Raw genomic sequence first — 57201 nt, forward strand, 5'->3', positions numbered from 1 at the left:
GCAGTCCCTGCGGACTGCTTGTGCCTACGGAAGGCCATGGGCCTCTGGCCCATGGCAGGCCCGGCGCTCGGCCCGCAGTCAATGCACTGCGGCCACCACCAGTCGTCAGTTGTCCCTGTCTTCCAGGGCCTCGCACAGGGCCGTCAACCCGGCCGTCACGGTCTGCAGGCGCACCGCCTGACGATCACCCGCGAAGTTCTCGCGCCAGACCTGCGCTGGCCGCCCGGCATGCACCAGGGCCAGCCAGACCGTGCCGACCGGCTTGGCCTCACTGCCACCCGTGGGCCCGGCCACGCCGGTGACGGCCAGGGCCCAGTCGACGGGCGCATGGGCCAGCAGGCCGCGGGCCATGTGCTCGGCCACCTCGGCGCTGACGGCACCATGCAGGGCGATCAGCCCCTTGGGCACGCCGAGCAGTTCGGCCTTGGCCTCGTTGCTGTAGCTGACGACGCCGCGCTCGAACCACTGGCTGGAGCCGGACAGGCTGGTGCAGGCCGCGGCGATGAGGCCGCCGGTGCAGCTTTCCGCCGTGCCGATGCGCTCGCGCCGCTGCATCAGCGCGACGGCAATGCGGTTGATCAGCTCGAAATCGTCGGCAAACATGGCATCACCCCATGAAATAGCGGTAGAGCGCAATGACGGCAAGCGTACAGCCGGCGGCCACGAAATCGTCGAACAGGATGCCGAAGCCCTGCCCCCAACCGATGGGCGCACCGCGCTCGGCCTTGAAGAGACGGTCGGCCCAACCCACCGGGCCGGGCTTGGCCGCGTCGAAGAAGCGGAACAGGCCGAAGGCGATCAACTGGCCCAGCCAGCCCACCGGGCTGATCAGCCAAAGGATGAGCCAGAAGGCCAGCACTTCGTCCCAGACGATGGCGCCCGGGTCGGGCGTGTTCATGTGCCGGGCCGTGACCGTGCAGGCCCACCAGCCGACGATGGTGCCGCCGCCAATCAACACGGCCCAGGCCACGTCGCCCATCCACGGCGAGAGGACGGCGAAGACCAGCCAGGCCCACAGCGTACCGACCGTGCCGGGTGCCTTGGGCGACAGGCCGCTGCCGAAGCCCAGCGCGATCCAACGTGCGGGGTGGCGGAGCATGAAGGCCGGAGTCGGCCGGATGGGTGCATTGCTCATGAAGCGAAATGATCAAAGCTGCGCAGCCCGTGCTCGACGGCCACGCCATGGGTGTCGACGACGCGCAGGCCCGGCTCGGCTTCGATGGCGCCAATGCGCGTCAATGGCACGCCGACGTCGGGCAGGATCGCACCGGACGGCGCGGTGAAGACGAGTTCGTAGTCATCGCCGCCGGCCAGCAGGCATTCCTGCTGCAGGGCCATTGGCTGGGCTGCCAGTACGCTGCTGCGCGGCAGCGCGTCGACATCCAGCCGGGCGCCGACACCCGAAGCGGCGAGGATGTGGCCGAGGTCGCCGAGCAGGCCATCGGAGATGTCGATGGCCGCGGTCGCGATGCCACGCAGGGCCTGGCCGAGGGCGAGGCGCGGCGTCGGGTATTCCATCGCGGCACGCGCGATGTCGAAGCCGACCCCGTCCAGGCTCACCGTGCCGCGGAAGACCTCCAGCGCCAGGCGTGCATCGCCCAGCCGCCCCGAGACCCAGATCTCGTCGCCGACGCGCGCACCGCTGCGCAGCAAGGCCTGGCCGGCGGGCGCCTCGCCAAAGACGGTGATGCAGATGTTGAGCGGCCCTTGCGTGGTGTCACCGCCGATCAGCGGGATGCCGCTGGCGTCGGCCAAAGCCCACAGGCCGCGGGCGAATCCGGTCAGCCAGGCTTCGTCAAGCCGCGGCAGGGCCAGGGCCAATGTGAAGCCTCGCGGCGTGGCACCGCAGGCGGCCAGGTCGCTGAGGTTGACGGCCAGGGCCTTGTGGCCGAGGCGCTCGGGTGCCACGGTGGACAGGAAATGCCGCCCCTCGACCAGCATGTCGCTGGAGACGAGCCAGCGCGCGCCCGGCGTGGGCACGAGGACGGCGCAGTCATCGCCGACGCCCACCTCCACCCCTGGCGCCGCGGGGCGCTGAAAGAAGCGCCGGATCAGATCGAATTCACCCATGCCGGCGATTGTCGCCATGTGGACATCCGCAGCGACCCGGGCTGGCTTGCGGTGGCATGATTCCAGCCCCTCGTCGGCCTTTGTGATGTCCGCCATGTCCAGCTCAGAAGAAAAACGCGCCCAACTCCGCCAGGCTGCCCTCGAATATCACGAGTTCCCGACGCCGGGCAAGATCGCCATCGCCGCCACCAAGTCCCTGGTCAACCAGCGCGACCTCGCCCTGGCCTATTCGCCCGGTGTGGCCGCGGCCTGCGAAGAGATCGTGGCCGACCCGGCCAATGCCTTCCGCTACACCTCGCGCGGCAATCTCGTCGCCGTCGTCTCCAACGGCACGGCCGTGCTGGGCCTCGGGAATATCGGCCCGCTGGCCTCCAAGCCCGTCATGGAAGGCAAGGGCGTGCTGTTCAAGAAGTTCGCCGGCATCGACGTCTTCGACCTCGAAGTGGCCGAGAACGACCTCGACAAGCTGGTCGACTGCATCGCCGCGCTCGAGCCGACCTTCGGCGGCATCAACCTCGAGGACATCAAGGCGCCGGACTGCTTCTACGTCGAGCGCAAGCTGCGCGAGCGAATGAAGATCCCCGTCTTCCACGACGACCAGCACGGCACGGCCATCGTCGTCGGCGCGGCCTTCCTGAACGGCCTCAAGGTCGTCGGCAAGAGCGTGAAGGACGTCAAGCTGGTCACCTCGGGCGCGGGCGCCGCGGCACTCGCCTGCCTGGGTCTGCTCGTCAAGCTGGGCCTGCCGCGCGAGAACATCTTCGTGACCGACCTGGCCGGCGTCGTCTACGAGGGCCGCACCGAACTGATGGACCCGGACAAGGCCGAGTACGCTCAGAAGACCGATGCACGATCGCTGCGCGAAGTCATCAAGGGCGCCGACGTCTTCCTCGGCCTGTCGGCCGGCGGCGTGCTGAAGGCCGACATGGTGGCGACCATGGCCGACAGGCCGCTGATCTTCGCCCTGGCCAACCCGACGCCCGAGATCCTGCCCGAGGAAGTGCAGGCCGTGCGCGGCGACGCCATCATGGCCACGGGCCGCACGGACTATCCCAACCAGGTCAACAACGTCCTGTGCTTCCCCTACATCTTCCGTGGCGCGCTGGACTCGGGGGCGACGACCATCAACATCGACATGGAGATCGCCGCCGTCCACGCCATCGCTGACCTGGCCCAGGCGGAGCAGAGCGAAGTGGTGGCCGCGGCCTATGTCGGCGCGACGCTCTCCTTCGGCGCCGAATACCTGATCCCCAAGCCTTTCGACCCGCGGCTGATGATGCGCATCGCGCCGGCCGTGGCCAAGGCGGCCATGGACTCGGGCGTCGCGGCCCGCCCCATCACCGACTGGGACGCCTACCGCGAAAAGCTGCAGAGCTTTGTCTACGCCTCGGGCAACACGATGAAGCCCATCTTCACCGCGGCCAAGCGGGCGCCGAACAAGCGCGTCGCCTATGCCGAGGGCGAGGAGGAGCGCATCCTGCGCGCGGCCCAGGTCGTCGTCGACGAAGGCCTGGCCCGCCCGACGCTGATCGGCCGTCCCGAGGTCATCGCCGAGCGCTGCGAGCGTTTCGGCCTGCGCCTGCAGCAGGGCCGCGACTACGACATCGTCAACGTCGAGCACGACGACCGCTACCGCGACTACTGGCAGACCTATCTGCGCATGACCGAACGCAAGGGCGTCACCCAGCAGCTCGCCAAGATCGAGATGCGCCGCCGCCTGACGCTGATCAGCAGCATGCTGCTGCACAAGGGCGAAGTCGACGGCATGCTCTGCGGCACCTGGGGCACGACGGCCACCCATCTGCAATACATCGACCAGGTCATCGGCAAGCGCGCCGGTGTGAAGACCTACGCCTGCATGAACGGCCTGATCCTGCCGGGCCGCCAGGTCATGCTGGTCGACACCCACGTCAACTACGACCCCAGCGCCGAGCAGCTGGCCGAGATCACCATCCTGGCGGCCCAGGAGATGTGCCGCTTCGGCCTGACGCCGAAGGCCGCCCTGCTGTCGCACAGCAACTACGGCACCAGCGACAAGCCCTCGGCCGTCAAGATGCGCGACACGCTGGCCCTGATCCAGCAACTCGCGCCCTGGCTGGAGGTCGACGGCGAGATGCACGGCGACACCGCCCTGGACCCCGGCTATCGCAAGCAGCTGATGCCGCACAGCCCGCTGACGGGCGAAGCCAACCTGCTGGTGCTGCCCAATATCGACGCCGCCAACATCTCCTACAACCTGCTGAAGACGGCCGCCGGCGGCGGCATCGCCATCGGCCCGGTGCTGCTGGGCGCGGCCAAGCCGGTGCACATCCTGACGCCTTCGGCGACGGTGCGCCGCATCGTCAACATGACGGCCCTGACGGTCGCCGACGCCAACGCGGCGCGCGCCTGAAGCCCGCCGCGGTTCCATGGGGGAACAGGGCAAAAGCGCCCTGACTCCCCCAATTGACAGAAGTTTTCACGACGAAAACTGCGTCACGAGGCCGTCATGATTCAAGCAAAAACAGGCACTTAGCTGCGTGTGAGCGCCGGCTCACATGAGCCTATTCCAGACTTCCGCGACGGGGTCTGGCTTGAGCTTTTCGGGTCGCTTCGGTACCATTGTGGTTTCGAATTCAGGGTTAACCCGTGTTTTTGCTCTCGTGGCTGGCGCGTTCCGGCGCCTCGGCGGTCACCACCGCCCTGCTGCTTTCCGGCCTCGCCGGAGGCGCGCAAGCCAAGGAAGCGGCGCCCACCGCAACGCCCGTTCTGGCTGAAATCCAGCTGAACGAGCTGCCCGCCCAGGCCCAGGAAACGCACCGGCTCATTCTCGCCGGTGGCCCGTTTCCCTATGCCAAGGATGGCGTGGTGTTCGGCAATCGCGAGCGACTGCTGCCCCGCAAGGCGCGCGGCTTCTATCGCGAGTACACGGTCAAGACCCCTGGCGCACGCACGCGTGGCGCCCGCCGCCTCATCTGCGGCGGCACGCCCCCGACGGCGCCGGAGGTCTGTTACTACACCGACGATCACTATGCCAGCTTCAAGCGCATCCGCGCGGCGGCGGCACGGTGAAGGTCGAGGATTCAGCAGTTTTGTGACTTGAAAGGAGGAACGCGACCATGCTTTTGCAGACCGTCCGTCCCAATATCGTGCAGGCCATACGGGCCTACCGGGTCGAGGACTTGATGCAGGCCGCTCATGAGGCGGGCCAGCATTTTCTCTATGCCAATCTGTCCGAGGCGCAGTCCAAGCAGGACGTGCTCGACGGCATCGCGCAGGCCTTCTTGTTCCCAGCGCATTTCGGCAAGAACCTGGACGCCCTGCATGACTGCATGACCGACCTCGTTCACAAGTCTGGCAGCCAGCCGGGCTTTGTCGTGGTGCTGGAGCAGTTGCCCGACAACGTGCGATTCGATCGCGAAGCCCGCGAGCAGCTGCTCGATGTGTTCCGCGATACGGCTGACTACTGGGCCGACCGGAAGATAGCGTTCCGCTGTTTCTATTCTTTTCAGTAGCCCGCTCCCAAGAAAACGGGTCATGGGAGCGGGCTGCTGAGGTGGCCCCGGTGATTGAGAAGCCCGCGCCGAAAAGCGCGAAGTCGACGATTGGCAACCCCAATTTCGGCATGAACATGCCGATGATGTGCAGCGCCTTCGACACCTCGATGTGGTTGAACGCCGCGTAATGAGACCCCCCGTACCGGCTGACGCCGGCCCCCCGAGGGGGCGCTGCTAGCGGCCCGGCAATGCCGGTTCCGCTGCAGCTGCTGGAGGAGACAAAGCCCGCTTCAAGCGGGCTTTGTCGTTTCTGAGACTTCGAGGGCCAGGGCGACGAACTGGTCGACCGGCACTTCCTCGGCGCGACGCTGCAGGTCGAAGTGACCCGGGTAGCCGCGCTCGGTCAGCCAGTGGCCCAGGCTGTGGCGCAACAGCTTGCGGCGTTGCGAGAAGGCGCTGGCGACCAGTTCGCCCAGCAGCTTGGGATCGACGGCCGGCGGCGCCTTCAAGGGCTGCATGCGCACGATGGCCGAGTCCACCCGCGGCGGCGGGTCGAAGGCTTCGGGTGGCACGTCCAGCACCGACTCGATGTCGTAGCGCCACTGCAGCATGACGCTCAGGCGCCCATAGTCCTTGCCGCCCGGTCCTGCGGCCATGCGGTCGACGACTTCCTTCTGCAGCATGAAATGCTGATCGACGACATCGTCCACGGCCTCCAGCAGATGGAAGAGGATGGGCGTGGAGATGTTGTAGGGCAGGTTGCCGACGACACGCAGCCGGGCGGCCTTGGTGGCGGCCAGGGCCTTGAAGTCGACCTTGAGCACGTCGCTCTCGATGACCTCGACGTCGTCACGCTTGCGCAGGCGGGCCGCCAGGTCGCGGTCCAGCTCGATGACGGTCAGCGGCACCGAACCCTTGGGAATGCGCGCCAGCAGCGGCAGCGTCATCGCGCCCAGGCCGGGCCCGATCTCGACCAGGGTCTCGCCCGACTGCGGGTCGATGAGGTCGACGATGGCCTCGATCAGCGCCTTGTCGGTCAGGAAATGCTGGCCGAAGCGCTTGCGCGGGATGTGCTGCCCGCTCAGTCGAGCCATTCCCGGACCTCGACGAAGGCCTTGGTCCGCAGATCCTTGACCCACTCCTGGTAGGCCTCGTCGTACTTCTGCTCGCGCAGCGCATTGCGGGCCTGCTCGCGCAGCTGCTTCATCTCGACATCGACGGTGCGACGCTCCAGCACCTGGATCAGGTGCACGCCGAAGCGCGACACGACGGGACCCGAGATGCCGTTCAGCGGCAACGCATTCATGGCTTCCTCGAACTCCGGCACGAAGCCGCCGGCGCCCATCCATCCCAGATCGCCACCCTCGGGAGCGCTGCCGTCCTCGGAGTTGGCCTTGGCCAGGTCGTCGAACTTGGCCTGGCCGCCCTCGATCTGGCGCTTCATCTCGGCCAGGCGGCGGGCCGCGACTTCGGCGGTCAGCTGGGCCGAGGGGCGCAGCAGGATGTGGCGGGCATGGGTCTGCACGCTCTGCGTCATGGAGGCACCACCCTGGCGCTCGACGACCTTGAGGATGTGGAAGCCCGCGCCGCTGCGCAGCAGCTCGGGGGCGACCTGGCCGCTCTTCAGGCCCTGGACGGCGCTGACGAAGACATCGGGCAGGCGGTCGACCGGGCGCATGCCGATCTCGCCGCCCTTGGCCTTGTTGCCGTCCTCGGAGATCTCGCGGGCAACCTTGCCGAAGTCCTCGCCAGCCTTGACGCGGGCCAGCGCCGCCTCGGCACGGGCGCGCTTCTCGGCGACGACGCTTTCCGGCGCGCCATCCGGCACCGACACCAGCACCTGGGCCAGGTTGATCTGCCCGCCCTGCTCCAGCGCGGCGCGCTTCTTGTCGAGGTAGGCGTCGATCTCGGCGTCCGTCACCTTGATGCGGCCCTGCACTTCGCGCTCGCGCACGCGCTCCGTCATCATCTGGTCGCGCAGGTTCTCGCGGAAGCTCTTGTAGTCGGTGCCGTCGGCCTTCAGGCGCTCGCGCAGCTGGGCCATGGTCAGCTTGTTCTGCGCGGCAACGTTGGCGACGACGCGGTCCAGCTCGGCCTCGTCGATGCGCTGGCCGTTCTCGCGGGCATAGGTGACGAGGACGCGGTCCTCGATCAGCGCCTCCAGCGCCTGCTTGCGCAGGCCGGCCGTCTCGGGCATGACCTCGCCGCGCTGGCGGGCTTCCTGGCGCAGGCGTTCGGTGCGCTGGACGACCTCGCTGGCGGCGACGACGTCCTGGTTGACGACGGCGGCGATGTAGTCACCCGGCTGCAGCGTGGGCGCTGTCTGGGCCGAGGCGGTGAAGGCGGCCAGGGCCAGAACAAGAGGAGCGAGGCGATGCATCATGGTTGGAAATCTGAACTCGGCGAGCGATCGGAGCTCAGCCTTCGGTAACCGGGCACATTGTCCTTCAAGACCTTGAGGGCGTTCGAACCGAGCTGCGACAGGCCCACCAGCTCCAGTTGCAGCATCAGGCGCGTGTTGGTTTCGGCCCGGCCGGTGGACAGCCGCTCCACGCCCCAGCGCAGCACCCAGCAACCGGCGTCGTACTCGAAGCCCATGACCGAATCGGTCAGGCGCTTGTCGCGCAGCGAGTACTGCACGCGGCCGGCGCTGTACCAGGCGCCGCTGCAGGACTTGCTGTCGGCGCCGCGCGAGGTGACGGGCGTGCCGTAGATGGGCCATTGCCACGCCACCTCGACCTGCTCGCTCTGGGCCCGCGCCAGGCGGTAGGCGACGCTGACGGTCTTGAAGGGCCCGGGCGAATAGCGGGCGCGCAGCACCGAGCGCACCGAGCGGTTGGTCTCGGGGTTGAACTCCAGCGTGCCGTCGGCCCACCACTGCTCGTCCAGGTGGGCGGCGGCGGCCAGCAGCAGGTCGGAGAAGCGCTGGGTGACGGGCTGGCCGTCCGGCGTGATCTTCTGGTCGCGGAACAGGAAGCGCTGCACGGCGCCCAGGCGCAGGATCTCCTCGCCCGAGTTCGCGCCGATCCAGCGGCTGGTCACGCCGGCGCTCAGCGCATGCAGGTCCGACACCCGGTCCACGCCCGAGAAGGGGTTGTCGGTGTAGATGGAGTCGAAGTTGAAGTCCTTGGGCGCCGAGTCGAAGTTGGGCAGGTTGGCCTGGTCGCGGAAGGGCGTGTTGACGTAGAGCAGGCGCGGTTCGAGGCTTTGACGGTAGTCGCGGCCCAGCAGCGTCGTGTCGCGCTCGAACACCCAGCCATGGTCGATGCTCAGCGTCGGGATGAAGCGATGCATGCGGGTCTGGCCGTCGGGCTGGGCCCGGTCCAGGTCATAGGCCGCCGCGTTGACCGACACACGCGGGATGAACCACCAGGCCTCGCCGCCCAGCGGCGCGGCGATGTGGCCCAGGGCATGCACACGCTGGCCGCCGCGCTGCTGACCGGCCAGGGCCGAGCTCGGCAGGTCGAAGCGGTTGTATTCCAGCTCCAGGCCGCCTTCCAGCCGCGCCTTGCGGCCCCAGGGGCGGAAGCTGTCCAGCACCGCCTCGTCGGCCGACGTCGTCACGCGCACACCGATCTGCGGGCTGCGTTGGAAGGGCGAATCGAACCGGGCCAGGGTGTCGCTGCCCTGCAGGGTCTGCCAGCGCTGCACGCGGGCATAGGTGTCGATGACGCCCCAGGACAGCTCGCGCTGGCGGTTCAGCGTGAAGTCGTTGGCCAGCAGGCGCGGCGTCTGGCTCTCGACGCGGCGCGACATGTCCTTCCAGTAGTCGTCGTCGGAGACCCGCTCGCTCTTGAGCCTGTAGCGCCAGTCGCCGAAGACATGGCCGTCGTTGTTGAGCTTCAGGCTCCAGCGCGAATGGCCGAAGACGCGGTCGCTCGGCAGCAGGTCGACGTTGATGCGGCCGGCGTGGTCGGGCTCCAGATAGCGGAACTCGCTGTCCAGGCCGACGCCGCGCTTGCTCAGGATGAAGGGCGTGAAGGTCGCATCGCGCTGCGGCGCGATGTTCCAGTAGTAGGGCACGCCGAACTCGAGGCCGCTGCGGTTGTCCAGGAAGAGGTTGGGCGGCAGCCAGCCCGACTTGCGCGCCGAGCTCAGCGGGAAGCTCAGCGAGGGCGCGGCCAGGATGGGTACGCCCAGGAAATGCAGCACCGCACCGTCGGCCTGGCCTTCGTTGGCGGCCAGGTCCATGCGCAGATTGCGGGCGGTGATCTGCCAGGCCGGCTCCTCGTTCTCCACGGCCGGGCAGCTGGTGTAGCTGCCGTCGGTGGCGCTCATGTGCTCGCTGTCCTGGAACTTCAGCACCTTGGCCTTGCCGGCGCCGCCGGTGGCGGCCAGGAAGAAGCGCGGCGCCAGGAACTCGCCCTCGAAGCGGCTCACATAGAGCTGCAGCAGCGGCCCGGTGAAGACATTGCCGTTGTGGTTGATGCGCACCTGGCCTTCGGCCTTGGCGAGGTCGTCGACGACGTTGTAGTCCAGCTTGTCGGCATTCAGCACCAGCTCGCCGTAGCGCAGCTCGACGTCGCCCTGGCCCTCGGCCTTCTGGTCCATCTGGGCCGACACCTTGCTGGCACTGATGACCAGGGCCGGCTTGGCGCTGGTCTTGGACGTCGGGCCGAGCACGCGGCTGCCGCGCAGCGGCAGCGCATCGTCGGCAGGGGCCTGCTGGGCCGACGCCGGCCCCCAGGCGCACAGGGCCAGGGCGACGACGAGGGGCAGCGGGGCGGGTGTGGGAAGGCGGGACGAGCGCGGCACGGGCGGCGAGAGCGGCAAGGGCTCGATGTCGGTGAGGATGCCGGGGCCGGCGGTTCTTAGAATTTCATTATCCACGAGGGACTTCCTCTCCATGACCTCCGCCCTGATCGCCAATCTCATCGCCCACCCCGCCGACGCCGACCGCCTGATGCGCGAGGCCTGCGCCGAGCTGCGCGCGCGCCCCGCCGCATTGGCGCCGCCCGATGCCGTCCTGCTGCGCACCGGCCTGGCCCGCATCGTCCAGGACGGCCTGGACAGCGGCCTGGAAGGCGTGGTGCAACGCCTGCTCCACGACGCCCCCAAAGGCAGCGTGACCGATGAACTGGCCGCCCTGCTGCGCCCGCCCGAGCTGGCCTGGGACGAAGCCCAGGAAATCGACTGGGCCGTGCGCCACTGGGAGGCCTGCCGCAAGGAGGGCCTGCTCGACGAGGAGCTGGCCGCCGACTTCGGCGAATACTGGCGGGAACTGGAATGGAGCGCCCTGCGCCAGCACCTGGCGCTGCTGGGCCAGGGCCATGCCGAGCAGCGCCGGCTGATGGCCTATATCGTCAGGACGGCAAGCCGCTATGTCGCCTTCAGTCCGCTGAAGCGGGCCATGGAGACGCGCTTCCCCGAGTTCTTCGAGTTGGGCTTCACGCTGAAGTAGTCAGGGACACGTCGCACAACCCGCCGCCACCAGCCACGGGTCCTTGTCCTCGCCGCCGAAGATCTCGAGCAGGAAATCGAGGAAGGCCCGGGTGCGCGCCGGCACGTATTTGCGCGTCGGCATGCCGGCCCACAACGTCGTGCTGAACAGGCTCCACTGCGGCATGACCCGCTCCAGGGCCTGCTCCAGCAGCGCGTCTTCCACCATGAAGCTGGGCAAACCGGCCACGCCCAGGCCATGCAGGGCGGCGGCGTAGTTGGTGTCCATGTGCGTCGTGGACAGCGCGGCGCGCGAGGGCACGATGGGCAGGGTGATTTCCTCGCTGCCGTCGCCGCGCTGCAGCGTCAGGCCGCGCATCAGCGTCGGCGTGGGTGGCAGCAGCGCGTCGTGCAGCTTGAGTTCGCTGGGATGCTGGGGACGGCCGCGCTGGTCCAGGTATTCCGGCGAGGCGCACATGATGAATTCGCTGCGCGCCAGGCGTCGGGCGATGAAGTCGCCATCCAGCGGCGCACGCGAGACCAGGATGGTCAGGTCGTAGGCGTCGTCCACCGTTTCGACCGGTCCGGGCGAGGTGATCTCCAGCGTCACCAGCGGGTATTCGCGATGGAACTTGGGCAGGTGCTTGGCCAGCTGGTGCACGGCGATGGCCGGCGGGCACAGGATGCGCAGCAGGCCGCGCACTTCCTGGGTGGCCGAAGCCGCCAGGGCCGCCGCCTCGTCCACGTCGGCCAGGATGCGCCGAGCCCGCTCGAGATAAGCCTCGCCGATCTCGGTCAGCGACAGCCGCCGCGTCGTGCGGTTGAGCAGCCGTGTGCCGAGGTGTTCCTCCAGCTCGGCCACCAGCCGCGTGACCACGGCCGGCGCCAGGTCCAGCGCCCGCGCCGCGGCGGCGAAGCTGCCCTCGTCGATGACGCGGACAAAAACCTTGATCGCTCTTAATTGGTCCATGCGCTAGCGCAATAGGGCTTGGGTTTTGTGCGTGGCAAAAGAGTGCCTTCCCAAGCAAACCCCGCCGATCCGGCTTTGCCGGTCGGCGCGGGTTGCCCCCTTGAGGGGGCGCGCGAAGCGCGTAGGGGGTGGGTCACGGATGGGCGGCCATGACCTGGGCGACCGCGGCCGTGAGGCGCTTGCCATAGGGCACGTGCAGGAATTCATTGGGGCCGTGGGCATTGCTCTTGGGGCCCAGCACGCCGCAGACCATCATCTGCGCGGCCGGGAAGCCCTTTTGCAGCATGCTCATCAGCGGGATGGTGCCGCCCTGGCCGATATAGCCGACCGGCGCGCCGAAATGGGCCTGGCTGGCGTCGTTCAGGGCCTGGCTGAGCCACGGCGACAGCTCGGGCGTGTTCCAGCCGGTGGCGCCATAGGCGCCGGCGCGGCCGTCGGGCACGAACGTGACCTTGGCGTTGTAGGGCGCGTTGTCTTCCAGCAGCTGCTTCAGCTCCAGCGCGGCGGCATTGCCGTCGATCAGCGGCGGCAGGCGCAGGCTGAGCTTGAAGGCCGTGTAGGGGCGCAGCACATTGCCGGCGTTCTTGAGCTCGGGGAAGCCGTCGGCGCCCACGACCGACAGCGTCGGCCGCCAGGTGCGGTTCAGCAGCACCTCGACCGGGTCGGTCGTCACCGGCAGCACCGGGCCGCCGTCCGCGCCGCAGGCCCAGGGCATGCGCTTGTAGACCTCTTCCTTCAGGATGGCCGCCGTCAGCTGCGCCTGCTCCAGGCGCGCACCGGGGATCTCGCAGTGGAAGCTCTCGGGCAGCAGGCGGCCGGTCTTGCTGTCTTCCAGGCGGTCCAGCACCTGGCGCAGGATGCGGAAGGACGAAGGCACGACGCCCGAAGCGTCGCCGCTGTGGATGCCTTCGGTCAGCACCTCGACCTTGAGCACGCCCGACACCATGCCGCGCAGCGAGGTCGTCAGCCAGAGCTGGTCGTAGTTGCCGGCGCCCGAGTCCAGGCAGACCACCAGGGACACATTGCCCAGGCGGGGCTTGAGCACATCGAGGTAGGCCGGCAGGTCGAAAGAGCCGGATTCCTCGCAGGTCTCGATGAGGCCGACACAGCGCGGCCGCGGGATGCCCTGCTTGTCCAGGGCCATGATGGCCGTGAGGGACGCATAGACCGCATAACCGTCGTCGGCGCCGCCACGGCCATAGAGCAGGCCGTTCTCGTACTTGGGCGTCCAGGGGCCGAGGTCGCTGCGCCAGCCACTGAATTCGGGCTGCTTGTCCAGGTGGCCGTAGACGACGACGGTGTCCTCGCAACCGGCCTTGGTGGCCGGCACCTCGAAGAAGATGACCGGGGTGCGGCCGGGGATGCGGATGACCTCCAGCTTCAGGCCGGCGACCTTCTTGCTCTCCACCCAGGCGGCGGCCTGGGTCAGCACCTTGTCGATATAGCCATGAGCCGCCCAGTCGGCGTCGAACATCGGGCTCTTGGCGGGGATGGCGATGTAGTCGGTCAGCGCGGGGACGATTTCCTCGTCCCAGACGCTGGCGGCGAAGGCCCCCAGGGCGGTCGCCTCGTCGGCTTGCAGGGGCAGTTGGGGGTCACGTGCGTTCATGGCGTACTCCTGGCGCTTGTGGCGCGACCCGTCAGTTTAGGCTTGTGGGCAAGGCATCACGCGCTTACGTAGAACTACGGGCGACGGGCGTCACGGGGAGCGCTTAGGCTCCCCCGAATGCGCCTGTTACTGATTGTTCTGCTTGCGCTGCTCACCGGCTGCGCCTCCGGCCCCAAGTTCACGGTGGACGACGGCCGCAAGGTCGACGAGACCCTGCTGGCCGGCATGCGTGCCTATGGCGCCGGTGAGCGCCTGATCCGCCCGGCCATCGCCCGCAGCGCCGCGCTGAAGGACAGGGAGTGTGACAAGCAGTGGGAGCTGCCCTTCGCCGTGGCCACCAGCGCCGGCTGGAGCAGCGACGACCGCGTCGCCTGGGCGCGCGCCCTGCAGGTGGACGAGCGGCTGACCGTCATCGCCATCACCCAGGACTCGCCCCTGCCCATGGGCACACGCATCAACCACGTGGCCGGCCAGAGCAGCGACGACGGCGAGAAGCTGCTGGAGTGGCTGGCCGAGGCACGCGACAACGGCAAGCCCTTCCAGGTCGGCACGGCCGCCGGCAAGCCGGTGCAGATCCGGCCCTTCGAGGTCTGTCGCGGCTACACCCGCTTTGCGCCGCCCAACACGCCCGAGCTGCAGGACTACCACTGGCTGCTCAGCCTGCACCCGCTGGAGGTGACCCAGGCCGAGCTCACGCCCGACGAGGCGCTGTGGCTGGTGTTGTGGACCCAGGGCCTGTCCGAAGAGGGCGGGGCCCGCATGAAGACCTACCACTACGCCATCAAGATCGCCGGCACCCTCTACAACCTGGCCACTCTGGCCTCGGGCGTGAAGGCGGCGGCCATGGCCGCGGACGCGGCCATCAGCGCGGCCAAGAACGCGGCGGCCAACGTGGCCAGCGAGGTCCTCAAGCAGCAGCTCATCGAGCAGGGCAAGGCCCTGGCCGCGCAGAAAATCCGCGACGGCCTCGTCGACGCCGCCCAGCAGCTGACGCGCCAGCAGGTCGTCAACGTGATGCAGGCTGCCGCCGCCAACCGCGGCTCGCTGTCGGGCATCTCGCGCATCGCCGCCACCGCCTTCGAGCGCGCCGACGCCTGGGCCTTCGCGCGCATGGCCGCCCTGGGCGCGCCACCGCTGGCGGGCTTCACCCTGCACCAGAAGCTCGTCGAGCGCAGCCTGGCCATGAACGCCTTCGTGTTCGACGCCGACCGCCTCAGCGCGCTGAACAAGGTCGCCGCCGCGAGAGGCTTCGAGGGCGAGATCACCGCCATCCTGGGCGGCTTCCGGCCCGAGGCCCTGCGCGCGGAGATCGGTGCCATGCCGCTGGCCTCGGCCAAGACCAGCTTCAGCTTCGACAGCCCCGACGACCCCGGTTCCAACCGCTTCTCGCGCGGCCTCGTCGACGCCATGCTGGAGTTGCCCGCCGAGTCGGGCGCCAAAAAATGAAGCGCGCCACGACCCTGTTGCTGCTGCTGACGGCAGCCTGGGCCCAGGCCCAGACGCCCCCCGAAACCGCCGCCTCGGCGCCAGAGCCCGCTGCGTCCGAGCCCGTGCCTGCGCCGCCCCCGCCACCGCCCAGTTGCGCCCAGCTGACCAGCCGCGCCCTGTCCTCCGACCTGCGCGCCGCCACGGCCCAGTCGCAGAACCAGCCGCTGCAGGCCCTGGTCAAGCTCTACGACGAGGCGGTGGCCGAATGGGGGGCGGCGATTGCCACCTGTGACGGCCGCGCGCGCGAGCGTGCCCAGCGCAACCTGGCCGACAGCCAGAAAAGCCGCGACGCGCTGGCCGAGAAGCTGCAGGCCGGCAGCCAGTGCGAGACCGCCCACCGGGAGGCCGCCGCCCTGCAGGAACTGGCCCGCGCGGCCTTCGGCGAGCGCCGCTTCCCCGATGCCGCCAGCCTCTACCGCAAGGCCGAGGGCATGTGGGAGCTGGCCGCCGAACAGTGCAGCGGCAGCCAGCAGCAGACCGCCCAACGTCGCCGCGAGCAGAGCGAGATCGACGGTCACAACGCCGAGTTCTGCGCCCCGCCCTTCGAGCAGGCTCGCGAGTTCTCCACCAAGCTGCGCAACAGTGGCGCCGCCCTGCCCCTGGCCGAGCGCCAGACCCAGAGCCAGATCGGCGAGACGCTGTGGCGCGACACCGCGCGGGCCTGCAAGGGCAGCGCCCAGGAGCTGGCGCTGAACAATGCTCAGGCCCTGGCCCGTGAGCGCGGCACGCCCTGGGTGTCCACGCCCCTGCCCGGCGCGCCGGCGCCGGCGCCCGTCGTTGCGGCGGCGCCCAAGCCGGGCGCGGCGACCGCAGCGGCCGCGGCCCCCACGGCCAAGCCCGCCGCCGCCGCGCCGGCGCCCGCCACCGTGCCGCTGCGCCAGGCAGCCGCCACGCCGATCACGCCCATCGCCACCGCGGCGACGCCCGCGCCCGAGCCCAAGCTTTTCGATCGCACGGCCGGCGACACGCACTATGTCGGCCAGTTCGTGCGCGAGAACGACGACACCGTCAGCGGCACCGGCCGCGTCGAGTGGAAGAACGGCGACGTCTACGAGGGCCCGCTGACGCACAGCCGGCGCGAGGGCATAGGCGAGATCCGCTGGGCCGGTGGCCAGCGCTACAAGGGCGAGTGGTCGGCCGACCGCCCTGCCGGCCGCGGCGTGATGAGCTTCGCCAACGGCAACCACTACGAGGGCCTGGTGGTGGACGGCCAGCCCGAGGGCGAGGGCAAGCTGACCTATGCCTCGGGCGACGTCTACAGCGGCCAGTTGCGCCAGGGCCTGCCGCACGGCAAGGGCAGCTATGTCTGGATGAGCGGCCAGCGCTACGAGGGCGACTGGGTCAACGACAAGCCCCAGGGCGTGGGCAAGATGCGCTTCGCCAACGGCAACCAGTACGAAGGCCAGATGGCCGCCGGCCTGCCCCAGGGCGGGGGCCGCATGGTGTTTCCCAACGGCGACGTCTACGAAGGCCAGTTCGAGGCCGGCAAGGCCCATGGCCAGGGCAAATACGCCTGGAAGAGCGGCGAGCGTTACGAAGGCGCCTGGTCACGAGGCCTGAAGCACGGCGACGGCGTCTTCTTCTGGCCCACCGGCGACCGCTGGGAAGGGGTGTTCAAGGAGGACGAACGCACGGACGACGGCGCCATGATCCGCAAGGGCAACTAGGGCCTGTTTGACCCAGGGCAACAACAGGTTTGCATCCACAGCCCCAGGCAAGCCGGCTCCGTTACGCTCGCCGCATCCGTTTTTGTTTCTGGAGATCGAAGATGAAGACCCTGCTCACCGCCCTCGTCACGGCCCTCGCCATTGCCGCCCCCGCCGCCGAGGCGCGCGTGCCCACGCATCACAAGACCAGCCAGGTCAGCAGCGGCGTGCATGCCAAGACGGCGGCCAAGAAGACCAAGGCCAAGCACAAGAAGGCCGCCAAGAAGGGCCACAAGAAAGCCGGCTGATCCCGCCTGAACCCGGCGCGCCCCCGCCGCGCGCCGGAAATCTCTCTCGAGCCTGTCCGCTTCCGGCGGCGGGCTGCGTCCGATCCAGCATCCACCTCAAGAGGTTGCCATGCTGCTCCATCGGGCGTTCTTCTTCCTGCTGCTGCTCATCCTCGGCGGCGCCGGCCTGGCGCCGCAGGCCCAGGCCCAGGAATCGATCACGGCGCATGTCGACGCCAGCAACACCGGCCAGGGCATCGTCCAGGTCCACCTCGTGCTGCCTGCCCGCACCGGGCGGCTGCGCCTGCTGCATCCGCTGTGGCTGCCCGGCTACCACGGGCCGGTCGGACGCGTCAGCCAGATCGCCGGCCTCAGCATCACCCAGGATGGTCGCCCGCTGGCCTGGCAACGCGCGCCCGACCAACCACAAGCCTTCGACGTCAACGTGCCCGCCGGCGCTGCCACGGTGGACGTGCGCTACCAATGGCTGGGCGACGGCGCCAACAACTGGCTGCATGGCCGCGACTGCGTCGGCCTGAACTGGCCGGCCCTGCTGCTCTACCCGGCCGGGCGGCCCATGGCCGAGTCCCGCGTGCGCACCCGGCTGCGCCTGCCCGAGGGCTGGGGCTGGGGCAGCGCGCTGCGCGCCAGCGCTGAAAGCCCCGAGCCGGGCTGGATCGCCTTCGAGCCCGAGGCCCTGGACACGCTGATGGACTCGCCGGTCTATGCCGGCGCCTTCCATCGCCGCATCGAGCTCGACCCGCCGGGCACGCCGCAACCGGTGGCCCTGCATCTGTTCGGCGACGAGCCAGCCCGCATCGCCATCAGCGACACGCAGATCGAGGCCCTGCGCCAGCTGGTGCGCCAGGCCGACGCGCTGTTCGGCGCCCGTCCCTGGCGCCACTACGACATGCTGCTGGCCAACGCCGAGGCCTCGCCCATCGACGGCGTCGAGCATCACGAGTCCAGCGAGATGCAGCTGCCCGGCAACTTCCTGGACGACTGGGCCGCCGCCGAACGCGTGCGCAGTCTCGTCGCCCACGAGTTCGTGCACGCCTGGAACGGCAAGCTGCTGCGCCCCGCCGGCCTGCTGCGCGACAACCTCAACACGCCGACGACCAACGAACTGCTGTGGGTCTACGAAGGCCTGACCCAGTACTGGGGCTCGGTGCTGGCCGCGCGCAGCGGCATGATCACCGTCCCCCAGGTGCAGCGCATCTTCGCCCACACCGCGGCCTGGTATGCCCAGCAGCCGCGCCGCCGCTGGCGCCCGCTGCAGGACACGGTGCATGACCCCGCCATGCCCCTGCCCGAGGACCTGCCCTGGCCGGACTGGTCCGGCCGCACGGACTACTACGCCGAGTCTGCCCTGCGCCTGTGGCTGGACATCGACGCGCTGATCCGCGAACGCAGCGAGGGCCGGCGCTCGCTGGACGATTTCGCGCGCGCCTTCTTCGCCGCCCGCCCCGGCGAGCGCCAGCCCCGCCCCTATGGTTTCGACGACGTCGTCGCCGTGCTGAACAAGGTCCTGCCGCTGGACTGGCGGGCCCTGCTGCGCGAGCGCCTGGACGGCCTGCGTCGCGCCGACACAGCCGACACCACGGGCCTGGAGCGCACCGGCTGGCGCCTGGCCTATGCCGACCAGCGCAGCCCCCTCGACCTTGCTTCGCTCAACCCCAAGAAGCCGGTCTTCTCCATGCTGTATTCGGTCGGCGCAGTCGTCGCCAGCGATGGCAAGCTGCAGCAGGTCGCCTGGGACTCGCCGGCCTTCCGCCAGGGCCTGGTGCAGGGCGACCAGCTGCTGGCCGTGCAGCGCCGCGCCTACACCCCCGAGCGCGCCGAGGCCGCGCTGAAGGACGCTCGCGACAGCGGCACGGCGATGGAGTGGTGGGTCAAGCACGGCGACGACTACCGCCTGCTCAGCTTCAGCGAAAGCAGCGGCCCGCGCTACCCGCGGCTGGAACGCGTCGACGGCATGCCGGACCGGCTGGCCGAAATCCTCAAGCCGCGCTGATCCGTCCCCTTTCCAACCCGCGGGTCCTCCCCGCTCCTCAGGAGAAGTTCGCCATGCGTCCACGCCTGTTTCGCAGCCTCGTCGGGCTGCTCGCGCCGCTGCTCATCTGCACGGCCGGCCTCGCAGACATCCGCAAGCTGGACGGCCCCGGTGTCAGCATCAGCTGGGACAGCGGCCAGATGCCGGACGGTGCCTGGTCGGTCGGCATGGGCGGCATCAGCTGGCCCTTGCCCTCCATCGGCGACGACGGCCAGTGGACATTCACCGGCGGTACCGGCCAGGGCGAACCCCTGGTCCTGAGCCTGCATCCGCCCGCCGGCACGAGTGCCTTGGGTCCCATCACGGTTCACCTCGACTTCGGCCCGCCGCAACTGCTCCAGCTGTCGGGCCAGACCTATCTGCGCGCCAGCCTGGGTGCCGGCGCCACCTACATCCGCAGCGGCAGCCTGTTGACCGCGCCAGCCGACTCACAACTGACAGTCTCGTCGGGCCAGCACCGCCTGGATGTCACCGCCGGCAGCAGCCAGCACGTCAGCGCCTCTTCGGGTCCTCTGCAGGCCACCCCCGCGGGCCTGGCGAATGAGCTGCAGGTGGGCGCGCCCGGCGGGGCCTGGGTCTTGACGCCCCAGGGCGGCCTGGATCTGACCCTCTCGGAAGCGGTGATCGGCAGCTATCACCTGACGACTTCTCCCGACCCTCTGTGCGAGAGCCTGGCCTGCATGGTCGGCCAACGCGCCAGCGCCTCCCTGCTCGGCATCAGCATCGTCGTCCCGGTGAGCTACGACTTCTACGTCGCCAGCAGCGTGCCCGAGCCCCAGACCTGGACGCTGCTGCTCGCGGGCGGCTTGCTCGCGGGCCTGCGCCTGCAACGCCGCCGCGGCCATCCTTGAGGAGAGACTTCCATGCAGCGAATCCACCTGCTCACTGCCCTGCTTCTCGCGCTGTGCACAAGCACCGGCCAGGCCCAGCCCGACGATCAGGAAGCACAGCTGGCCCAGTCCGACGCCAAGTCCCCGATGCCGGGTGTCGTCTTCGGCCCGCGCGGCCTGGCCCAGGCCTATGCGCGCCGCGACAGCCTCGTGTCCGCCGCGGCCGGCGACAGCCGCCTCGTCTTCGTCACCCAGCCGCTGAGCGCCACGGTGGCCGTGCTGGACCGTTTCAGCGGCCAGCAGCTGGGCCAGCTGCCGGCGCCTTCCGGCGGCTGGCTGCTGCCCTTCTCGCTGCGCGTGCCGCACGAGGGCCACGTCGTGGTGCTGGACTCCGGCGGCTTCCCCAGCCCGACGACGCCCGCGGTGCCGCGCGTCTACGACTACAGCGTGAGCTACAACCCGCACACCCTGAAGCTGCAGGCCACGCTGACGCGCATCGTGCGCTTCGACGGCTTCCCGCTGGTCTTCGCCGAGGACGTGGAGGTGGCCTCGAACGGCCACTACATCGTGTCGGAATCCATCGTCGGCGCGCTGTGGGTCATCAAGCCCGACGGCTCGATTGCGCCTGGTCTCTTCCCGTCCGACGGCCGGCCCATCGAGACGCTCGCGCCCTGCGCCTTCACGCCGACGACGGTCGGCGGCCTGCCCTTCACGACGGCCGGCAACTTCGCGCCCGGCGTCGTCGGCCTGGCCGAGCGCGGCGGCCAGCTGTATTTCTCCACCACCTGCCACGGCGGTGTCTACCGTGTGCCCATGGCCTCGCTGACCGACACCACGCGCAGCCCGGCCGCGCGGGCCCAGGACATCCGGCCCGTGTCGCTGCGCGCACCGGGCCTGGCGTCCGAGACGCTGCACGGCCTGGCCTTCGACCGCTTCCAGCCGGGCGACCCGGCCCTCTACGCGGCCGACTCTCTGCAACTGCGCATCGTGCGCATCGACGTCCGCGACGGCTCGCGCCAGGTCATCGCAGGCGACGCGACGCTGTTCAACTTCCCGTCCAAGCTGCAGTTCCTGCCGCCGGTGCACGGCCTGTCGCCGCTGCTCGTCGCGTCCGACCAGGAGCACCGCCTGAGCGCCATCAACGCGGCGCTGACGGCCGACCAGGTGCAGCCGCCCTGGCTCGTCACCAAGGTCCTGCCCTGGCCGGGCCCGCGGCACTGACGGGCCAAAGCTTCAACGCAGCCGGCGCTCCAGCTCGGCCAGCGGCACCCGGTACCAGGGGCTGACACCAGGCTGGTCCCTGAAGGCCTGGCGGGCTTCGTCGCGCCACACACGCGCCTGGGCCCGCTCGCCGACCTGGAGAGCGCACAGGGCTGCCACGCTGCGCACGCGGGCCAGGCCAGGGTCCAGGGGCGACGACCACTCGGCCTGGCGGTCGATCCAGGTCTTGAGGAGCGTCAGGCCCAGCCGGGGCTGTCCGGCCGCACAGTGGGCTTCGCCCGGCAAGGCGGCGAGCGCGGCATCCGTGTCGACCTCGCCGCGCTGGGGCTGAGCGGGCAGGCCTCCCGACACCCCCAGCGCGGCCAGGCCCGCGAGCGTACCCGCCGCGTCGCCCTGGGCCAGGCGCAGGCGCAGTCGGGTCAGCGGCAGGACACGGTTGTAGAAGCCGGGATCGAGGGCGCCGCCGATCAGCGGCTTGAGCTGCGTCGGGGCCTTGTCGAGGACGGCTTGTGCGCCGGCCACGTCGCCCGCCATCTGCTTGTTGAGGGCGGCCATCTGCCAGTCCAGCGAGGCGTAGGCCGCCGTGCCGGCCTGGAAGCCTTCACGCAAACTGAGAACCTCGGCCCAGTGGGCATCGGCCTCGGCGTGACGGCCGGTTCGCATGGCCGCACGGGCCTGGTATTCGGCAAGGAGATAGGCCTCGCGGACGGCCAGGTTGGACTGGCGCAGCACCGGCACCGCCTGGTTGAGCAGGGGTACGCCCTGGTTCAGGTCGCCATGGGCACACAGGGCGCTGGCCCGCGCGAGCTGGGTCTGCGCCCGGACCTTGGGCACCACCTTGTCACCCCAGTGGTCGATCAAGGCCAGGAAGCCTGTCATCGCCTGGTCGATTTCAGCAAAGGACCGGCCTTGGTGGTAGGCCACACGTTCCCAGAAGTGAGCGGCGAAGGAGGCCAGGTGCAGGCGCGCCGCGTCGCCGCCGCGATCCAGCGCCGTGATGGCGAGCTGGTAGTTGCGGAAGGCCTCGTCGATGCGATCCCGCCCGACCAGTCCGACGGCCATGCCGATGCGCTGAAAGATCGCCGTGGGCGAGGATTCGCCCTGCACCAACTGGGCCATGCGCGCCGCCTCATCCCGCACCCGCAGACCTTCCTCGTAGGCGCCGCTGCCGATCAGGGCATTGGCGCGCAGGTTGAGGAAATGCACGCCGGCCATGCTGGGCGCCGCCAGGTAGGGAGCGCTCTCGGCCTCCAACTCGCCACGCAGGGCTCGCGACACCTCCTCCTGGCCGGCCGTGGAGTGGAAATTCGCGAGCAGGGTACGGCCCAGGAAACCCAGGCGGCTGTGGGCATCGATCAGCGCCAGTGCCTGCCGGGCAAGTTGGATGGCGTCCAGCGGGCGAGATTGGATGTCACGCGCCTGGGCGGCGTTGAGCAAGGCCTCCGCCTGCGCCTCGCGCGGAGCCCCGATGCGGCGCAGCGCCGCGATCTGGCGCTCGGCGAACTCGTAGGCCTGCTCGCCCACCCGCAGATCGACATACAGCCGCGCAACGGCGCCAAGCAACTCGGCCTGCAGCGCCGGCTGGTCGGCAAAACGGCTTTCGATGAGCTGGGCCGGTGTATCGACGAACTGCTCGGGCACCACATCGGGCACCGCGGACAGCTTGACGGCACTGCGCGCACCGGCATTGAGCCTGAACATCTCCGCCACGAACTGGGTCACCACGCGCGCCCGTTCGGCCTCCTGCCGCGCCTGGCGGTGTTGCAGCAGCGCGGCCGAGCCGCCGCCCACCAGGGCGACCACCGCCGTCGCCAGCGCTCCCGAGGCGAGCTTGTTGCGCCACACCAGCTTGCGCAGCCGTGTGAGCGCGCCGTCAGGTCGCGCCCGCACGCTCTTGCCGGCGAGATGACGCTCCAGGTCGTCGGCGAAGGCTTCGGCGCTGGAATAGCGGGCCTCGGGGTCGAGCGCCAGGGCCTTGGCGAGGACGGCGTCGATCTCGCCGCGCAGGCTGCGGCGGCGAACGGGATCTTGGGCCGCGGTGCTGGCCAGCGGCGCTTCGCCATCGACCGGGGGCAAGCCGTCGGTCAGCAGCTCGAAGAGGATCAGGCCCAGGGCATAGACATCGGTGGCCACGGTGATGGGACGGCCGGCGCGCTGCTCCGGCGCGGCATAGCGCGGCGTGTGGGCATGGGTGGCATCGACGGTGAGCCCCGGTTCGGTGGCGTCCAGCAGCTTGGCGATGCCGAAGTCGAGCAGATGGGCCTGGCCGTCAGCGTCCACCAGGATGTTGGCCGGCTTGAGGTCGCGATGGACGATGAGGCGGCCATGCGCATAGGCCACGGCGCGTGCCACCTGGGCCGCCAGCTGCATGCGCTGGCGCAGATCGGCATCGTGGGCCTGGCACCAGCTGTCGATGGCCTGGCCCTGGATATAGGCCATGGCGATGAAGGGTCGGCCCCGTTCGTCGCTGCCGGCGTCGTAGAGACGCGCGATGTGGGGATGATCCAGCTGCGCAGCGATCACGCCTTCACGCTTGAGCCGCATCGACAGCGTCGAGCCCCAGGCCAGGTGAGGCAGCTTGAGCGCCACCTGGCGCTCGAAGGCACCGTCCACGCGCTCGGCGAGCCAGACTTCGCCCATGCCGCCGCGCCCGAGTTCGCGCAGCAGGCGGTAGGGGCCGACGCGCTCGCCGGCGTGCGCGGCGTCGGGCTGGAGCGCCTCGAGGTTGGGCAGTCGATAAGCCGTGGACTCGCCCTGCGCGCGCTGCTGGCGCTCGAGCATGCCGCGCAGCTGCGGCAGCACGCCGCGCTCGGCCTCCGACCGCGCGGCCAGCCACGATTCCAGCTCGGCGCCCGAGTGGCGCTGCGCCTCGTCGAAGAGACGGCTGAGCAGGGATATTTCGGCGGCGTTGAGCATCGAGACCGGAGTCTGAGGTCAAGGCTGGGTGCCGCGCATCCCCAGGGTTGCGCAGGCGGCCGCAAGACCTTGCGAGACGGCAGGCTCATGGCTTGAAGAGCCCTGCGTGTCCAGACGGCACCGGGCGCCCGATGCGGACATCGGGCCACAGGCTCAACCCCCTACTCGCGCTCGAACTTGAACACCGCCACGCTGGCCATCAGATTGGGCATCGACCTCACCACGCCGCCGTCCTGCAGGCCGAAGCTGTCCAGGATCTTGAGGCGGTTCTTGCGCGCCAGCACGCCAAAGTCGGCGAAGGTGCCGACGCGGATATTGGGCGTGTCGTACCACTCGTAGGGCAGGGCCCGCGTCACCGGCATGCGGCCGAACAGCACCTGCAGGCGGTTGGGCCAGTGGGCGAAGTTGGGGAAGCTGACGATGCCCAGCTTGCCGACGCGTGCGGTCTCCTTGAGCATCTGTTCGGCATTGCGCAGATGCTGCAACGTCTCGAGCTGCAGCACGACGTCGAAGCTCTGGTCCTCGAAGATGGACAGACCCTCTTCCAGGTTGCGCTGGATGACGTTGACGCCGCGCTTCACGCAGGCCAGCAGGTTGGCGTCGTCCAGCTCCACGCCGTAGCCCGTGCAGCCCTTGTGCTTGATGAGGTGCTCCAGCAGCTCACCGGTGCCGCAGCCCAGGTCGAGCACGCGCGAGCCGGGCGGCACGAGCGCCGCGATGGCGGGGTCGAAGCTCATACGGCCACTCCCTTGATCTGCAAGGGCCGCGCGGCCGGGCACAAGCTGCCGGCAATGCGCTCGAAATAGGCCCCCAGCACGCCGTGGTAGCGCGGGTCGTCGAGCAGGAAGGCGTCGTGGCCATGCGGCGCGTCGATCTCGGCGTAGCTCACGTCCAGCCGGTTGTCGAGCAGGGCCTTGACGATCTCGCGCGAACGCGCCGGCGAGAAGCGCCAGTCGGTCGTGAAGCTGGCAATCAGAAACTTGGCGCGCGCGGAAGCGAAGGCCCGCGTCAGGTCGCCGCCGTGCTCTGAGGCCGGATCGAAATAGTCCAGGGCTCGCGTGATCAGCAGATAGGTGTTGGCGTCGAAGTAGTCGCTGAACTTGTCGCCCTGGTAGCGCAGATAGCTCTCGATCTGGAACTCGATCTCCTGGGTGCTGTAGCCCAGTTCGCCGCCCTTGAGCTCGCGGCCGAACTTCTCCGCCATCACGTCGTCGCTCAGATACGTGATGTGGCCGATCATGCGGGCCACGCGCAGGCCGCGCTTGGGCACCACGCCATGGGCATAGAAGTGGCCGCCGTGGAAGTCGGGATCGGTGACGATGGCGCGGCGCGCCACCTCGTTGAAGGCGATGTTCTGCGCCGACAGGTTGGGCGCCGTCGCGATGGCGATGCAATAGGCCACGCGCTCGGGATAGCGCAGCGCCCAGTCCAGGGCCTGCATGCCGCCGAGCGATCCCCCCAGCACGGCCGCCAGCTTCAGGATGCCGAAGCGCTCGACGACGCGGGCCTGGGCGTCGACCCAGTCCTGCACCGTGACGACCGGGAAGTCCGCGCCCCAGGCCCGGCCGGTGGCCGGGTTGGCATGCATGGGCCCGGTGGAGCCGAAGCAGGAGCCGAGGTTGTTGACGCCGATGACGAAGAACTTGTCGGTGTCCAGGGCCTTGCCGGGGCCGATGAGGTTGTCCCACCAGCCCTCGCTCTTGGCCTGGCCGGCCAGGGTGCCGGCGACATGGTGGCTGGCGTTCAGCGCATGGCAGACCAGCACCGCATTGCTGCGCTCGGCATTGAGCTCGCCATAGGTCTCGACCATCAGGTCGTAGGGCCCGAAGCTGGTCCCGCTGCGCAGCGGCAGCGGCTCGTCGAAGTGGAAACTCTGCGGCGATACGTCGCCGACGCTACGGCCTGTCATGGCCCTCTCCAGAAAAACAAAACCGGCGCCACTGTTGCGGACGCCGGTTGATCTCGGAGCCCTGTTTAGCGGCATTTATTGAGCGCCCGCAATCCGGAACAAATCGGCGCTGTGCAAAGAGTATAGCGATTGGCCACTTAAAACTAGGGATTGCCCGACCTTCATTTCGAGGTGGTGGGAGGCAACCCACAGGCAGACACTGGGTTCGGGTCCGTCTGCATGCGGCGTCCACGCCGAGACAGGCGCTCCAACAAGAGCAACCAACCCGTCGGGGGACATCCGCATGAAGATCAAGTCGCAAATCGCGGCCGCTGTGGTGGCGATCGCCTTTCCTCTGGTGGCCGGCGCCATGCCGGTCATGTGGCAGTTCAGCGGGCATATCGACGCCGTGTCGGGGACCGTGGGCGCGCCCATTGCAGCGGGCGACGCCTTCACCATCGACGTGGGTTTCGACACCAGCGCCAACTTTCTCGGCCAGAACGGTGGGCGCTACCGCTACAACCCGGCCTCGATCACCTTCAGCATCATGATCGGCGGCCTGGGTCCCTTCACCTCGGGCTTCAACCCGGCGGCCGGCGGCAGCCTCTTCGTTCGCAACGACGCGGTGCCGCCCGATGCGTCGGCGCCGCCCCTGGTCGACGGCCTGACCTTCGGCCTGAACGACTTCAACGACGCGGGCGGCATGTCGGCCCTCAACGTCATCATGCGCAGTGGCGATCTCGGCATCTTCAGCAGCGGCGCCCTGCCCGGCAGCCCCGATGCGCGGCTGCTGGCCGGCTATCTGCACGCCTTCCAGTTCTGTTCCAGCAGCGCCAATGATCCCGGGAGCTGCGACATCGCCCAGGTCGACGGCACGCTCGAAGGCGTGCGGCTGCTGCCCGAGCCGGCCAGCCTGGCGCTGCTGGCGACGGGCTTCGCCGCCCTGGCCATGAGTCGCCGTCGCCGGGCCTGAGCCCGCTGCAGCGCCCGCCAGCAGCTGCACCTGCTGGCGCAGACTGCTGGCCGCAGCGGCGGGCTGCTGTATCGCCGCGCCGGCGTGCTGCGCCGGCACCGCGTTGCTGCGCGCGGCGTGAGCTCGCCTTTGGTCTCGACCATCAGGTCGCCGGCGAAGGGGCAGGTTCGCCGACGCTCCGACGGCGCACGGCTTCACGGAGCCTGTAGGCTTCAAAGAGCCGCTGCGCCCGCTGCTCGGCGGCCTGCAGCTGCGCCGCGGTCAACGACGGGTCCGCCGCATCGGCGCCGAGGAGTTGCTTCACGGCCAGCGTGGGCCTGAAGAATCGGGACCAATCCTCGTCCTTGGCCCAGCTCTCCTCGAAGAGGTCCGTCGCACGCTGATAGGCATGCCTTGCTTCCGGACTCAACCCCGTTGGCGTGCTCACGTTGGCCAGCGCATACATGGCAACCATCGATCCGGCATCCGCTTCCTCACGGATGCGCTGACGCAAGACCTGCAGTTGAGCCGGGTCGGTCTTGTCGCCCTGCGTCTCCACCAGCCATTCCAGATAGCGCTGCGCGGCTCCCTCGACAGCCCCATCCAGCGCCTTCTGCAGCAGCGCAGGCCGCATGGCGCGTGTCTGCGCATCCAGGCCCTGGCAGTGGCGCTGCTCCTGCTGCGAGATCTCGATGAGTCGTCGTTCGTCCAGACCGAACAGCCCCAGCATCTTCTTCACGACCACGTCCTGGAACGACTGCTGGCTCTGGGCCTCGAAAAGCTCGGCGACGCGCCGGTCGACCTTCAGGCAACGGTCGATCAATTCCGCCGCCGTCAGTGCGGCTGTCGGCGTGTCTTGCGCCAGTGCATCCTGCACCTCCCTGGCGAGGTCACGTCCTCTGTACGTCGCCGGAATCGTCAGGGGCAGGGGGGCCTTGCCACCCGTGTCGCTCGAGGCTGGGTGCGTGTCGGCCAGGCTGGCGGCCTCCACGACAGGGGCCGCTCGCCCCGGTGACTCGGCGGCACGATCCGGCTTCGGCGCGTCCGCTGGCCCTTCCACCGCAACCCACGCCACGATCAGCGCCACGATCAGCGCGAAGACGGCCAACGCCAGTGCGCCGGCTCGGCGCCTCAGCTTCCAACCCGCCATGCATCCACTCCCTGGACTGCCAGTGATGCAGGCAGTCTAGGCGGACCGCCCAGCCAGGTCGTTAGTGAGAATTGCCATCCAGCCTGAACTGCGCGACCGCCCCTGTCAGCAGCTGCAACTGCTGCTTGAGGCTGTCGGCCGCAGCGGCGGACTGCTCGACCAACGCGGCGTTCTGCTGCGTCATGTCGTCGAGCTGGCTGACGGCGCCATTGATCTGGCCGATGCGTGCGCTCTGGTCGGCCGCGCCGGCGGCGACCTCGCCGATCATGTCGCTGACCTTCTGCACGTTGTCGACGATCTCCTGCATCGTCGCGCCGGCGTGCTGCACCAGCCGTGTCCCGGTCTCGGTGCGCTCGACGCTGGCGGTGATCAGCGATTTGATCTCGCGCGCCGCCTCCGCGCTGCGCTGTGCCAGCATGCGCACCTCGCTGGCGACGACCGCGAAGCCCCGGCCCTGCTCGCCCGCGCGCGCCGCCTCGACGGCGGCATTCAGCGCCAGGATGTTGGTCTGGAAGGCGATGCTGTCGATCAGCCCGACGATGTCGCCGATGCGGCGCGAGCTGGCATTGATCTCGTCCATGGTGGCAACGACCTCGGAGACTTCCTGGCCCCCGCGCTGCGCCACCTCGGCGGCTCCGGCAGCCAATTCACGCGCCTTGCCCGCCGCATCGGCGCCGTGGCGAACGCCCTGGGTCAGCTCGTCCATGGAGTTGGTCGTGCGCTGCAGGCTGGTGGCCGTGCGCTCGGTGCGCTGGCTGAGGTCGTGATTGCCCGCGGCCACCTCGTCGCTGGCCGTCTCGATGCTGAACGCCGAGGTCTTGACCTGGCTGACCAGCCCCCGCAGGCTGGCCTGCATCGCATCCAGGGCACGCAGCAGGTCGGTAGCCTCGTCGCGGCCCGCGATGCGGATGTCGTTGTTCAGATCACCGCCCGCGATGGACTGCGCCACCGTGCAGGCATAGCGCATCGGCGTGGTGATGGTGGAAGAGTTGACCAGCGTCAGCGGCACCACCAGCACCAGCACCAAGGCCAGCACGCCCAGGGCGCGCCAGCCGGTGCGCTGCACCTCGGTGGCGACCTCGGCCTGTGCCGCATGGGTCCGCCGCTCCTGGGCACCAACCAGCGCCTGCGTACGCTGCTCGATCACGAGCAACGCCTCCCGCGGGCGATCCGGCAGGCCCTCCTGCTGCCGAACTTCGGCCAAGGCCTGGCCGATGGCGGTGAGCTGCTGCAGCTCGCGCGCCGTCTGAGCCGAGGCCTCGGCGTTGAGCGCCGTCAGCTGGCGGCCACCCAGCAGGCCGACCAGGCCGAGGGCGGCAAACATCAGCAGCACCATCGCAATGGCACCGCGCATGCGAGTTCGGATGGTGAAGCTGCGCATCCAGATCGCGAGGTCCATGGTTTCTCTCCTTACCAAGCGGTCATGCTAGGGCGCCGACGTGGACGGCGACCTGCGCTTGATCAAGCTTGCCGTTTACTGAACACTTGACCAATAATCGCCGGCATGCCCCGCCCCAGCCAGGATCAGGACCAGGCCCTGCTCGCCGCCGGCGCCGCGCTCTATCCGGAGCTCGGCTGCGCCGGCCTGTCGGTGCGCCGCGTGGCCGATGCGGCCGGCGTCAACCCGGCCATGGTTCACTACCACTTCGGCAGCAAGGACGCCTTCCTGCGCGCGCTGCTGCAGCGGCATTACGAGGACATGTTCGGCGCGCTGTCGCTGAACAGCCAGGGCGAGGCCGACGTGATGGAGCGCCTGGCCGCCGCGCTGATGGGCGTGGCGCGCTTCGTGCGTGAGCACCGGCCGCTGATCGCGCGCGTCTGGGCCGATGCCCAGGCCGGCCAGGCGGTGGCGCAGGACTTCCTGCGCGCCAACGCGCAGCGCCACCTGGGCGTGCTGCTTGCCCTGCTGCAGGAGGCCCAGGCGCTGGACCGGCTGCCGCCGCGACCGCTGCTGACGCGCTTCTCCTTCCTGATGGGGGCCGTCATCGCGCCACTCATCCTCGTCGGTGGCATGAAGTCCATAGCCGCCGTGCCAGTTGCGCTGCTGGCGGCGGTCGATGAAGAAGTGCTGTCCGACGCGGCGCTGCAACGACGTATCGAATGGGCGCTGCTCGGCCTGGCCAGCGGCGTCTGAGGAGTCGACCATGAAACGAACCGTGCTGCTGCTCATCCCCGCCCTGCTCGCCGGCTGCAGCGACAAGCCGCCCGAAGGCTGGACGGGCTACGCCGAGGCCGAGCTGGTCTATATCGCGCCGCCTGTGGCCGGCCGGCTCACCGACCTGGCCGTGCGCTCGGGCGAGGCCGTCGCGGCCGGCCAGGCGCTGTTCGCGCTGGATGCGACGCCGGAGATCGCGGCGGATGCGGAGGCCAGCGCGCGGGCCCAGAGCGCCCGCGCCCAGGCCCAGGACGCCGACAAGGGCCGGCGCCTGCCGGAGCTGGCCGTCACCCAGGCCCAGCTTGACCAGGCCCGCGCCGCCGAGCGCCTGGCCGGCATCGACCTGACCCGCCAGCAGGAGCTGCTGGCCAAGGGCTTCGTCGCCCAGGCCCGCGTGGACGACGCGGCCACCGTGCTGGCCCAGGCCCGCGCCCGCGTCGTCGAACTGGACGCCGCGCTGCAGGTGGGCCGCCTGCCGGCGCGTGAGGACGAACGCAACGCCGCCCGCGCACTCGCCCAGGCCGCCGAGAGCGGCCGCGCGCAGACGGCCTGGCGTGTCGAGCAGAAGCGCCAGAGCGCACCCATGCCCGCCCGCGTGCAGGACGTCTTCCTGCGTCCCGGTGAATGGGTGGGCGCCGGCCAGCCGGTACTGGCCCTGCTGCCGCCGGCCAACCGCAAGGCGCGCTTCTATGTGCCGCAGTCGGTGGTCGGCAGCCTCAAGCTGGATGCGCCCGTCAGCCTGCATTGCGACGGCTGCGGCGCGGCCATCCCCGCGCGCATCAGCTTCATCGCCAACGGGCCGGAGTACACGCCGCCGGTCATCTACTCCAACCAGCAGCGCGACAAGCTGGTCTTTCTCGTCGAGGCCCGGCCGGTGAAGGCGGATGACGCGGAGCGCCTGCATCCCGGACAGCCCTTGGACGTGACGCAATGAGCGACCTGGCCATCGACGTCAAAGGCCTGAGCAAGTCCTACGGCGGCCGAAAGGTCGTCGACGGCGTCGACATGCGGGTTGCCACCGGCCGCATCGTCGGCTTCCTCGGCCCCAATGGCAGCGGCAAGACCACCTCGCTGCGCATGCTGTGCGGCCTGCTGACGCCCGATGCCGGCGAGGGCCATGTGCTGGGCCTGGACTTCCGCCGCCAGGCGCCCGAGGTCAAGCGCCAGGTCGGCTACATGACGCAGAAGTTCGGTCTCTACGAAGACCTGTCGATCCGCGAGAACCTGGACTTCATCGCGCGGCTGTTCTCGATGGAGAACCGCAAGCAAGCCGTCGACGCGGCGCTGGAGCGCCTGGGGCTGAAATCGCGCGAGAAGCAGCTCGCCGGCGCACTGTCGGGCGGCTGGAAGCAGCGCCTGGCGCTGGCGGCCTGCCTGCTGCACAAGCCCAAACTGCTGCTGCTCGACGAGCCCACGGCCGGCGTCGACCCCAAGGCGAGGCGCGAGTTCTGGGACCAGATCCACCAGCTCGCGCAGGAAGGCATCACCGTCCTCGTCTCCACCCACTACATGGACGAGGCCGAACGCTGCAACGAGCTGGTCTACATCGCCTATGGTCGCGTGCTGGCGCGCGGCACGGCGGCGTCCATCGTCCAGGAGGCCGGCGCCGAGGATCTGGAGGACGCCTTCGTCAAGCTGGTCGGGCAGGCCACCGACAACTTCAGCGAAGCCGCCTGATGCAAGCCCTGGCCCGAACCTTGGCCATCGCGCTGAAGGAAGTGCAGCAGATGCTGCGCGACAAGCTGACCTTCGCAATGGCGGCAGGCGTGCCCATCATGCAGCTGGTGCTGTTCGGCTATGCCATCAACACCGACCCCAAGGGCCTGCCGACCGCCGTGGTCAGCCAGGATGCCAGCCCGATGGCGCGCAGCCTCGTCGCGGCCCTGCAGACCAGCGGCTATTTCCATGTCGTCGAGAGCGGCGTCGCGGAGTCGCGTGGTGACGAGTTGCTGCAGCGCGGCGACATCCAGTTCCTCGTCGTCGTGCCCGACGACTTCGGCACCCGCATCGTGCGCGGCGAGAGGCCCGCGGTGCTGATCGCCGCCGATGCCACCGACCCCTCGGCCGCCGCCAACGCCATCGCGGCGCTCAGCCAGCTCGGCCAGACGGCGCTGAACCGCGACCTGCGCGGCACCCTGGCCTCGCGGGCACCGCAACCCCTGCCCTTCGAGGTGCGCATCCAGCGCCGCTACAACCCCGAAGGCCTGAGTCGCTACAACATCGTGCCCGGCCTCGTCGGCACCATCCTGACGATGACCATGGTCATGCTGACGGCCCTGGCCATGACGCGCGAACGTGAGCGCGGCACGATGGAGAACCTGCTGGCCACGCCGGTGCGGCCCTTCGAAGTCATGGTGGGCAAGATCCTGCCCTATGTGGTGCTGGGCTATGTGCAGCTGGGCGTCATCCTCGGCGCCGCCTGGCTGCTGTTCAGCGTGCCCATGGTGGGCAGCCTGCCCCTGCTGCTGGCCATGATCGGCGTCTTCATGCTGGCCAACCTCGGCGTCGGCTTCACCTTCTCGACACTGGCCAGGAACCAGCTCCAGGCCCTGCAGCTGACCTTCTTCTTCTTTTTGCCGTCCATGCTGCTGTCGGGCTTCATGTTCCCTTTCCGCGGCATGCCGCAGTGGGCGCAATACCTCGGTGAGGCGCTGCCGCTGACCCACTTCCTGCGCATCGTGCGCGGCGTCATGCTCAAGGGCTCGGGCGCGGCCGAGCTTGCCCCAGAGCTGTGGCCCATGCTGGCCTTCCTCGTCGTCGCCGGCAGCGTGGCGCTGCTGCGCTACCGGCAGACGCTGGACTGATCAATAAACCGGATCAGGCAGCTTTTCCTTGGCCACCACGCGTTGCGTCGCCGGCCGCTCGAACACGCGCTTCAGATAGGCGCCCAGGGCCGGTCGCGTCTTGGCGGGGTTGTGCTGCATGCGCGTCCAGCGGCACAGCATGAAGGCCAGCGCGTCGACGGCGGTGTACTGCTGGCCCAGGAACCAGTCGCCGCCATGGCGGGCCAGTTCGGCGTCCATCTGGTCCAGCATGGGCGCGACCTGGGCCTCGGCGCGCGCCTTGACCTCGTCGGCGTTGCTGGCCATGCGGTCCGGGTAGAAATAGTGGATCAGCATGGCCTGCAGGGTGTTGGTCAGCCAGACCATCCACTTGTAGTACTGGGCCCGCTCGGCCGTGCCGGGCGCCGGGCAGAAGCCCGGGTGGCAGTCGGCCAGGTGCATCAGGATGGCGGCCGTCTCGTAGAGCACCAGGTCGCCGTCGACCAGCACCGGAATCAGGCCGTTGGGATTGAGCTTCAGATAGGCCGGCGACTTGTGCTCGTTGTTGGCGCGGTCCACCTGGCGCAGCGTGTAGGGGATGCCCATCTCCTCGAGCAGGATATGGGGCGCGAAGCTGGCGTTGCTGGGGTAATAGTGCAGTTCGATCATGGCGGCGACAGGCAGGGGACAGGTGAAGCAGTCAACTTTACGTGGCCGCAATGCCCGGGCAGTCCACCCGCGCGACGCTGGCGGCGTTGGCCATCCACCCCTGACTTCGGGTTGAAGACGATGAAGACTTCTCTGCTCCACACCACCGCCGCGGCGGCCCTCGCGCTGTGCGCCGCCTTCTCTGCCCCGGCCGCCCATGCCGCCGTGCACGCCAGCGTCAACATCGGCATGGTGTTCGACAACCGCTACCACCACGACCACTACTACCCCGCGCCCGGCTATGTGGCGCCCCATGTGCCCTATGGGGCCGTCATGGTCGGCGCGGGCCCCGGCCGCTACTGGTTCCATGGCGGCGTCTGGTACCGGCCCTATGGCAGCAGCTATCGCGTCGTGCTGCCGCCCATCGGCCTCGTCATCCCGCTGCTGCCGCCGGCCTATGTGACGCTGACCCTGGGCGGCCTGCCCTACTACTACGCTGGCGGCGTCTACTACCGTGCCGTGCCCGAAGGCTATGCCGTCGTCACGCCGCCGCCCGAGGCCGCCACGGCCCAGGTCATGCCGGCGCCTGCGCCCCCGCCGCCCAAGGCCGAGCCCATCATCTACCCGCGCAACGGCCAGTCGCCGGAGCAGTTGGAGAACGACCGCCGCGAGTGCAACCGCTGGGCGACCACGCAACCGAATGCCCAGGCCGACGCCAGCGTGTTCAACCGCGCCGTCGAGGCCTGCATGGACGGGCGCGGCTACACGATGAAGTGATTCAGACGGCGCAGCCGGCCTCGGGACGAGCGCCGGCTGCGCGGTAGCGCACCGCCGTCATCTCCGCCAGGATGCTCAGCGCGATCTCCGGCGGCGTGCGCGCGCCGATGTCCAGGCCCACGGGGCCGTGCAGGCGGTCGAGTTGCGCTTCGGTCAGCCCGAAATGTTCGCTCAGCCGCGCGCGGCGCTTGGCCTGGTTGACGCGCGAGCCGATGGCGCCGACGTAGAAGGCGGCACCCTTGAGCGCCTCCATCAGCGCGAGGTCGTCGAGCTTGGGATCGTGGGTCAGCGCCACGATGGCCGTCGCGCCGTCGGCCTGGAAAGCCATGACGACGTCGTCGGGCATGTCGCGGGTCAGCGCGACGCCGGCAATGGCGAAGCCGTCGGCGTATTCGGCGCGCGGATCGCAGACGGTGACGGCATAACCGAGGGCCAGGGCCATCTTCGCCAGGTAGTCGGTCATCTGGCCAGCGCCGATGACCAGCAGCCGCCATTGCGGGCCGTGGTGGCTGACAAGTTGCGCGTCGGTCAGCGCCAGTGTGTCGGCGCCGGGTTCGGCGGCGGCGAGCGTCGCGGCACCGGTCGTCAGGTCCAGCGTGCGGCGCACACGCTCGCCGCGTTCCAGCCGCACCAGCAAGTCGTCAACGCCGGACTGTGGCCCCAGCGGCTCCAGCATCAGCTCCAGCGTGCCGCCGCAGGGCAGGCCAAAGCGGCGCGCTTCCTCGGCGCCAACGCCGTAACGCAACGGCGTCGGACGGGCCAGCTGCAGGAAACCGGCGCGCAACTGGGCGACGAGGTCGTCCTCGATGCAGCCGCCGGACACCGAGCCTGCAATCAAACCGTCATCCCGCACCGCCACCAGCGAGCCCACCGGCCGTGGCGCCGAGCCCCAGGTGCGCGTGATGGTGCCCAGCACGACGCCACGTGACTCGGCCCGCCAGCCGGCAGCCGTGCGCAGCACGCTGAGATCGAGGTTGTCCATGGACCTGCATCCCCAAACGAAATTTCAACAAGGGTAATCGGCAATCACAAGCCGTGGGGCCGGCCCGAGCATGACCCCACAACCCCACGGAGACAAGCGATGAAGATCCAGCTCACGGTCAATGGCCGTGCGGTCAGCCGCGACGTGACGCCAGACCAACTGCTGGTGCAGTGGCTGCGCGAAGACCTGGCCCTGACCGGCACCCATGTCGGCTGCGACACCGCCCAGTGCGGCGCCTGCACCGTCCACCTCAACGGCCGCGCCGTGAAGGCCTGCAGCATGCTGGCCGTGCAGGCCGACGGCGCCAGCATCACCACCATCGAAGGCCTGGCGGCCAATGACGGCACGCTGCACCCCATGCAGGCCGCCTTCAAGGAATGCCATGGCCTGCAATGCGGCTTCTGTACGCCGGGCATGGTCATGAGCGCCGTCGACCTGGTGCAGCACCACGACTGCTCCAGCGAAGCCGCCATCCGCGAGGGGCTGGAGGGCAATATCTGCCGCTGTACCGGCTACCAGAACATCGTGCGCGCCGTGCAATCGGGTGCTCAAGCCATGAAGGGGGTGTGACATGAACTCACCCAAGGAAGGCTTCATCGGCCAGAGCGTCAAGCGCCGCGAGGACGCGCGCTTCCTGACCGGCCGCGGCCAGTACACCGACGACATCGTGCTGCCGCGCCAGACCTATGGCGTCTTTGTGCGCAGCGCCTATGCCCACGCGCGCCTCAAGCGCGTCGACACCGCGGCGGCGAAGGCAGCCGAGGGCGTGCTGGGCGTCTACACCGGCGAGCATTTCCGCGAGGTCGGCGGCCTGCCCTGTGGCTGGCTGATCACCAGCACCGACGGCCAGCCCATGAAGGAGCCCAAGCACCCCATCCTGGCCGACGGCAAGGTGCGCTATGTGGGCGACGCGCTGGCCCTGGTGGTGGCCGAGACTCTTGGCCAGGCCAAGGCCGCGGCGGCGCTGGTGGAGGTGGACTACGACGAGCTGCCTGCCGTCGCCGATACCGCCACGGCCGCCGGGCATGCGGGCACCGTGCATGACGAAGCGGCCGACAACCGCTGCTACATCTGGGGCTGCGGCGACAAGGCCGCGACCGATGCCGCCATGGCCTCGGCAGCCCACGTCACCCGGCTCGAGTTCCGCAACAACCGCCTGATCCCCAACGCCATCGAGCCGCGCGCCGCCAACGCCAGCTACAACCCGGCCGACGACGCCTATACCCTCTATGTCGCCAACCAGAACCCGCATGTCGAGCGCCTGCTGATGTGCGCCTTCGTGCTCGGCATTCCCGAGCACAAGCTGCGCGTCGTGGCCCCCGACGTCGGCGGCGGCTTCGGCTCCAAGATCTTTCTGTACGCCGAGGAGACGGCCCTGGTCTGGGCCAGCAGGCAGCTGGGCCGGCCCATCAAGTGGACGGCCGAGCGCAGCGAGAGCTTCCTGAGCGACGCCCATGGCCGCGACCATGTGACAAGGGCCGAACTGGGCACCGACAAGGACGGCCGCTTCGTCGCCATGCGCGTGCACACGACGGCCAACCTCGGCGCCTATCTGTCCACCTTTGCCTCCTGCGTACCCACCATCCTGTACGCGACGCTGCTGGCCGGCCAGTACACGACGCCCAAGATCTATGCCGAGGTCACCGGCGTCTTCACCAACACCGCGCCGGTGGACGCCTACCGCGGCGCCGGCCGGCCCGAGGCAACCTATGTGGTCGAGCGCCTGGTGGAGACGGCAGCACACGAACTGGGCATCGACCCCGCCGAGATCCGCCGCCGCAACTTCATCAAGGAGTTCCCGTACGCGACGCCGGTCGGCCTGACCTACGACACCGGCGACTACGACGCGACGCTGACGCAAGTGCAGAAGATCGCCGATGTGGCCGGCTATGCCGCACGCAAGGCGGTCAGCACCTCCAAGGGCCTGAAGCGCGGCATCGGCTATTCGACCTATATCGAAGCCTGCGGTCTGGCGCCGTCGAACGTGGCCGGCGCCCTGGGCGCCCGCGCCGGCCTGTTCGAGGCGGGCGAGGTGCGCGTGCATCCGACCGGCAAGGTCACCGTCTTCACCGGCAGCCACTCGCATGGCCAGGGCCATGAGACGACCTTCGCCCAGATCGTGGCCGACCGCCTCGGCATTCCGCTCGAGGACGTCGACATCCAGCATGGCGACACCGGCAAGATCCTGTTCGGCATGGGCACCTATGGCAGCCGCTCCCTCGCCGTGGGCGGCAGCGCCATCCTGAAGGCGGTGGACAAGGTCATCGCCAAGGGCAAGAAGATCGCCGCCCATCTGCTGGAAGCCGGCGAAGGCGACATCGAGTTCAAGAACGGCGAATACCGCATCGCCGGCACCGACCGCGCCATCCCCTTCGCCCAGGTCTCGCTGACGGCCTATGTGCCGCACAACTACCCGCTGGACAAGCTGGAGCCCGGCCTCAACGAGAACGCCTTCTACGACCCGAGCAACTTCACCTATCCGGCCGGCAGCTATGTCTGCGAGGTGGAGGTGGACCCGACGACGGGCCGGGTGCGCATCGACCGCTTCAGCGCGGTGGACGACTTCGGCAACATCGTCAATCCGATGATCGTCGAGGGCCAGGTGCACGGCGGCCTGGCACAAGGCATTGGCCAGGCGCTGCTGGAGCACGGCGTGTACGACGCCGACAGCGGCCAGCTGCTCAGCGGCAGCTATATGGACTACGCCATGCCGCGCGCCGACGACCTGCCTTCGTTCAACGTGCAGACCGCCAAGGGCACGCCCTGCACCCACAACCCGCTGGGCGTGAAGGGTTGCGGCGAGGCCGGCGCCATCGGTTCGCCGGCGGCGGTCATGAACGCCGTCTGCGACGCCATCGGCGTCAAGGACCTGCCCATGCCGGCCACGCCCTGCACGGTGTGGACGGCAATGCAATCCGCCAAGTGAGGAGATGACGACGATGAACTACCAAGCCGCATCCTCCCTCGCCGCCGCCCGCCTCGGCGCGGACGACAAGTTCCTGGCCGGTGGCCAGTCCCTGCTCGGCGCCATCAAGCTCGGCCTGGCCACGCCCAGCGGCCTGGTCGACGTGAGGCGACTGCCCGAACTGCAGGGCATCAGCGTCGACGGCAAGGCCGTGCGCATCGGCGCGGCGACGACGCACGCGACCGTCGCCGCCTCGGCCGAAGTGCAGCGTGCCATTCCCGCACTGGCCGACCTCGCCGGCCGCATCGGCGACCGCCAGGTGCGCAATGCCGGCACCCTGGGCGGCAGCCTGGCCAACAACGATCCGGCCGCCTGCTACCCCGCCGCGACCCTGGGCCTGGGCGCCACCATTCACACGAATCAGCGCCAGATCGCCGCCGACGATTTCTTCCAGGGCCTGTTCACGACGGCCCTGCAGGACGGTGAGCTGATCACGGCCGTCAGCTTCCCCGTCCCGAAGTCAGCCGGCTGGCAGAAGTTCAAGCAGCCGGCCTCGCGCTTTTCGCTGGTGGGTGTGTTCGTCGCGCGCCTGGACGGCGGCGTGCGCGTGGCCGTCACCGGTGCCGGTCCGGGCGTGTTCCGCTGCAGCGAGCTGGAGGCCGCATTGACAAAGGACTGGAGCGCAGCGGCGGCAAGGGCGGTCAAGGTCAGCGCCGATGGGCTGAACACCGATCTGCACGGTACCGCGGCCTATCGCGCGGCGCTGATTCCGGAACTGGCCGCGCGGGCTGTCGCGGCCGCCTGATCAGGCATCGCGGCGGCGACTTCGGTCGCTGTCCGCGAGTTCGTCCCAGCGCGAACCCACGGGCTCGCCCCGCTTCCTGGCGGGCGGCTTGTCCTTGCGCTTGCGCTCCGGCCAGTCACAGCCGTCGCAACCATCACAGCCATCGAAAACATCGCAGGCGTCGCAGCCATCCCCTGGTGCATCGCAGCCTCCGACGTCGCAGTCCCCACGCTGCGCCGCCAGCGGCCTTGGCCCCGGCGGATGGAATTGCCGGTGCACCTCGCCGCAGCGCTTCAGCCGCTGGCGCAGCAGCACGACGCCGGTGAACAGCCCGTGGCGCCGGATGACCCGTGCGCCCAGCGTCGAACAGCTGGCACCGCCGGTGTGCGCCCGGTAGGCACAGCAAAAGCCCTTGTAGGGCGAAACATGGCGCTGGTACACGCCGATGGCAGCCAGGGCCAGCCTGCGCATCAGTCGGCGGGCCTTTCGGTCTCACGCGCGGCCACCACGGCTTCACGCCACAGCTTGGCCGGGATGAAGGTACGCAACTGCTCCATCGCCTTGTCGATCAGCGCCGGGTGCAGGCTGTGGTCGATGTGGGGCAGCAGGTCGGCCGTCACGTCGGCGCCGAGGTCGACCAGGGCCTGGGCCGCGTCGACGACATGGCGATAAGGGAAGCGCTGGTCGGCCAGGCCATGCAGCAGGTGCACGCAGACATCCTGCGGCGCATGCCCAGGTCGCGCCAGATAGCCGCCGGCAAAGGCCAGCACGCGACCCACCAGCTGGCTTTCAGCCTGCACGGCTTCCAGGGCCAGCAGGGCGCCGTCACCCACGCCGGCCAGGGCCACGCGCTGCCAGGGCAGGTCGAGCTTGCTGGCCTCCATGCGCAGACGGTCGACGAGGTGAGGCAGCGCGGCGTCGACCCCCTCGGGACTGGGCTCGGCGCCCGTCCACCAGCGACAGCGACCCTCGGCGTCGCGCAGCGGCGGATGCAGATTCAGCGTCAGCGCCTTGGGGTATTGGGCTTGCAGGGCCGCGGCCAGCGACGCCAGGGTGTCGGGGCCGTCGGGCGCGATGCCGCTGTCGGGCAGCAGGGCGAACAGCAGTTCAGGTGCTGTTGCATCTTGGGGGAAGCTCATGACTGTATTTTCGACCTTGGCCGCTATCCTGGGCTGCTGTTTCTCCCACCCGGGCCCGTCTCGATGGAACTGAAAGTCAACGGCCAGGCCATGACCCTGCCCGACATCGCCAGCGATCCGGCCATGCCGCTGCTCTGGGCGCTGCGCGACGGCCTCAACCTGACCGGCACCAAGTTCGGCTGCGGCATCGCGGCCTGCGGTGCCTGCACGGTGCATGTCGACGGCCAGGCCATGCGTTCCTGCGTGACGCCGCTGGGCGCCTGCCAGGGCAAGGCCATCACGACGATCGAAGGACTTAGGGCCCCCACGCCCGCGAGTACGCAGGCTGCCCCCCGAGGGGGCGCCGCCGGGCTTGGGAGCGGCCCGGCGCCCGGCGAGGGCGACAAGGACCATCCCCACGCCCTGCAGCTCGCCTGGCTGGCCGAGCAGGTACCCCAATGCGGCTATTGCCAGAGCGGCATGCTGATGGCCGCCGCCGCCCTGCTGGCGAAGAACAAGAGCCCCAGCGACGCCGACATCGACGCCGCGATGACCAATCTCTGCCGCTGCGGCACCTACCCGCGCGTGCGCGCGGCGATCAAGCAGGCCGCAAAAGGTCTGAAGAAATGAAGCGCCGCACGCTGCTGCTGACCGGCGCCGGCGCACTGGGCGCACTCATCGTGGGCTGGGGCGCCATGCCACCGCGCTCGCGCCTGGGCGATGCCCACACCTTGCCAACGGTGGACGGCCAGGTGGGGCTGAACGGCTGGATCAAGATCGCCAGCGACGGCACGGTGCTGCTGGCCATGAACCGCAGCGAAATGGGCCAGGGCGTGCATACGGCGTTGGCGCAACTGGTGGCCGAGGAGCTGGACGTGCCGCTGGGCCGCGTGCGCCTCACCGAGGCCGGCTTCGATGCCATCTACGGCAATATCGCGACCTTCCTCGGCAACGTCCCCTTCGGCCCGCGCGACCACGAGCGCAGCGTCTACAAGTTCTCCAACTGGATCACGGCCAAGGTCGGCCGCGAGCTGGGCCTGAACCTGACCGGCGGCTCCTCGTCCACTGCCGACGCCTGGGACACGCTGCGCCTGGCCGCCGCGACGGCCCGTGCCCAGCTGCTGGGCGCCGCGGCCCTGAAACACAAGCTGCCGGTGGACGAGCTGACGGTCAAGGACGGCAGCATCCGCCACGCCAGCGGGCCCTTGAGCCACTACGGTGAGCTGGCCGCCGAGGCCGCGCGGACGCCGCCGGGCGAGGTCAGGCTCAAGGACCGCAAGCAGTGGACGCAGATCGGCCAGGCCCTGCCGCGCAACGACCTGGCCGCCAAGGTCGACGGCAGCGCGCGCTTCGGCCTGGACGTGCGCCAGCAGGGCCAGGTGTTCGCCGCCATCCGCCACTGCCCGATGCTGGGCGGCGGCATCGGCCCGGCCAATGTCGACGCCGTGCGCGCCCGCCCCGGCGTGCTGCGTGTGGTGGCCCTGGGGCCCGTCGCCGGCTCGACGGCCGCCTACGCCGTCGTCGCCCGCACCACCTGGCATGCCCGCGAGGCCGCCCAGGCCCTGGACGTGGCCTGGCAGGATCCGCCCAACGGCCGCCTCGACTCCAGGGCCGTCATGGCCTCCCTGGAGGCCGAGGCGCGCCGCGCCCATGAGGCCGGTGGCGGCTTCGCCTTCCTGAAGCAGGGCGATGCGGCCGGCGCCCTGGCCGGCGCGGCGACCAAGCTGGAGGCGGTCTACAGCGCGCCTCATCTCGCTCACACCACCATGGAGCCGATGAACTGCACGGTGCAGGTGCTGGACGGCCGCGTCACCGTCTGGGCGCCGACCCAGGTGCCGGGCTTCGCGCGTGACGTGGCGGCGCGCATGGCGGGCGTACCGCCTGAAGCAGTGACGGTGCACGTGACCTATCTGGGCGGCGGCTTCGGCCGGCGCCTGGACGTCGACTTCATCGCCCAGGCCGTGCGCATCGCGATGGAGATGGGCGGGCTGCCGGTGCAGCTGGCCTGGTCGCGCGAGGAGGACATGACGCACGACTTCTACCGCCCGGCCGAAGTCGCCGTGCTGCAGGCCGGCCTGGATGCGCAGGGCCAGCCGGTGGCACTGGCCATCACCGGCGCGTCCGACGCCATCGTGCCGCGCTGGGCCGAACGCGTCATGCCCGGGCTGGCGCCGACCATCGACCTGCTCAACCGCAACGGCTTCCCTGACGGCCGCGCACCGGCCGCCCTGCTCAAGCGCGGCGACGCACCGGACAAGACGGCGTCGGAGGGCCTGTTCGAGCTGGCCTATGCCATCCCCAATGCGCGCATCGCCCACCAGTCGACGCGCAGCGGCGTGCCGGTGGGCATGTGGCGCGCCGTCGGCCATTCCCACCATGCCTTCTTCAAGGAAGGCTTCATCGACGAACTCGCCCATGCTGCCAAGGCCGACCCGGTGGACTACCGGATGAAGCTGCTGGAAGGCCTGCCGCGCCACCAGGCCGTGCTCAAGCGCGCCGCCGAGGCCGCCGGCTGGGGCCAGCCCCTGCCCGCGGGCACGGCGCGCGGCGTCGCCGTGCACGAGAGCTTCGGCAGCATCGTGGCCCAGGTGATCGAGGTGACGAAACAGGATGGGAGGCCGCGCGTGAAGCGCGTCGTCTGCGCCATCGACTGCGGCACCGTGGTCAACCCCGGCATCGTCGTGCGCCAGATGGAGAGCTGCATCGTCTTCGGCCTGACGGCGGCGCTGTGGGGTCGCATCGATATCGTCAATGGCGAAGTGCAGCAGAAGAGCTTCCCCGACCACCCGCTGATGACGATGGCGCAATGCCCCGTCATCGAGGCCCATCTGATGCCCGGAGACGGCCCGCCCACCGGCGTCGGCGAGCCCGGCCTGCCGCCGGTGGCGCCGGCCCTGGCCAATGCCTGGTTTGCGCTGACGGGCGAGCGGCGCCGCCACCTGCCGCTGCTCTCCTGAATCGTCCCGGCAGATATTGCCGGACAGACCGCCATACCCCCGCGGCATAACTGCCCGCGCATATTCGCCGGCGCAGCGCGCCCGGCCTCGCCCAAAGTCTTCCTGGTCAGTAATCAATCCTTCATCGGGAAACTCCGGCCCGACGTTTCGGCAGGTTTTCCTTCGCCAAGCTGACGGGTGTAAAGACTTGTATTGACATGTCTTTTGGCACGGGGTCGCCAGTTGCGAGCCAGTTCGCCCGAACGGCCAGACTGTTGGCCAGTTGCAACGAAACGCGTCAGAAACTGGCCATGTAAAGGGTTTGTTAAATACGGGATGACCCTAGATCAGCCTTCATCAAGCTGACCTGGGCAGCCCCCATCCCTAACATGAAGTTTCGAGCCTGATGGCCGCGCCCCCCCACCCGGGTGGCGCTGGGCTCGGAACACCCTTTGATGGACCATTTATGCCCACGCCTTTTTCCTCGTTCAACCCTGCCCGCAAACCCATTGCGCTCGCAGTTCTCGGTTTGATCCTCGCGCAGCATGCTGCCGCGCAACAAACCCCAGCCGCCGATAACAAGTCGACGACCGCTGCAGAAACTCCCGCCCCGAAGGCGGAGCCGCAAAAGCTGGAAACGGTCTTCGTCACCTCCGGCTCGCGCATCAAGCGCGACAACTACAGCACCGCGGCCCCCCTGCTGGTCGTGAAGTCGGAAGACGCCGCGCTGGCCGGCTACAGCTCCACCACCCAGATCCTGCAAGGCACGGCCGTCACCGGCGGCCAGGGCCAGGTCAACAACGCCTTTGGCGGCTACGTCACCGACGGCGGCCCGGGCGCCAACACCATCGGCCTGCGCGGCTTCGCCCCGACGCGTTCCCTGGTGCTGCTGAACGGCCGCCGCATGTCGCCCTCGGGCACGCGCGGCTCCGTCGGCGCAGCCGACCTGAACACCCTGCCCAATTCCATCGTCGACCGCATCGAGGTGCTGAAGGACGGCGCTTCGTCCATCTACGGCTCCGACGCCGTGGCCGGTGTGATCAACATCATCACCAAGAAGGACCTGACCTCCATCACCGTGGATGGCTCGATGTCCCGCACGGGTGACGGTGGCGCCAACACCTACAACTTCTCCGTTGCCGGTGGCTTCGTCACGGACCGTACGCGCTTCCTCGCCTCGTACAACTACAACGAGCTGAGCAGCATGACGCTGGCCCAGCGTGACTGGACCACCTGCAACACCGACTACCGCCGCACCAGCGTCAACGGCGTGGTGGGCGATTGGGGCAGCGGCGACACCATCGACCCGCTGACCGGCAAGCCCAAGTGCTACCCCATCACGGGCACGGGTTCCAACGGCGTGACCATCAACACCATCGGCACCAACACGATGGCCGGCGTCGGCGCCGTGGGCTCCACGGGCGGCACCTTCAACCGCTGGCGTCCCAACTCGGGCGTGACGACCGGCCTGGTGGGCTTCGAGGGCGTGGGCGGTGGCCAGACCACCAACACCAACATCCGCGACACCTTCGACCCGCGCACGCTGAACCGCACGCTGATCTCGCCGGTTCGCAACCACAACCTGTATGCACAGGGCGGCGTCGACCTGCAGGCCCTGGGTGATGCCGAGCTGTACTACGAACTGCTGCTGAACCGCCGCGAGTCCTCGCAGGTCGGCTATCGCCAGCTGTCGCTGGACTACATCAAGGGCAGCCCCCTGATCCCGTCCAACCTGGCCAGCAGCACCTTCTCGGGCCCGGTCAACACCAGCAACGGCAAGAACGTCGGCGTGCGTGCCTTCATCGGCTTCGGCAACGACAGCAGCAGCCAGACCGTGGACTTCGTGCGCACGGCCGTCGGCCTGCGCGGCGCCATCGCGGCCATCAACTGGGACTACGACGTCTCGTGGACCCACGCCGAAAGCCGTGGCGCCTACAACCAGCAGTCCTTCCTGACCGACCGCCTGGCCAACAGCCTGAACGTCGTCGCCAGCGGCAGCGGCTTCGCCTGCGCGAACGGCGCCGCCGACTGCGTGGCCGCGCCCAAGCTGACGTCCGCCGTCATCGGCGGCCAGCTGCCGCAAGCCTGGGTCGACTACGTCTGGCAGAACGTCACGGGCCTGACCAAGTACAAGGAAGACGTCGTGACCGCTTCGGTCACCGGCTCGCTGTTCAAGCTGCCCTACGGTGACGTGAAGGGCGCCTTCGGCGCCGAGTTCCGCAGCAACAAGATCGACGACACGCCGTCGCTGGACTCGCAGAACAACAACCTCTACAACCTGACCTCGTCCACGCCGACGCGCGGCAGCGACAAGGCCACGGACTTCTTCGGCGAGCTGGAAATCCCGGTGCTGAAGAACGTGCCCCTGGCCAAGGAATTGACGCTGAACGCCTCCACGCGTTACGCCGACTACAAGTCCTACGGTTCGGATTCGACGTACAAGTTCGGCGCCGTCTGGTCTCCCGCCAGCTGGATCACGCTGCGCGGCACCAACGGCACGTCCTACCGTGCTCCGGCGCTGTATGAGCAGTTCCTGGGCGCCACGACCGGCTTCCTGAGCAGCGCCGGCGACCCCTGCAACAGCTGGGACGACCCCGCCAAGGCCGGCACGCCGCGCGCCATCAACTGCAAGTCCGAAGGTCTGCCCGCCGGTTACCAGGCCACGTCCAGCATCACCGTCGTCAACGCCGGCGGCCGTGCGGCCGGCCTGAAGGCCGAGACGTCCAAGAACGCCTCCTGGGGCATCGTGCTGCAGCCCTCGCTGCCGACGGGCTTCGGTTCGCTGTCGCTGGCTGTCGACCGCTTCGACCTGAAGGTGGACAACGGCGTGTCGCGCGCCGGCACCGCCAACATCCTGCAGCGCTGCTACGACAGCGTGGGCTTCCGTCAGGCGGGCGGCTTCTGCCGTCTGGTCGACGCCCGCAACCCCAGCTCCAACGCGCTGACGGTGAACGACAGCTACGTGAATCTGGCCACGGACATCGTCCGCGGCTTCGACTACACGGCCCAGTACGTCAACGAGATCGGCAGCGGCAAGCTGAAGATGGACCTGTCGCTGACGCAGTACAAGTCGCAGGCCAGCAAGCTGTTCGCCGAGGACGCGCTGGATGACAACAACGGCAACGTCGGCACGCCGAAGTGGTCCGGTCAGCTGGACGTCAAGTACACGCTGAAGAACTGGAGCGTCTTCTACGGCCTGGAGTGGATCGACAAGACGTCGAGCTACGACTACTACGGTGAAGACCCGGCGACCAGCCGCTTCAAGCTGGACACGCCGGCCTACTTCCTGCACTCGATGTCGCTGACCTACAGCGACACCGTGAGCAAGTGGAAGGCCACCCTGGGTGTTCGCAATCTGATGGACAAGAAGCCTCCGGTGATTTCCTCGGGCGTGTACAACCGCGTGGGCAATGCCCCCCTGTACAGCGGCTATGACTACATGGGTCGCCGCGTCTTCGTGAACGTCTCCAAGACCTTCTGATCGATCTGACGGTCTGATGCCCTGGCAACTGCGGTTGCCAGGGCTTTTCTTTAGGTGCAACACCCATGAAAACCTGCTTGAACAAGCTGGGCCGGCTGCTCACGATCGCAGCCGCCGCCGCCCTGGCCCACCCGGCCCTGGCCGCCGATGCGCCCCCCATCCGCGTCCCCACCATCGAGACGCTGGCGCAGTTCCCGGGCATGACCGGTTTCCGGATCTCGCCCGACGGCAAGCACATGATTGCCATCCAGAGCCAGGGCGACAACCGCAACATCCTGGTCTGGAAGCTGGCCGACCTCGCGGCCAAGCCGACCGTCATCGGCGCCAAGAACATGCAGATCAGCGGCGCCTCGTTCTTGAAGAACGACATGCTGCAGGTCACGATGATGCAGCCCTACGACTGGCGTGGGGACGAGATCACCAAGACCTTCATCTCCAAGCTGCTGTTCACCGACCTCGAGGGCAAGAACTGGATCGAGCCGACGGTGTCGAACGAGGCGCCCCGCTCCGAAGCGGCCAGGAAGGCCGCCGCGCTGGCCAACCCGACGGTGCTCAACCGGCTGCTGTCCGACCCCGACACCATCGTCATCCAGAGCGGCTCGCGCACCGAAGGCCGCGACATCTACCGCTACAACCTGCGCAGCGGCAAGGCCTCGCGCATCATGCGCCTGGGTGAGTGGGACAACACCGTGCGCGTGAACGGCACCGGCCAGCCCTGGGCCAAGTCGCGTGCCGGCATCGACGCGGAAGGCGCCTTCGTCGCCATCGATCTGCGCAATGCCGACGGTGATTGGGCCGAACACTTCCGCAGTTACGTGAAGAACCGCGACGTCGTCGACGTCGTCGCCTTGGGCAGCAAGCCGGGCACCGCCATCATCCGCAGCAACGTGGGTCGCGAGTTCACAGGCCTGTACGAGTACGACATCGCCACCCGCAAGGTCGGTACCGCGCTGTTCGAGCACAAATACTTCGACGCCACCGGCGTACGCTCCTTCCGCGACGACGACGCGCCGTCGAGCGAGGGCTTCGACGGCTACACCTTCGATGGGCAGCTGGGCGGCGATGAGCACTGGGAGAACCCCAAGATGGATGCGGCCGTGCGCGGCGTGGCGCAGGCCCTGGGCATCAAGGAGATCAACCAGGAACTCGTCGGTGTCGGCAACGGCGAGCGCGCGACGATCAAGGCTTTCGACGGTGTGCAGGTGCGCCTCATGGCCTACGTCGGCGGTGAGACGCCCACCTACCTGATCCGCGTCAGCGGCCTGGCGTATCCCACCGAGCACTATCTGCTGCGCGGCCAGAGCATCCAGCTGCTGGCCAAGGAGTACCCCGAGGTCGACAAGCGCGCGCTGGGCACGGCACGCTTCGTCTACTACAAGGCCCGCGACGGCCTGAACATCCCGGCCTACCTGAGCGTGCCCAACCCGCAGCTGTGCGGCCCGGGCCCCTACGCCACCGTCATCCATCCGCACGGCGGCCCGTGGGCGCGTGACACCATGGACTACGACCGCTCGGGCTGGGTGCCGCTGCTGGTGTCGCAGTGCCGCGCCGTGCTGCAGCCGCAGTTCCGCGGCTCGGCGGGCTGGGGCCGCACGCTCTGGTACGCCGGTGACCGCGAGTGGGGGCAGAAGATGCAGGACGACAAGGACGACGGCGCCAAGTGGCTGATCAGCGAGAAGCTGGCCGACCCCAAGCGCATCGCCATGTTCGGCTTCTCCTACGGCGGCTACTCGGCGTTTGCCGCGGCGGTACGGCCCAACGGGATCTACAAGTGCGCCATCGCCGGTGCCGGCGTGTCCGACATCGAGCGCATCGGTGCGCGCCTGTTCACCAACCCGTTCTTCCAGTCGGCCCAGGAGCCCACCATGCGGGGCCTGAACCCGCTCGCCAAGGCGGACAAGATCGAGATCCCGATCATGGTCTACCACGGTGACCGCGACCAGACCGTGCCGCTGATCCAGTCGGAACTCTTCGTCGACAAGGCCAAGGCCGCCGGCAAGCCCGTGGAATACCACGTGCTGACGGACTACGCCCACGGCCCGGCCTGGACGCGCAAGACCAACGCCGACCAGCTGAACCTGATCAGCAACTACCTGGCGTCGGGCTGCGGCAAGGGCGGCCTCTGATCGGCTGAGCCGATCGCGCAACAAAAAACGGCGGCCCGCGGGCCGCCGTTTCCGTTGCTGCCCGGCTTACAGGCAGCAGGGCGGCCGTCGCCTGCCCCTGTCTTGCGCCCCCTCAAACCTTGATCGAGAAGGGATTGAAGTTGGTGTCGCGGTCGTAGTGGTCTTCGCCCTCGGCGCGCTTCAGGAAGCTGACGACCTTGGCCGTCAGCGGGTACATGACGGCCTCCCAGATAGTCTTGAAGAGGTACTGGGTGACGATGACGGCGAACAGCTGGTCGTTGGGCCAGATGCCGTAGAAGGCGATCAGGAAGAAGACGCCGGTGTCGACCAGCTGGCCGACGACGGTGGAGCCGACGATGCGCGCCCACAGGTATTTGCCGGCCGTCGCGATCTTCATCTTGGCCAGCACGAAGCTGTTGGCGAAGCTGCCGCAGGCGAAGGCGATCATGGAACCGGCGACGATGCGCCAGGTGTTGCCGAAGACGGCGTCCAGGTGCGGTTGATAGGCCGCCATGAAGTCGTTCTGGGCCGGCGGCAGGTTGACGACGACGAAGGCCATGAAGGCCGAGAACACCAGGGCGCCGAAACCGGCCCAGACGACGCGGCGGTCGCGGCCATAGCCATAGACCTCGGTCAGGATGTCGCCAAAGATGTAGCTGATGGGAAAGAAGAACAGGTCGGCGCCGAAGGTGACCGTGCCGATGACGGGCAGGGTCAGCTGGGCCGCCTTGGCCGCGCCGATCAGGTTGGAGCACAGCAGCACGCAAACGAAGGCCGCCATGATCAAGTCGTAGTACTTGAAGCTGCGGGGTGCTGATGGGGTCATGGGCTCCTCCTGTTTGGAGCCGGCATTGTCAGCGCGGACTCGTCAGGCGCAACAGGGTCTGGTGCAGCTTGGGCGTGTCGATGGGCTTGGTCAGGAAGTCGTTCATGCCGGCCGCGAAGGCGTCGTCGCGCTCCGAGACCAGGGCCGCCGCCGTCAGCGCGACGATGGGCAGCTCGCCGGCCTTGAAGTGCTTGCGCAGTTCGCGGGTCGCGTCATGCCCACCCATGACGGGCATCTGCACGTCCATCAGCACGATGTCGAAGGGCTTGCCGACGCTGGCCGCCGCCAGCACCGCCTCGATGGCCTGGCGGCCGTCGCTGGCCTGAGCCACCTCCATGCCCCATTGCTCCAGCTGGGCCACGGCGATCAGCATGTTGACGGGATGGTCCTCGGCGATCAGCACGCGCCGGCCCTGCAGGGCGTCGTGGACATGGCTGCGGGTCTCGCGCGGCTGGTGGGCCATGGGCGCCGGCGCCGCAGGCAGGGGCAGTTCGGCCCAGAAGGCCGAGCCCTCGCCCGGCGCGCTGTTCAGGCCGACCTCGCCGCCCATCAGCGTGGCGAGCTCGCGGCAGATGGACAGGCCCAGGCCCGTGCCGCCAAAGCGGCGCGTCGTCGATTCGTCGGCCTGGGTGAAGGGCTGGAAGAGGCGGGCCTGCTGCTCGGGCGCGATGCCGGGGCCGGTGTCGCGCACCTCGATGTGCACCCACTCGCCGGCGCTGCCGCGGGCATTGGCCGGCAGGGCGCGCACGCTGACGGTGACGCCGCCGGTCTCGGTGAACTTCAGCGCATTGGTCAGGTAGTTGGACAGGATCTGGCGCGTGCGCAGCGGGTCGCCGAAGACCCAGCTCGGCAGGGCCGGGTCGATCTCGACGGCGAAGGTCAGGCCGCGCGCCTGGGCCAGCGTCAGATAGGCCAGGCGGATGGAAGCCAGCAGTTCGCGCAGCGAGAAGGGCTGGCTCTCCAGCGTCAGCCGGCCGGCCTCGATCTTGGACAGGTCGAGGATGTCGGAGATGAGCCCGGACAGGCTCTCCGCGCTGTCCATCATCTGGTTCAGGTAGTCGCGGCGCTGGGCCTCGGAGATGTCGGGCTGCTGGGCCAGACGGCCCAGGCCGAGCAGGCCGTTCAGCGGCGTGCGGATCTCGTGGCTGGTGTTGGCCAGGAAGGCGCTCTTGGCGCGGCTGGCGGCCTGGGCCTCGTCCTTGGCGTGGGCGAGCTGCTCCTCGACGCGCCGGCGCTCGGTGACGTCCTCGATGATCCAGATGGTGCCGCCGCGGCTGGGGTGGGCCGGGTCGACGGCCTGGGCCAGCAGGCGCGCCAGGAAGGTGGAGCCGTCACGGCGGCGCATGACGCGATCGGCCTCGACCTGCTGGCCGGCAGCCAGCTGCGGACCGAGGTCGCGGCCGACGGACTGCCAGTCCTCCACGCTGGGCCAGACGACGCTGCCATGCTGGCCGAGCAGGGCGCCGCGGTCCCAGCCGAACATGGCCTCGACGCGCGGGTTGGCCAGCACGAACTGCTGGTCACGCGTCAGCGCGATGCCGATGGAGGCGTTCTCGAGGATGGCGCCGTGCACGAGGCGAGTGCGCTCGCTCTCCGACACGTCACGCGCGTACAGCACCAGGTAGTTCTGGCCGTCCATCTCGAAGGGTGCGACCGACACCAGCATGGAGACGGCGCTGCCGTCCTTGCGGCGGAAGCTCACCGGCAGATTGCTGGCGATGCCGTCGCGATGGATGGCCTCGCGGATGGCGTTGCGATCGGCGGCGTTGTGCCAGATGCCGATCTCTTCGGCCGTGCGGCCCAGGATCTCGGCGCTGTTCCAGCCGCTGAGCTGCTCGAAGGCCTTGTTGACCATCGCGTAGCGGCCGCTCTCGGCCTCGGTCAGCGTGATGACGTCGGGGCTGGTCGCCACCAGATGCGACAACAGGCCCTCGCTGCGGCGCAGCGCATCCTGGGCGCGGCTCTGCTCGGTCTGGTCGGTGAAGAAGGTCAGCGTGGCCGGGCCGCTGGCGGTCTCGACGCGCACGCTGGTGGCCTGCACCAGGCGGCGGCGGCGCGACAGCGTGCGCAGCCGGTATTCGGCCATGGGCTGCATGGCGCCGGGGGCCATGCCCTCCAGGCGCGCGGCCTGCTGGCGGGCGGTCTCGTCGTCGCCCGGCTCGTAGTGGCTGAACAGGTCCTGGCCGATCATGCTGGAGCGCTGCGCATAGCCGAACATGGCCATGGCGGCGGGGTTGGCGTCGACGACGCGGCCCCAGCGGTGCAGCACCAGCGGCGAGGGTGAGCGGCGAAACAACTCGCGGTAGCGCGTCTCGGTGGCCTGCACGGTCTGCTCGGCGGCCACTTCGCCCGTCACGTCGCGGCCCACGCCCCAGTAGCCGCGGAAATTGCCCTGCGCATCGAAGCGCGGCTCGCCGCTGATGGAGACCCAGCGCGCGCTGCCGTCGATGCCGACGCGGCGCGCCACCATGCCGTGGAAAGGCCGGTGCGATTCGAGGTCGGCACGGTGGGCGTCGAGCTCGTCGTCGTTCAGGCCCATGCCGTCGAGTTCCCAGGGCGTCTTGCCGAGGCGGCACTTCAGGTCCAGGCCCGAGGCGCCGGGGCGCTCCTCGGCCACATGGGTGAAGCGGAACTCGCGGTCCATCTCCCAGTACCAGTCCACCGCCATGCCGAGCAGGCCACGGAAACGCGCCGTGCGCTCGTCGGCCTCGGCCAGCGAGCGCTTGACCATCTTCAGCAGGCCCAGGCCGGCGATCAGGCCCGAGCCCAGCAGGCTGAACTGGATGATGGCGCGCAGCAACAGGCTGGACGACGCCATGGGATGGGTCGCCCAGCCCAGCGCCTCGCCGGCACCCAGGCCGGCCAGGGCGACGGCACCCAGCGCGGTCAGCGCGACACCGGCGACAAGGCCCAGCAGGCCGGTGGCGAAGGCGATGACCAGGCTCATCAAGGGCAGGCTCAGCGACCACAGGCCCAGGTCGCGCGACACGGCAGCCGACACCGGCAGGGCCAGCACCAGGGCCATCATGCCCAACGCCATCAGCGGCTGCTCCTTGCGGCGCGGCGCCCGCGACAGCACGGCCAGGCGCAACAGGGCCAGGATCGAGATGACCAGCGACAGGACCGGCGGCAGCCAGCCATCCAGCCATTCATGCGGCTGGCGCGTCCACCAGAACAGCCCGGCCACCGGGATGAAGACCGGCGCGCAGGCCATCAGGAAGACCCGCGACGCCTGCCAGCGCATGCTGGTTTGCAAACGTTCCCGCTGCTGCTCGGGCGGTTCGGCGTGCCCGACGAGGCTGCTGAGGTCTTCGCCGGCGCGCGCCATGGTCAGGTCAGGGCCTGTCTGGTGGCGATGGCGACGGCGCGGGCGCGCTCGGCGAAGTCGGCGCCGCTGCTGGCGTAGAGGATGGCGCGCGAGGAATTGACGGCCAGGGGCGCGCTGCGACCGGCGGCCTGCACGACGGCGGCCGCGTCACCGCCCTGGGCACCGACGCCCGGCACCAGCAGCGGCAGGGTGGGCGCGAGTTCACGCACGCGGGCGATCTCGCCGGGATAGGTGGCGCCGACGACGAGGCCGAGCTGGCCGTTGCGGTTCCATTGCGTCTCGGCCAGGTGGGCCAGGTGCTCGAACAGGCGCGGCTGGCCGGGCACGTCGGCCAGGCGCTGCATCTGCCAGTCGTCGCCGCCCTTGTTGGAGGTGCGGCACAGCAGGATGGCACCCTTGCCTTCATAGGCGAGGTAAGGCTCGACGGAATCGAAGCCCATGAAGGGCGACAGGGTCACCGCATCGGCCTGGTAGCGGACGAAGGCCTCGCGGGCGTACTGCTCGGCCGTGGAGCCGATGTCGCCGCGCTTGGCATCGAGGATGACGGGGACGCCGGGCGCCACCTCGTGGATGTGCGAGATGAGGCGCTCGAGCTGGTCTTCGGCGCGATGGGCGGCGAAGTAGGCGATCTGCGGCTTGAAGGCGCAGACCAGGTCCTTGGTCGCGTCGACGATTGAACAGCAGAAGTCGTAGAACTTGCTCGCATCGCCGGCCCAGGCGCCCGGCAGCTTGCTCGGCTCGGGATCGAGGCCGACGCACAGGCGCGATTGGGGGGTCAGGGCTTGGAGCTGGGCAATGAAGGTCATCAGTAGGCGGAGATGGGAATGGTGCGGGCGAGCACGAATTCTGCAAAAGCTTCGGCCGGCAGCGGCCGGCTGAACAGATAGCCCTGCACGGCCTGGCAGCCCTGGCGGCGCAGGAAGGCCAGCTGGCCCTCGGTCTCGACGCCTTCGGCCAGGGTCTCCAGGCCCAGGGCGCCGGCCATGCGGATGACGGCGTCGACGATGGCGCGGTCTTCGGCATCGTCGGTCAGGTCGCGCACGAAGGACTGGTCGATCTTGAGCTTGCTGACCCTGAACTTCTTCAGATAGCTCAGCGAGGAATAGCCGGTGCCGAAGTCGTCGATGGACAGACGCACGCCGCGGGCATGCAGCTCGTTCATGACGGTGATGGCGACGGCCGGGTTGTCCATGGCGGCGCCTTCGGTCAGCTCCAGCTCCAGGCGGTCGGCGGCCATGCCGGTCTCGTCGAGCAGGCGGCCGACGAGTTCGGGCAGGTCGTCGTGGCGGAACTGCACGGCCGACAGGTTGACGGCCATGGTCAGCTCCGGCAGGCCGGCGCCGTCCCAGCGGCGCAGTTGCGAGAGCGCCTCACGCAGCACCCATTCACCGATGGGCAGGATGAGGCCGGAGGTCTCGGCGACGGGAATGAACTCGGCCGGCGACACCCAGCCCAGCTCGGGATGGTGCCAGCGCAGCAGGGCCTCGGCACCGACGATATGGCTCTCGCCGCCGGCATCCAGCGCGAACTGCGGCTGGTAGTGCAGGCTGAGCTGGTGGCGCTCCAGTGCGCGGCGCAGCGCGTTCTCCAGCTGCAGGGCGCGGGCCGACTGGGCCTGCATCTCGCTCGTGAAGAAGCGGTAGGCGTTGCGGCCGTCCTTCTTGGCCCGGTACATGGCCGCGTCGGCGCATTTGCACAGGGTGTCGAAGTCGTCGCCGTCGGTCGGGAACATCGCGATGCCCATCGACGGCGTGACGGTCAGTTCCTGCTGGTCGACCTGGAAGGGCGCGCTGGCCAGGGCCATCAGCTTGGTGGCCAGATGGGCCGCGCCGGCGATGTCGGTCAGCGGCAGCACCAGCACGAATTCGTCGCCGCCCATGCGGGCCACGGTGTCCTGCTCGCGCACGGCGCCGCGCAGGCGGCCGGCGAGCTGATTCAGCAGCGAGTCGCCGACGCGGTGGCCGAGGGAATCGTTGACGTTCTTGAAGTGGTCCAGGTCCAGGAAGAGCACGGCCAGCGGCTCGTCGCCGCGGCGGGCGATGTCGATGGCCTGGCTGGCGCGATCGGCCAGCAGATGGCGGTTGGGCAGGCCGGTCAGGCCGTCGAACAGGGCCAGGCGCTCGGCGCGGGCCTCGGCGGCCTGCTGCTCGGCCACCTTGAGCTCCAAGGCCGCGACGGTCTGGCTGAGCTGCTGGGTGCGCTGCTCGACCAGGGCTTCGAGCTGGGCCTTGGCCTGCACCAGTTCCAGCTCGGCCTGCTTGCGAGCCGTGATGTCCTGGGTGATCCAGATCGAGCCGCGCGACAGGTCGCTGCGGTCGATGGCCTTGCTGCGCACCTCGCAGTAGATGGACGTGCCGTCCTTTCGGCCCAGCAGCATCTCGGCATGGAAGGAGTCGCCGCGCGACAGCGGCTCGTAGCAGAGGTCGCCGGCCGCCTTCCAGTCCTCGTCGGTCAGGTACCAGGCACGCGACAGCTGGCCGTCGAGCTCGCCGGGCCCATAGCCGAACAGCTGTTCGAAGGCACGGTTGCAGCGCGTCACGCGGCGGCCGCGCAGGAAGACGATGCCGACCATGGCGTGGTCGAAGATCAGCTGCTGCTCGGCATGCAGGTCGGACAGCGCCGCATCGGCCTGCTTGCGCTCGCTGATGTCGTCGACGATCCAGATCGAGCCGTCGGCCGGATCCTCGGCATTGATGAGGCGACCAGTCAGGTGGGCCCAGAACAGCTCGCCGTTCTGGCGCCGCATCATCTGCTCGCCGCGGAAGGTCTCGCCGATGGACAGCACCGGATAGGCCCGGGCGCCCAGGCCGCGGGCCTCCTGCTCGGATTCGTAGAGATCGTGGCTGCTCTTGCCGATGGCCGCTTCCGGGCTGTCGAAGCCGTAGATCTCGGCGTAGCGCTGGTTGCAGCGCACCAGCGTGCGCGCCTTGACGAAGACCACGCCGACGCCCGCATTCGCCAGGATGACATCCAGCTCGCGCAAAGCCTGGCTGAGCGCGGGGTTGTCGCTGGTGTCGGGCGCGAGGCTCATGAAGCGTTTATGAGGCGGTGGTCTGGCAGCTTGACGGGGAGCGGAGCATGACCGGTTATTGTCTGGTCTCATGCATATCCTGGATACCGAACGCCTGTCGCTGCGTGAATTCACACCGCTTGACGCCCCCTTCCTGCTGCGCCTCGTCAACGAACCCGGCTGGATCCGCAACATCAACGACCCCGGCGTGCGCAGCGTCGAGGAAGCCCTGACCTGGGCCGAGGGCCGGCTCTTCAAGGCCTACCGAGAACTAGGTCACGGCTTCTGGGCCCTGGAGCGCCGCGCCGACGGCGTGCTGGTCGGCATGTGCGGCCTGTTCAAGCGTCCGGCCCTGCCCGAGCCCGACCTGGGCTACGCCCTCCTGGCCGAGCACGAGGGCCAGGGCTATGCGCTGGAGGCGGCGCGGGCCTGCGTGGCCCATGCCAAGACGGCCCTGGGCTGGACGACGCTGATGGCCATCACGGCCGTCGACAACACGCCCAGCGTGGCCCTGCTGGGCAAGCTGGGCTTTGTCGAAGGGGAGCAGGAACAGCTCGAGGGCTACAGCGGGCCCTCTCGCGTCTTCAGACTCTCGCTCTAGACCTTTTTAGCCAGTTCCGTCGCCAAGCCGGTGTAGGAACCCGGCGTCATCTTCAGCAGACGCGCCTTCTCGGCCTTCGGGAGGTCCAGGCCCTCGATGAAGGCACGGAGGGACTCCTGGGTGATGGCCTTGCCGCGGGTCAGCTCCTTGAGCTGCTCGTAGGGGTTGGGCAGGCCGTAGCGGCGCATGACGGTCTGGATGGGCTCGGCCAGCACTTCCCAGGCGGCATCGAGGTCGTCGGCCAGCGCAGCCTCGTTCAGCTCGAGCTTGCCCAGGCCCTTGGCCAGGGAGTCGTAGCCCAGCAGTGCATAGCCCAGGCCCACGCCCATATTGCGCAGCACGGTGGAGTCGGTCAGGTCGCGCTGCCAGCGGCTGACGGGCAGCTTCTGGCTCAGATGCGTCAGCACGGCGCTGGCCAGGCCGAAGTTGCCTTCCGCGTTCTCGAAGTCGATGGGGTTGACCTTGTGCGGCATCGTCGAGCTGCCGATCTCGCCGGCCTTGGTCTTCTGCTTGAAGTAGCCCAGCGAGATATAGCCCCAGACGTCGCGCGACCAGTCGATCAGGATGGTGTTGGCACGCGTGAAGGCATCGAACAGCTCGGCCATGTAGTCATGCGGCTCGATCTGGATCGTGTAGGGGTTGAAGCTCAGCTTGAGCTGCTTCTCGATGACGCCCTTGGAGAACTTCTCCCAGTCATGCTTGGGCCAGGCCGACAGATGGGCGTTGAAGTTGCCGACGGCGCCGTTCATCTTGGCCAGGGGCTTGACGGCAGCGATGCGGGCGCGGGCCGTGACCAGTCGGGCCACGACGTTGGCGATCTCCTTGCC

45 protein-coding genes, 1 pseudogene and 1 riboswitch (1 of these 47 only partly in view) are annotated in these 57201 nt (G+C 69.1%); of the genes and pseudogenes, 24 read left to right on the forward strand and 22 right to left on the reverse strand.

The genetic code is table 11. The features are described 5' to 3' along the window. Positions 1-105 precede the first annotated feature (105 nt). The 3 genes from AC3WOE_RS25715 to thiL are packed head-to-tail and all read right to left on the reverse strand — an operon-like array spanning position 106 to position 2070. Complete coding sequence (locus AC3WOE_RS25715) at positions 106-603, reverse strand: CinA family protein (RefSeq protein ID WP_492694524.1); 498 nt, start codon at positions 601-603, stop codon at positions 106-108. 4 nt (positions 604-607) lie between these two features. Further along, entirely contained in the window at positions 608-1135 is a 528-nt protein-coding gene (locus AC3WOE_RS25720; RefSeq protein WP_492694526.1) for a phosphatidylglycerophosphatase A family protein, read from the reverse strand. Continuing rightward, on the reverse strand, positions 1132-2070 hold the full coding sequence (thiL, locus tag AC3WOE_RS25725; protein ID WP_492694792.1) for a thiamine-phosphate kinase: 939 nt from the start codon (positions 2068-2070) through the stop codon (positions 1132-1134). The genes AC3WOE_RS25720 and thiL overlap by 4 nt, the downstream gene beginning before the upstream one ends. A 94-nt stretch (positions 2071-2164) precedes the next feature. On the opposite strand from thiL, the gene AC3WOE_RS25730 reads away from it, so the two are divergent. The 3 genes from AC3WOE_RS25730 to AC3WOE_RS25740 all read left to right on the forward strand — a co-directional run bounded on the left by AC3WOE_RS25730 (position 2165) and on the right by AC3WOE_RS25740 (position 5564). Further along, entirely contained in the window at positions 2165-4462 is a 2298-nt protein-coding gene (locus AC3WOE_RS25730) for an NADP-dependent malic enzyme (RefSeq protein WP_492694528.1), read from the forward strand. A 236-nt stretch (positions 4463-4698) separates the two neighbouring features. Then, complete coding sequence (locus tag AC3WOE_RS25735; RefSeq protein ID WP_492694530.1) at positions 4699-5121, forward strand: guanyl-specific ribonuclease; 423 nt, start codon at positions 4699-4701, stop codon at positions 5119-5121. Between the two features lie 47 nt (positions 5122-5168). After that, positions 5169-5564 carry a barstar family protein gene (locus AC3WOE_RS25740; RefSeq protein ID WP_119039032.1) on the forward strand — a complete coding sequence of 132 codons (396 nt, stop codon included), beginning with the start codon at positions 5169-5171 and terminating at the stop codon, positions 5562-5564. 272 nt (positions 5565-5836) lie between these two features. Here the strand turns inward: AC3WOE_RS25740 and rsmA are convergent, their stop codons facing one another. Genes rsmA through AC3WOE_RS25755 form a run of 3 tightly spaced genes read right to left on the reverse strand, consistent with a single transcriptional unit; the run spans position 5837 to position 10376 of the window. Further along, positions 5837-6640 (reverse strand): 16S rRNA (adenine(1518)-N(6)/adenine(1519)-N(6))-dimethyltransferase RsmA, encoded by an 804-nt coding sequence (gene rsmA, locus AC3WOE_RS25745; protein ID WP_492694532.1) that lies wholly within the window; start codon positions 6638-6640, stop codon positions 5837-5839. After that, entirely contained in the window at positions 6628-7929 is a 1302-nt protein-coding gene (locus AC3WOE_RS25750) for a peptidylprolyl isomerase (RefSeq protein WP_492694534.1), read from the reverse strand. Before AC3WOE_RS25750 ends, rsmA begins: the two co-directional genes overlap by 13 nt. Further along, positions 7926-10376 (reverse strand): LPS-assembly protein LptD, encoded by a 2451-nt coding sequence (locus AC3WOE_RS25755; RefSeq protein WP_492694536.1) that lies wholly within the window; start codon positions 10374-10376, stop codon positions 7926-7928. The genes AC3WOE_RS25750 and AC3WOE_RS25755 overlap by 4 nt, the downstream gene beginning before the upstream one ends. 16 nt (positions 10377-10392) lie before the next feature. Between AC3WOE_RS25755 and AC3WOE_RS25760 the strand changes: the two genes are divergently transcribed. Beyond that, the gene (locus AC3WOE_RS25760) at positions 10393-10947 is read left to right on the forward strand and encodes a hypothetical protein (protein ID WP_492694538.1); all 555 of its coding nucleotides are present in this window, start codon (positions 10393-10395) and stop codon (positions 10945-10947) included. On the opposite strand, the gene AC3WOE_RS25765 is transcribed toward AC3WOE_RS25760, so the two are convergent. Together AC3WOE_RS25765 and AC3WOE_RS25770 are read right to left on the reverse strand one after the other, a co-directional pair. After that, positions 10948-11895, reverse strand: a complete 948-nt coding sequence (locus tag AC3WOE_RS25765; protein ID WP_492694540.1) for a LysR family transcriptional regulator — start codon at positions 11893-11895, stop codon at positions 10948-10950. It abuts the gene before it with no gap. Between the two features lie 133 nt (positions 11896-12028). Beyond that, positions 12029-13504, reverse strand: coding sequence for a M20 family metallopeptidase (locus AC3WOE_RS25770; protein WP_492694542.1), 1476 nt, complete (start codon positions 13502-13504; stop codon positions 12029-12031). Between the two features lie 117 nt (positions 13505-13621). Between AC3WOE_RS25770 and AC3WOE_RS25775 the strand changes: the two genes are divergently transcribed. The 6 genes from AC3WOE_RS25775 to AC3WOE_RS25800 all read left to right on the forward strand — a co-directional run bounded on the left by AC3WOE_RS25775 (position 13622) and on the right by AC3WOE_RS25800 (position 21029). Next, positions 13622-14950 (forward strand): hypothetical protein, encoded by a 1329-nt coding sequence (locus AC3WOE_RS25775; RefSeq protein ID WP_492694544.1) that lies wholly within the window; start codon positions 13622-13624, stop codon positions 14948-14950. Then, positions 14947-16659, forward strand: coding sequence for an MORN repeat-containing protein (locus AC3WOE_RS25780; protein ID WP_492694546.1), 1713 nt, complete (start codon positions 14947-14949; stop codon positions 16657-16659). Before AC3WOE_RS25775 ends, AC3WOE_RS25780 begins: the two co-directional genes overlap by 4 nt. A gap of 101 nt (positions 16660-16760) precedes the next feature. Further along, entirely contained in the window at positions 16761-16946 is a 186-nt protein-coding gene (locus tag AC3WOE_RS25785; RefSeq protein ID WP_492694548.1) for a hypothetical protein, read from the forward strand. Positions 16947-17055: 109 nt separating this feature from the next. Then, a complete protein-coding gene (locus AC3WOE_RS25790; RefSeq protein WP_492694550.1) occupies positions 17056-18939 on the forward strand; it encodes a M61 family metallopeptidase in 1884 nt (627 codons plus the stop codon). Positions 18940-18992: 53 nt separating this feature from the next. After that, entirely contained in the window at positions 18993-19829 is an 837-nt protein-coding gene (locus tag AC3WOE_RS25795; RefSeq protein WP_492694552.1) for a PEP-CTERM sorting domain-containing protein, read from the forward strand. Between the two features lie 12 nt (positions 19830-19841). After that, positions 19842-21029: an NHL repeat-containing protein gene (locus AC3WOE_RS25800; RefSeq protein ID WP_492694554.1), complete on the forward strand. Its 1188-nt coding sequence runs from the start codon at positions 19842-19844 to the stop codon at positions 21027-21029. A gap of 12 nt (positions 21030-21041) precedes the next feature. Here the strand turns inward: AC3WOE_RS25800 and AC3WOE_RS25805 are convergent, their stop codons facing one another. The 3 genes from AC3WOE_RS25805 to metX all read right to left on the reverse strand — a co-directional run bounded on the left by AC3WOE_RS25805 (position 21042) and on the right by metX (position 25854). Beyond that, the gene (locus tag AC3WOE_RS25805) at positions 21042-23945 is read right to left on the reverse strand and encodes a serine/threonine-protein kinase (RefSeq protein ID WP_492694556.1); all 2904 of its coding nucleotides are present in this window, start codon (positions 23943-23945) and stop codon (positions 21042-21044) included. Between the two features lie 161 nt (positions 23946-24106). Beyond that, positions 24107-24682, reverse strand: a complete 576-nt coding sequence (gene metW / locus AC3WOE_RS25810; protein ID WP_492694558.1) for a methionine biosynthesis protein MetW — start codon at positions 24680-24682, stop codon at positions 24107-24109. Then, positions 24679-25854 carry a homoserine O-succinyltransferase MetX gene (metX, locus tag AC3WOE_RS25815; RefSeq protein ID WP_492694559.1) on the reverse strand — a complete coding sequence of 392 codons (1176 nt, stop codon included), beginning with the start codon at positions 25852-25854 and terminating at the stop codon, positions 24679-24681. The genes metW and metX overlap by 4 nt, the downstream gene beginning before the upstream one ends. A gap of 44 nt (positions 25855-25898) precedes the next feature. Continuing rightward, a riboswitch (SAM riboswitch) is annotated at positions 25899-25974 on the reverse strand. Positions 25975-26137: 163 nt separating this feature from the next. Between metX and AC3WOE_RS25820 the strand changes: the two genes are divergently transcribed. Then, complete coding sequence (locus AC3WOE_RS25820) at positions 26138-26806, forward strand: PEP-CTERM sorting domain-containing protein (protein ID WP_492694561.1); 669 nt, start codon at positions 26138-26140, stop codon at positions 26804-26806. 142 nt (positions 26807-26948) lie between these two features. Here the strand turns inward: AC3WOE_RS25820 and AC3WOE_RS25825 are convergent, their stop codons facing one another. Further along, positions 26949-27935, reverse strand: a complete 987-nt coding sequence (locus AC3WOE_RS25825; RefSeq protein WP_492694562.1) for a hypothetical protein — start codon at positions 27933-27935, stop codon at positions 26949-26951. 61 nt (positions 27936-27996) lie between these two features. Next, entirely contained in the window at positions 27997-29334 is a 1338-nt protein-coding gene (locus tag AC3WOE_RS25830; protein WP_492694564.1) for a methyl-accepting chemotaxis protein, read from the reverse strand. Positions 29335-29439: 105 nt separating this feature from the next. Between AC3WOE_RS25830 and AC3WOE_RS25835 the strand changes: the two genes are divergently transcribed. The 4 genes and pseudogenes from AC3WOE_RS25835 (at position 29440) to AC3WOE_RS25850 (ending at position 32894) form a co-directional block, all read left to right on the forward strand. Next, the gene (locus AC3WOE_RS25835; protein ID WP_492694566.1) at positions 29440-30069 is read left to right on the forward strand and encodes a TetR/AcrR family transcriptional regulator; all 630 of its coding nucleotides are present in this window, start codon (positions 29440-29442) and stop codon (positions 30067-30069) included. Positions 30070-30079: 10 nt separating this feature from the next. Then, a complete protein-coding gene (locus tag AC3WOE_RS25840) occupies positions 30080-31024 on the forward strand; it encodes an HlyD family secretion protein (protein ID WP_492694568.1) in 945 nt (314 codons plus the stop codon). Next, a pseudogene (gene ccmA, locus AC3WOE_RS25845) lies at positions 31021-31683 on the forward strand (heme ABC exporter ATP-binding protein CcmA); the annotation flags it as partial. The gene AC3WOE_RS25840 and the pseudogene ccmA, both read left to right, overlap by 4 nt. A gap of 83 nt (positions 31684-31766) precedes the next feature. Continuing rightward, positions 31767-32894 carry an ABC transporter permease gene (locus AC3WOE_RS25850; RefSeq protein ID WP_492694570.1) on the forward strand — a complete coding sequence of 376 codons (1128 nt, stop codon included), beginning with the start codon at positions 31767-31769 and terminating at the stop codon, positions 32892-32894. Here AC3WOE_RS25850 and AC3WOE_RS25855 read toward each other — a convergent pair whose 3' ends face one another. Then, positions 32895-33521 carry a glutathione S-transferase family protein gene (locus AC3WOE_RS25855; protein ID WP_492694572.1) on the reverse strand — a complete coding sequence of 209 codons (627 nt, stop codon included), beginning with the start codon at positions 33519-33521 and terminating at the stop codon, positions 32895-32897. A 120-nt stretch (positions 33522-33641) separates the two neighbouring features. On the opposite strand from AC3WOE_RS25855, the gene AC3WOE_RS25860 reads away from it, so the two are divergent. After that, a complete protein-coding gene (locus AC3WOE_RS25860; protein ID WP_492694574.1) occupies positions 33642-34277 on the forward strand; it encodes a DUF6515 family protein in 636 nt (211 codons plus the stop codon). Between the two features lies 1 nt (position 34278). Here the strand turns inward: AC3WOE_RS25860 and AC3WOE_RS25865 are convergent, their stop codons facing one another. After that, positions 34279-35259, reverse strand: coding sequence for an XdhC family protein (locus AC3WOE_RS25865; RefSeq protein WP_492694576.1), 981 nt, complete (start codon positions 35257-35259; stop codon positions 34279-34281). Positions 35260-35358: 99 nt separating this feature from the next. Here AC3WOE_RS25865 and AC3WOE_RS25870 point away from each other — a divergent pair, with 99 nt between their 5' ends. Genes AC3WOE_RS25870 through AC3WOE_RS25880 form a run of 3 tightly spaced genes read left to right on the forward strand, consistent with a single transcriptional unit; the run spans position 35359 to position 38969 of the window. Further along, a complete protein-coding gene (locus tag AC3WOE_RS25870; protein WP_492694578.1) occupies positions 35359-35829 on the forward strand; it encodes a (2Fe-2S)-binding protein in 471 nt (156 codons plus the stop codon). Position 35830: 1 nt separating this feature from the next. Next, positions 35831-38185: a xanthine dehydrogenase family protein molybdopterin-binding subunit gene (locus tag AC3WOE_RS25875; RefSeq protein ID WP_492694579.1), complete on the forward strand. Its 2355-nt coding sequence runs from the start codon at positions 35831-35833 to the stop codon at positions 38183-38185. Between the two features lie 4 nt (positions 38186-38189). Beyond that, positions 38190-38969: an FAD binding domain-containing protein gene (locus tag AC3WOE_RS25880; protein ID WP_492694581.1), complete on the forward strand. Its 780-nt coding sequence runs from the start codon at positions 38190-38192 to the stop codon at positions 38967-38969. On the opposite strand, the gene yidD is transcribed toward AC3WOE_RS25880, so the two are convergent. Beyond that, entirely contained in the window at positions 38970-39419 is a 450-nt protein-coding gene (gene yidD / locus AC3WOE_RS25885) for a membrane protein insertion efficiency factor YidD (RefSeq protein ID WP_492694583.1), read from the reverse strand. It abuts the gene before it with no gap. Further along, positions 39419-40087 (reverse strand): alpha/beta hydrolase family protein, encoded by a 669-nt coding sequence (locus AC3WOE_RS25890; protein ID WP_492694585.1) that lies wholly within the window; start codon positions 40085-40087, stop codon positions 39419-39421. The genes yidD and AC3WOE_RS25890 overlap by 1 nt, the downstream gene beginning before the upstream one ends. 63 nt (positions 40088-40150) lie before the next feature. Here AC3WOE_RS25890 and AC3WOE_RS25895 point away from each other — a divergent pair, with 63 nt between their 5' ends. The 4 genes from AC3WOE_RS25895 to AC3WOE_RS25910 all read left to right on the forward strand — a co-directional run bounded on the left by AC3WOE_RS25895 (position 40151) and on the right by AC3WOE_RS25910 (position 48609). Continuing rightward, positions 40151-40696 carry a (2Fe-2S)-binding protein gene (locus AC3WOE_RS25895; protein WP_492694587.1) on the forward strand — a complete coding sequence of 182 codons (546 nt, stop codon included), beginning with the start codon at positions 40151-40153 and terminating at the stop codon, positions 40694-40696. After that, positions 40693-43023 (forward strand): xanthine dehydrogenase family protein molybdopterin-binding subunit, encoded by a 2331-nt coding sequence (locus AC3WOE_RS25900; RefSeq protein ID WP_492694589.1) that lies wholly within the window; start codon positions 40693-40695, stop codon positions 43021-43023. Before AC3WOE_RS25895 ends, AC3WOE_RS25900 begins: the two co-directional genes overlap by 4 nt. Positions 43024-43531: 508 nt before the next feature. Next, positions 43532-46483 carry a TonB-dependent receptor domain-containing protein gene (locus AC3WOE_RS25905; protein ID WP_492694591.1) on the forward strand — a complete coding sequence of 984 codons (2952 nt, stop codon included), beginning with the start codon at positions 43532-43534 and terminating at the stop codon, positions 46481-46483. A 65-nt stretch (positions 46484-46548) separates the two neighbouring features. Then, the gene (locus AC3WOE_RS25910; RefSeq protein ID WP_492694593.1) at positions 46549-48609 is read left to right on the forward strand and encodes an alpha/beta hydrolase family protein; all 2061 of its coding nucleotides are present in this window, start codon (positions 46549-46551) and stop codon (positions 48607-48609) included. Positions 48610-48721: 112 nt separating this feature from the next. On the opposite strand, the gene AC3WOE_RS25915 is transcribed toward AC3WOE_RS25910, so the two are convergent. From AC3WOE_RS25915 to AC3WOE_RS25930, 4 genes are read right to left on the reverse strand one after another with little or no spacing between them, the layout of a single operon-like run. Continuing rightward, entirely contained in the window at positions 48722-49435 is a 714-nt protein-coding gene (locus AC3WOE_RS25915; RefSeq protein ID WP_492694595.1) for a queuosine precursor transporter, read from the reverse strand. Between the two features lie 28 nt (positions 49436-49463). Continuing rightward, positions 49464-52763 (reverse strand): PAS domain-containing hybrid sensor histidine kinase/response regulator, encoded by a 3300-nt coding sequence (locus AC3WOE_RS25920; protein WP_492694597.1) that lies wholly within the window; start codon positions 52761-52763, stop codon positions 49464-49466. A gap of 2 nt (positions 52764-52765) precedes the next feature. Further along, the gene (gene pyrF, locus AC3WOE_RS25925) at positions 52766-53569 is read right to left on the reverse strand and encodes an orotidine-5'-phosphate decarboxylase (protein WP_492694599.1); all 804 of its coding nucleotides are present in this window, start codon (positions 53567-53569) and stop codon (positions 52766-52768) included. Next, positions 53569-55794 (reverse strand): putative bifunctional diguanylate cyclase/phosphodiesterase, encoded by a 2226-nt coding sequence (locus AC3WOE_RS25930; RefSeq protein ID WP_492694601.1) that lies wholly within the window; start codon positions 55792-55794, stop codon positions 53569-53571. Before AC3WOE_RS25930 ends, pyrF begins: the two co-directional genes overlap by 1 nt. A gap of 70 nt (positions 55795-55864) precedes the next feature. Between AC3WOE_RS25930 and AC3WOE_RS25935 the strand changes: the two genes are divergently transcribed. Beyond that, positions 55865-56374, forward strand: coding sequence for a GNAT family N-acetyltransferase (locus AC3WOE_RS25935; protein WP_492694603.1), 510 nt, complete (start codon positions 55865-55867; stop codon positions 56372-56374). Here the strand turns inward: AC3WOE_RS25935 and purB are convergent. After that, positions 56371-57201: the 3' portion of an adenylosuccinate lyase gene (gene purB / locus AC3WOE_RS25940; RefSeq protein WP_492694605.1), read on the reverse strand. The gene runs 546 nt beyond the window's last position; only the last 831 of its 1377 coding nucleotides appear in the window; its start codon lies beyond the right edge, outside the window; its stop codon occupies positions 56371-56373. The two genes, AC3WOE_RS25935 and purB, sit on opposite strands and share 4 nt — an antisense overlap.

The organism is Roseateles sp. FW305-36, assembly GCF_058787015.1.

Excerpts from the sequence above, each read along its gene's own strand:
- AC3WOE_RS25715 (WP_492694524.1), bottom strand. The coding sequence starts at position 603 with ATGTTTGCCGACGATTTCGAGCTGATCAACCGCATTGCCGTCGCGCTG.
- AC3WOE_RS25720 (WP_492694526.1), bottom strand. The coding sequence starts at position 1,135 with ATGAGCAATGCACCCATCCGGCCGACTCCGGCCTTCATGCTCCGCCAC.
- thiL (WP_492694792.1), bottom strand. The coding sequence starts at position 2,070 with ATGGGTGAATTCGATCTGATCCGGCGCTTCTTTCAGCGCCCCGCGGCG.
- AC3WOE_RS25730 (WP_492694528.1), top strand. The coding sequence starts at position 2,165 with ATGTCCAGCTCAGAAGAAAAACGCGCCCAACTCCGCCAGGCTGCCCTC.
- AC3WOE_RS25740 (WP_119039032.1), top strand. The coding sequence starts at position 5,169 with ATGCTTTTGCAGACCGTCCGTCCCAATATCGTGCAGGCCATACGGGCC.
- rsmA (WP_492694532.1), bottom strand. The coding sequence starts at position 6,640 with ATGGCTCGACTGAGCGGGCAGCACATCCCGCGCAAGCGCTTCGGCCAG.
- AC3WOE_RS25750 (WP_492694534.1), bottom strand. The coding sequence starts at position 7,929 with ATGATGCATCGCCTCGCTCCTCTTGTTCTGGCCCTGGCCGCCTTCACC.
- AC3WOE_RS25760 (WP_492694538.1), top strand. The coding sequence starts at position 10,393 with ATGACCTCCGCCCTGATCGCCAATCTCATCGCCCACCCCGCCGACGCC.
- AC3WOE_RS25765 (WP_492694540.1), bottom strand. The coding sequence starts at position 11,895 with ATGGACCAATTAAGAGCGATCAAGGTTTTTGTCCGCGTCATCGACGAG.
- AC3WOE_RS25770 (WP_492694542.1), bottom strand. The coding sequence starts at position 13,504 with ATGAACGCACGTGACCCCCAACTGCCCCTGCAAGCCGACGAGGCGACC.
- AC3WOE_RS25775 (WP_492694544.1), top strand. The coding sequence starts at position 13,622 with ATGCGCCTGTTACTGATTGTTCTGCTTGCGCTGCTCACCGGCTGCGCC.
- AC3WOE_RS25780 (WP_492694546.1), top strand. The coding sequence starts at position 14,947 with ATGAAGCGCGCCACGACCCTGTTGCTGCTGCTGACGGCAGCCTGGGCC.
- AC3WOE_RS25785 (WP_492694548.1), top strand. The coding sequence starts at position 16,761 with ATGAAGACCCTGCTCACCGCCCTCGTCACGGCCCTCGCCATTGCCGCC.
- AC3WOE_RS25790 (WP_492694550.1), top strand. The coding sequence starts at position 17,056 with ATGCTGCTCCATCGGGCGTTCTTCTTCCTGCTGCTGCTCATCCTCGGC.
- AC3WOE_RS25795 (WP_492694552.1), top strand. The coding sequence starts at position 18,993 with ATGCGTCCACGCCTGTTTCGCAGCCTCGTCGGGCTGCTCGCGCCGCTG.
- AC3WOE_RS25800 (WP_492694554.1), top strand. The coding sequence starts at position 19,842 with ATGCAGCGAATCCACCTGCTCACTGCCCTGCTTCTCGCGCTGTGCACA.
- AC3WOE_RS25805 (WP_492694556.1), bottom strand. The coding sequence starts at position 23,945 with ATGCTCAACGCCGCCGAAATATCCCTGCTCAGCCGTCTCTTCGACGAG.
- metW (WP_492694558.1), bottom strand. The coding sequence starts at position 24,682 with ATGAGCTTCGACCCCGCCATCGCGGCGCTCGTGCCGCCCGGCTCGCGC.
- metX (WP_492694559.1), bottom strand. The coding sequence starts at position 25,854 with ATGACAGGCCGTAGCGTCGGCGACGTATCGCCGCAGAGTTTCCACTTC.
- AC3WOE_RS25820 (WP_492694561.1), top strand. The coding sequence starts at position 26,138 with ATGAAGATCAAGTCGCAAATCGCGGCCGCTGTGGTGGCGATCGCCTTT.
- AC3WOE_RS25825 (WP_492694562.1), bottom strand. The coding sequence starts at position 27,935 with ATGGCGGGTTGGAAGCTGAGGCGCCGAGCCGGCGCACTGGCGTTGGCC.
- AC3WOE_RS25830 (WP_492694564.1), bottom strand. The coding sequence starts at position 29,334 with ATGGACCTCGCGATCTGGATGCGCAGCTTCACCATCCGAACTCGCATG.
- AC3WOE_RS25835 (WP_492694566.1), top strand. The coding sequence starts at position 29,440 with ATGCCCCGCCCCAGCCAGGATCAGGACCAGGCCCTGCTCGCCGCCGGC.
- AC3WOE_RS25840 (WP_492694568.1), top strand. The coding sequence starts at position 30,080 with ATGAAACGAACCGTGCTGCTGCTCATCCCCGCCCTGCTCGCCGGCTGC.
- AC3WOE_RS25850 (WP_492694570.1), top strand. The coding sequence starts at position 31,767 with ATGCAAGCCCTGGCCCGAACCTTGGCCATCGCGCTGAAGGAAGTGCAG.
- AC3WOE_RS25855 (WP_492694572.1), bottom strand. The coding sequence starts at position 33,521 with ATGATCGAACTGCACTATTACCCCAGCAACGCCAGCTTCGCGCCCCAT.
- AC3WOE_RS25860 (WP_492694574.1), top strand. The coding sequence starts at position 33,642 with ATGAAGACTTCTCTGCTCCACACCACCGCCGCGGCGGCCCTCGCGCTG.
- AC3WOE_RS25865 (WP_492694576.1), bottom strand. The coding sequence starts at position 35,259 with ATGGACAACCTCGATCTCAGCGTGCTGCGCACGGCTGCCGGCTGGCGG.
- AC3WOE_RS25870 (WP_492694578.1), top strand. The coding sequence starts at position 35,359 with ATGAAGATCCAGCTCACGGTCAATGGCCGTGCGGTCAGCCGCGACGTG.
- AC3WOE_RS25875 (WP_492694579.1), top strand. The coding sequence starts at position 35,831 with ATGAACTCACCCAAGGAAGGCTTCATCGGCCAGAGCGTCAAGCGCCGC.
- AC3WOE_RS25880 (WP_492694581.1), top strand. The coding sequence starts at position 38,190 with ATGACGACGATGAACTACCAAGCCGCATCCTCCCTCGCCGCCGCCCGC.
- yidD (WP_492694583.1), bottom strand. The coding sequence starts at position 39,419 with ATGCGCAGGCTGGCCCTGGCTGCCATCGGCGTGTACCAGCGCCATGTT.
- AC3WOE_RS25890 (WP_492694585.1), bottom strand. The coding sequence starts at position 40,087 with ATGAGCTTCCCCCAAGATGCAACAGCACCTGAACTGCTGTTCGCCCTG.
- AC3WOE_RS25895 (WP_492694587.1), top strand. The coding sequence starts at position 40,151 with ATGGAACTGAAAGTCAACGGCCAGGCCATGACCCTGCCCGACATCGCC.
- AC3WOE_RS25900 (WP_492694589.1), top strand. The coding sequence starts at position 40,693 with ATGAAGCGCCGCACGCTGCTGCTGACCGGCGCCGGCGCACTGGGCGCA.
- AC3WOE_RS25910 (WP_492694593.1), top strand. The coding sequence starts at position 46,549 with ATGAAAACCTGCTTGAACAAGCTGGGCCGGCTGCTCACGATCGCAGCC.
- AC3WOE_RS25915 (WP_492694595.1), bottom strand. The coding sequence starts at position 49,435 with ATGACCCCATCAGCACCCCGCAGCTTCAAGTACTACGACTTGATCATG.
- AC3WOE_RS25920 (WP_492694597.1), bottom strand. The coding sequence starts at position 52,763 with ATGGCGCGCGCCGGCGAAGACCTCAGCAGCCTCGTCGGGCACGCCGAA.
- pyrF (WP_492694599.1), bottom strand. The coding sequence starts at position 53,569 with ATGACCTTCATTGCCCAGCTCCAAGCCCTGACCCCCCAATCGCGCCTG.
- AC3WOE_RS25930 (WP_492694601.1), bottom strand. The coding sequence starts at position 55,794 with ATGAGCCTCGCGCCCGACACCAGCGACAACCCCGCGCTCAGCCAGGCT.
- AC3WOE_RS25935 (WP_492694603.1), top strand. The coding sequence starts at position 55,865 with ATGCATATCCTGGATACCGAACGCCTGTCGCTGCGTGAATTCACACCG.